At 40.3% G+C, this 57,671-nt stretch carries 50 protein-coding genes, 4 pseudogenes and 2 riboswitches (1 of these 56 running past the window's edge); of the genes and pseudogenes, 13 read left to right on the top strand and 41 right to left on the bottom strand.

All coding sequences use genetic code 11. From position 1 onward, the window contains the following. Both CSV80_RS10410 and CSV80_RS10405 read right to left on the bottom strand, forming a co-directional pair. A protein-coding gene (locus CSV80_RS10410; protein ID WP_099670861.1) for a universal stress protein crosses the window boundary here: on the bottom strand, positions 1-230 show its 5' portion. The gene continues 184 nt to the left of window position 1, outside the view; the window shows 230 of its 414 coding nt (coding positions 1-230); its start codon is at positions 228-230; its stop codon lies beyond the left edge, outside the window. Positions 231-243: 13 nt separating this feature from the next. Further along, positions 244-1,653, bottom strand: coding sequence for a SulP family inorganic anion transporter (locus tag CSV80_RS10405; protein WP_099670792.1), 1,410 nt, complete (start codon positions 1,651-1,653; stop codon positions 244-246). A 108-nt stretch (positions 1,654-1,761) separates the two neighbouring features. Between CSV80_RS10405 and CSV80_RS10400 the strand changes: the two genes are divergently transcribed. Further along, a complete protein-coding gene (locus tag CSV80_RS10400; RefSeq protein ID WP_099670791.1) occupies positions 1,762-2,322 on the top strand; it encodes a recombinase family protein in 561 nt (186 codons plus the stop codon). Between the two features lie 289 nt (positions 2,323-2,611). After that, positions 2,612-4,297, top strand: coding sequence for a methyl-accepting chemotaxis protein (locus tag CSV80_RS10395; RefSeq protein ID WP_099670790.1), 1,686 nt, complete (start codon positions 2,612-2,614; stop codon positions 4,295-4,297). Positions 4,298-4,545: 248 nt separating this feature from the next. Here the strand turns inward: CSV80_RS10395 and CSV80_RS10390 are convergent, their stop codons facing one another. After that, positions 4,546-5,118, bottom strand: coding sequence for an exonuclease domain-containing protein (locus CSV80_RS10390; protein WP_099670789.1), 573 nt, complete (start codon positions 5,116-5,118; stop codon positions 4,546-4,548). Positions 5,119-5,306: 188 nt separating this feature from the next. Beyond that, positions 5,307-5,419, top strand: a riboswitch (TPP riboswitch). Positions 5,420-5,499: 80 nt separating this feature from the next. On the opposite strand from CSV80_RS10390, the gene CSV80_RS10385 reads away from it, so the two are divergent. The 3 genes from CSV80_RS10385 to CSV80_RS10375 are packed head-to-tail and all read left to right on the top strand — an operon-like array spanning position 5,500 to position 8,305. Next, a complete protein-coding gene (locus CSV80_RS10385; RefSeq protein ID WP_233201568.1) occupies positions 5,500-6,069 on the top strand; it encodes an ECF transporter S component in 570 nt (189 codons plus the stop codon). Between the two features lie 21 nt (positions 6,070-6,090). Continuing rightward, positions 6,091-7,557, top strand: coding sequence for an ABC transporter ATP-binding protein (locus tag CSV80_RS10380; RefSeq protein ID WP_099670788.1), 1,467 nt, complete (start codon positions 6,091-6,093; stop codon positions 7,555-7,557). Beyond that, positions 7,535-8,305 (top strand): energy-coupling factor transporter transmembrane component T family protein, encoded by a 771-nt coding sequence (locus tag CSV80_RS10375; protein ID WP_099670787.1) that lies wholly within the window; start codon positions 7,535-7,537, stop codon positions 8,303-8,305. The genes CSV80_RS10380 and CSV80_RS10375 overlap by 23 nt, the downstream gene beginning before the upstream one ends. 82 nt (positions 8,306-8,387) lie before the next feature. Here CSV80_RS10375 and CSV80_RS10370 read toward each other — a convergent pair. Then, positions 8,388-8,821 (bottom strand): annotated as a pseudogene (locus tag CSV80_RS10370) (DUF6526 family protein). Between the two features lie 245 nt (positions 8,822-9,066). Between CSV80_RS10370 and CSV80_RS10365 the strand changes: the two are divergent. After that, positions 9,067-10,329, top strand: coding sequence for a dicarboxylate/amino acid:cation symporter (locus CSV80_RS10365; RefSeq protein ID WP_099670786.1), 1,263 nt, complete (start codon positions 9,067-9,069; stop codon positions 10,327-10,329). Between the two features lie 56 nt (positions 10,330-10,385). Here CSV80_RS10365 and CSV80_RS10360 read toward each other — a convergent pair whose 3' ends face one another. The 13 genes from CSV80_RS10360 to CSV80_RS10300 all read right to left on the bottom strand — a co-directional run bounded on the left by CSV80_RS10360 (position 10,386) and on the right by CSV80_RS10300 (position 24,764). Further along, complete coding sequence (locus CSV80_RS10360) at positions 10,386-10,796, bottom strand: universal stress protein (RefSeq protein ID WP_099670785.1); 411 nt, start codon at positions 10,794-10,796, stop codon at positions 10,386-10,388. 266 nt (positions 10,797-11,062) lie between these two features. Then, positions 11,063-11,476 carry a universal stress protein gene (locus CSV80_RS10355; protein ID WP_099670784.1) on the bottom strand — a complete coding sequence of 138 codons (414 nt, stop codon included), beginning with the start codon at positions 11,474-11,476 and terminating at the stop codon, positions 11,063-11,065. A 184-nt stretch (positions 11,477-11,660) separates the two neighbouring features. Continuing rightward, positions 11,661-12,212 carry a biotin transporter BioY gene (locus CSV80_RS10350; RefSeq protein ID WP_099670783.1) on the bottom strand — a complete coding sequence of 184 codons (552 nt, stop codon included), beginning with the start codon at positions 12,210-12,212 and terminating at the stop codon, positions 11,661-11,663. 139 nt (positions 12,213-12,351) lie between these two features. Then, entirely contained in the window at positions 12,352-15,024 is a 2,673-nt protein-coding gene (gene acnA, locus CSV80_RS10345; protein WP_099670782.1) for an aconitate hydratase AcnA, read from the bottom strand. A 41-nt stretch (positions 15,025-15,065) separates the two neighbouring features. Then, positions 15,066-16,208 carry a PrpF domain-containing protein gene (locus tag CSV80_RS10340; protein ID WP_099670781.1) on the bottom strand — a complete coding sequence of 381 codons (1,143 nt, stop codon included), beginning with the start codon at positions 16,206-16,208 and terminating at the stop codon, positions 15,066-15,068. A gap of 14 nt (positions 16,209-16,222) precedes the next feature. Continuing rightward, complete coding sequence (gene prpB, locus CSV80_RS10335) at positions 16,223-17,125, bottom strand: methylisocitrate lyase (protein WP_099670780.1); 903 nt, start codon at positions 17,123-17,125, stop codon at positions 16,223-16,225. 19 nt (positions 17,126-17,144) lie between these two features. Beyond that, entirely contained in the window at positions 17,145-18,536 is a 1,392-nt protein-coding gene (locus CSV80_RS10330; protein ID WP_233201567.1) for an SLC13 family permease, read from the bottom strand. 8 nt (positions 18,537-18,544) lie between these two features. Continuing rightward, positions 18,545-20,059 (bottom strand): tripartite tricarboxylate transporter permease, encoded by a 1,515-nt coding sequence (locus CSV80_RS10325; RefSeq protein ID WP_099670779.1) that lies wholly within the window; start codon positions 20,057-20,059, stop codon positions 18,545-18,547. Positions 20,060-20,072: 13 nt separating this feature from the next. After that, positions 20,073-20,516 carry a tripartite tricarboxylate transporter TctB family protein gene (locus CSV80_RS10320; protein WP_099670778.1) on the bottom strand — a complete coding sequence of 148 codons (444 nt, stop codon included), beginning with the start codon at positions 20,514-20,516 and terminating at the stop codon, positions 20,073-20,075. 75 nt (positions 20,517-20,591) lie between these two features. Beyond that, a complete protein-coding gene (locus CSV80_RS10315) occupies positions 20,592-21,578 on the bottom strand; it encodes a tripartite tricarboxylate transporter substrate binding protein (protein WP_099670777.1) in 987 nt (328 codons plus the stop codon). A 198-nt stretch (positions 21,579-21,776) separates the two neighbouring features. Further along, positions 21,777-22,451, bottom strand: coding sequence for a response regulator (locus CSV80_RS10310; RefSeq protein WP_099670776.1), 675 nt, complete (start codon positions 22,449-22,451; stop codon positions 21,777-21,779). Next, complete coding sequence (locus CSV80_RS10305; protein ID WP_099670775.1) at positions 22,448-24,055, bottom strand: ATP-binding protein; 1,608 nt, start codon at positions 24,053-24,055, stop codon at positions 22,448-22,450. The genes CSV80_RS10310 and CSV80_RS10305 overlap by 4 nt, the downstream gene beginning before the upstream one ends. A gap of 181 nt (positions 24,056-24,236) precedes the next feature. Then, positions 24,237-24,764: a TetR/AcrR family transcriptional regulator gene (locus CSV80_RS10300; RefSeq protein WP_255407650.1), complete on the bottom strand. Its 528-nt coding sequence runs from the start codon at positions 24,762-24,764 to the stop codon at positions 24,237-24,239. Positions 24,765-25,090: 326 nt separating this feature from the next. Here CSV80_RS10300 and CSV80_RS10295 point away from each other — a divergent pair, with 326 nt between their 5' ends. Then, a complete protein-coding gene (locus tag CSV80_RS10295) occupies positions 25,091-26,344 on the top strand; it encodes a dicarboxylate/amino acid:cation symporter (protein ID WP_099670773.1) in 1,254 nt (417 codons plus the stop codon). A 68-nt stretch (positions 26,345-26,412) separates the two neighbouring features. Here the strand turns inward: CSV80_RS10295 and CSV80_RS10290 are convergent, their stop codons facing one another. Next, entirely contained in the window at positions 26,413-27,516 is a 1,104-nt protein-coding gene (locus tag CSV80_RS10290; RefSeq protein WP_099670772.1) for a threonine synthase, read from the bottom strand. Between the two features lie 89 nt (positions 27,517-27,605). Between CSV80_RS10290 and CSV80_RS10285 the strand changes: the two genes are divergently transcribed. Continuing rightward, the gene (locus CSV80_RS10285; RefSeq protein WP_099670771.1) at positions 27,606-28,262 is read left to right on the top strand and encodes a reverse transcriptase-like protein; all 657 of its coding nucleotides are present in this window, start codon (positions 27,606-27,608) and stop codon (positions 28,260-28,262) included. 103 nt (positions 28,263-28,365) lie between these two features. Here the strand turns inward: CSV80_RS10285 and CSV80_RS10280 are convergent, their stop codons facing one another. Further along, entirely contained in the window at positions 28,366-29,040 is a 675-nt protein-coding gene (locus CSV80_RS10280; RefSeq protein WP_158231884.1) for a GGDEF domain-containing protein, read from the bottom strand. Positions 29,041-29,148: 108 nt separating this feature from the next. Beyond that, positions 29,149-29,715: a DUF4256 domain-containing protein gene (locus CSV80_RS10275; protein WP_099670769.1), complete on the bottom strand. Its 567-nt coding sequence runs from the start codon at positions 29,713-29,715 to the stop codon at positions 29,149-29,151. 514 nt (positions 29,716-30,229) lie between these two features. On the opposite strand from CSV80_RS10275, the pseudogene CSV80_RS10270 reads away from it, so the two are divergent. Then, a pseudogene (locus CSV80_RS10270) lies at positions 30,230-30,394 on the top strand (universal stress protein); the annotation flags it as partial. A 59-nt stretch (positions 30,395-30,453) separates the two neighbouring features. On the opposite strand, the gene CSV80_RS10265 reads toward CSV80_RS10270, so the two are convergent. Beyond that, the gene (locus CSV80_RS10265; protein ID WP_099670767.1) at positions 30,454-30,939 is read right to left on the bottom strand and encodes an STAS domain-containing protein; all 486 of its coding nucleotides are present in this window, start codon (positions 30,937-30,939) and stop codon (positions 30,454-30,456) included. A 180-nt stretch (positions 30,940-31,119) separates the two neighbouring features. On the opposite strand from CSV80_RS10265, the pseudogene CSV80_RS10260 reads away from it, so the two are divergent. After that, a pseudogene (locus CSV80_RS10260) lies at positions 31,120-31,314 on the top strand (peptidase M42); the annotation flags it as partial. 182 nt (positions 31,315-31,496) lie between these two features. Further along, positions 31,497-33,074: an L-serine ammonia-lyase, iron-sulfur-dependent, subunit alpha gene (gene sdaAA / locus CSV80_RS18035; RefSeq protein ID WP_099670766.1), complete on the top strand. Its 1,578-nt coding sequence runs from the start codon at positions 31,497-31,499 to the stop codon at positions 33,072-33,074. A gap of 86 nt (positions 33,075-33,160) precedes the next feature. Here the strand turns inward: sdaAA and CSV80_RS10250 are convergent, their stop codons facing one another. Genes CSV80_RS10250 through CSV80_RS10240 form a run of 3 tightly spaced genes read right to left on the bottom strand, consistent with a single transcriptional unit; the run spans position 33,161 to position 35,677 of the window. Then, positions 33,161-33,985, bottom strand: coding sequence for a MetQ/NlpA family ABC transporter substrate-binding protein (locus CSV80_RS10250; protein ID WP_099670765.1), 825 nt, complete (start codon positions 33,983-33,985; stop codon positions 33,161-33,163). 17 nt (positions 33,986-34,002) lie between these two features. Then, positions 34,003-34,671, bottom strand: a complete 669-nt coding sequence (locus CSV80_RS10245; RefSeq protein ID WP_099670764.1) for a methionine ABC transporter permease — start codon at positions 34,669-34,671, stop codon at positions 34,003-34,005. Further along, positions 34,664-35,677 carry a methionine ABC transporter ATP-binding protein gene (locus tag CSV80_RS10240; protein WP_099670763.1) on the bottom strand — a complete coding sequence of 338 codons (1,014 nt, stop codon included), beginning with the start codon at positions 35,675-35,677 and terminating at the stop codon, positions 34,664-34,666. The genes CSV80_RS10245 and CSV80_RS10240 overlap by 8 nt, the downstream gene beginning before the upstream one ends. Positions 35,678-35,796: 119 nt before the next feature. Continuing rightward, a riboswitch (SAM riboswitch) is annotated at positions 35,797-35,908 on the bottom strand. A gap of 229 nt (positions 35,909-36,137) precedes the next feature. Here CSV80_RS10240 and CSV80_RS10235 point away from each other — a divergent pair. Continuing rightward, positions 36,138-37,304 carry a pyridoxal phosphate-dependent aminotransferase gene (locus tag CSV80_RS10235; protein ID WP_099670762.1) on the top strand — a complete coding sequence of 389 codons (1,167 nt, stop codon included), beginning with the start codon at positions 36,138-36,140 and terminating at the stop codon, positions 37,302-37,304. A 91-nt stretch (positions 37,305-37,395) separates the two neighbouring features. Here CSV80_RS10235 and CSV80_RS10230 read toward each other — a convergent pair whose 3' ends face one another. The 4 genes from CSV80_RS10230 to CSV80_RS10215 form a co-directional block, all read right to left on the bottom strand. Beyond that, positions 37,396-38,358, bottom strand: a complete 963-nt coding sequence (locus CSV80_RS10230) for a tRNA dihydrouridine synthase (protein ID WP_099670761.1) — start codon at positions 38,356-38,358, stop codon at positions 37,396-37,398. 276 nt (positions 38,359-38,634) lie between these two features. Then, on the bottom strand, positions 38,635-40,116 hold the full coding sequence (locus CSV80_RS10225; RefSeq protein WP_099670760.1) for a glycine betaine uptake BCCT transporter: 1,482 nt from the start codon (positions 40,114-40,116) through the stop codon (positions 38,635-38,637). 392 nt (positions 40,117-40,508) lie between these two features. After that, entirely contained in the window at positions 40,509-41,156 is a 648-nt protein-coding gene (gene bluB / locus CSV80_RS10220; RefSeq protein WP_099670759.1) for a 5,6-dimethylbenzimidazole synthase, read from the bottom strand. Between the two features lie 265 nt (positions 41,157-41,421). Then, the gene (locus tag CSV80_RS10215; RefSeq protein WP_099670758.1) at positions 41,422-41,835 is read right to left on the bottom strand and encodes a carboxymuconolactone decarboxylase family protein; all 414 of its coding nucleotides are present in this window, start codon (positions 41,833-41,835) and stop codon (positions 41,422-41,424) included. A gap of 288 nt (positions 41,836-42,123) precedes the next feature. Between CSV80_RS10215 and CSV80_RS10210 the strand changes: the two genes are divergently transcribed. Then, positions 42,124-42,420 (top strand): hypothetical protein, encoded by a 297-nt coding sequence (locus CSV80_RS10210; protein ID WP_099670757.1) that lies wholly within the window; start codon positions 42,124-42,126, stop codon positions 42,418-42,420. A gap of 67 nt (positions 42,421-42,487) precedes the next feature. Here CSV80_RS10210 and CSV80_RS10205 read toward each other — a convergent pair whose 3' ends face one another. The 13 genes and pseudogenes from CSV80_RS10205 to CSV80_RS17830 form a co-directional block, all read right to left on the bottom strand. Further along, a complete protein-coding gene (locus CSV80_RS10205; RefSeq protein ID WP_099670756.1) occupies positions 42,488-43,414 on the bottom strand; it encodes a DMT family transporter in 927 nt (308 codons plus the stop codon). A gap of 727 nt (positions 43,415-44,141) precedes the next feature. Further along, positions 44,142-45,737, bottom strand: coding sequence for a BCCT family transporter (locus CSV80_RS10200; RefSeq protein ID WP_099670755.1), 1,596 nt, complete (start codon positions 45,735-45,737; stop codon positions 44,142-44,144). Positions 45,738-45,766: 29 nt separating this feature from the next. After that, positions 45,767-46,888 (bottom strand): mandelate racemase/muconate lactonizing enzyme family protein, encoded by a 1,122-nt coding sequence (locus CSV80_RS10195; protein WP_099670754.1) that lies wholly within the window; start codon positions 46,886-46,888, stop codon positions 45,767-45,769. Positions 46,889-47,035: 147 nt separating this feature from the next. Then, a complete protein-coding gene (locus tag CSV80_RS10190) occupies positions 47,036-48,166 on the bottom strand; it encodes a mandelate racemase/muconate lactonizing enzyme family protein (protein WP_099670753.1) in 1,131 nt (376 codons plus the stop codon). Between the two features lie 21 nt (positions 48,167-48,187). Continuing rightward, the gene (locus CSV80_RS10185; protein WP_099670752.1) at positions 48,188-48,844 is read right to left on the bottom strand and encodes a GntR family transcriptional regulator; all 657 of its coding nucleotides are present in this window, start codon (positions 48,842-48,844) and stop codon (positions 48,188-48,190) included. Between the two features lie 564 nt (positions 48,845-49,408). Then, positions 49,409-50,125: a toast rack family protein gene (locus CSV80_RS10180; RefSeq protein ID WP_099670751.1), complete on the bottom strand. Its 717-nt coding sequence runs from the start codon at positions 50,123-50,125 to the stop codon at positions 49,409-49,411. Between the two features lie 194 nt (positions 50,126-50,319). Beyond that, on the bottom strand, positions 50,320-50,793 hold the full coding sequence (locus CSV80_RS10175; RefSeq protein WP_099670750.1) for a flavin reductase family protein: 474 nt from the start codon (positions 50,791-50,793) through the stop codon (positions 50,320-50,322). 22 nt (positions 50,794-50,815) lie between these two features. Further along, positions 50,816-51,367: an FAD synthetase family protein gene (locus CSV80_RS10170; protein WP_099670749.1), complete on the bottom strand. Its 552-nt coding sequence runs from the start codon at positions 51,365-51,367 to the stop codon at positions 50,816-50,818. Between the two features lie 68 nt (positions 51,368-51,435). Continuing rightward, positions 51,436-52,218 (bottom strand): dioxygenase family protein, encoded by a 783-nt coding sequence (locus CSV80_RS10165; protein WP_099670748.1) that lies wholly within the window; start codon positions 52,216-52,218, stop codon positions 51,436-51,438. 42 nt (positions 52,219-52,260) lie between these two features. Then, positions 52,261-53,805 carry a 4-hydroxyphenylacetate 3-hydroxylase family protein gene (locus tag CSV80_RS10160; protein ID WP_099670747.1) on the bottom strand — a complete coding sequence of 515 codons (1,545 nt, stop codon included), beginning with the start codon at positions 53,803-53,805 and terminating at the stop codon, positions 52,261-52,263. A gap of 207 nt (positions 53,806-54,012) precedes the next feature. Beyond that, positions 54,013-54,933: a formylglycine-generating enzyme family protein gene (locus CSV80_RS10155; RefSeq protein ID WP_233208476.1), complete on the bottom strand. Its 921-nt coding sequence runs from the start codon at positions 54,931-54,933 to the stop codon at positions 54,013-54,015. 70 nt (positions 54,934-55,003) lie between these two features. Next, positions 55,004-57,325, bottom strand: a complete 2,322-nt coding sequence (locus CSV80_RS10150; RefSeq protein ID WP_099670745.1) for an arylsulfatase — start codon at positions 57,323-57,325, stop codon at positions 55,004-55,006. Between the two features lie 181 nt (positions 57,326-57,506). After that, positions 57,507-57,671 (bottom strand): annotated as a pseudogene (locus CSV80_RS17830) (group II intron reverse transcriptase/maturase); the annotation flags it as partial.

The following is a 57,671-nucleotide window of genomic DNA, read 5'->3' as shown; positions in this document are numbered from 1 at the left end:
TCCACAGCCGCTTCCTTTGCCATAGCTAAAATCGGATGCATCTTTTGTTCGCGTTTCAATGCTAGGCTTTCAGGGCTTTGTGATAGCAGTCTTTCATCTTTTGCCTTGCTAAGATCTTGTACATAAATAATCTCTAATGTAACTTTAGGCAAATATTCCGCTAGCATAATCGCATGTTTTGCGGCACGCATCGCATTTTCAGAACCATCAATCGCTACAGCAATTTTCATATCGTTCACTCCCTCACAATAGTTTTTCATATAATTGTTCACTTGATGAATTTAGCCCACGAATCGTGACTGCCATCCCTTTACTCTCGAGCTTAGTTATCACTTTTAAAATCGCACCCACTGCCGATTCATCCCACAGCTGACTGTTTTCAAAATCAATGACAATCTGTTTTTCATTTACATCATCAAATGCCTGAATAAACTTCGTCGTAGAAGCAAAAAATAATGGACCTTGTATTTTATAGATACCCTCTTCACTCGTTACTGAGACACGTGAGATCTTTGCAACGAAGAATAATGCACTTAGAACAACTCCGATTACAACACCTATCGCTAAGTTATGCGTGTATAAAATAATTACTACAGTAATCAGCATAACAATCGATTCTGAGCGTGGTGCAGATCGAAGAAATTTAAATGTTCCCCAGTTGAAAGTCGTTGCCGCCACCATAACCATGACACCCGCAAGAACAGGCATTGGAATTTTAACCACCAAGTCCCCTAATACAATAATCAAAAACATTAAAAATGCTCCAGCAGTCAATGTAGATAAACGACCTCTACCACCTGATTTGATATTGATCACCGATTGACCGATCAGCGCACACCCCGCCATTCCACCAAAAAAACCAGTGATGAAATTGGCAATACCTTGTCCGCGTGCTTCACGATTTTTATTACTCGGTGTATCTGTCATATCATCGAGCACTTGTGAAGTCAGCAATGACTCGAGTAACCCAACAATCGACAGCGCCAATGAATACGGTAAAATAATTTTCAACGTTTCAAAGTTCAATGGGATATCAGGGAAAAAGAATGTTGGTAACGAACTCGGCATCGTCCCTAAATCACCGATCGACTGCAACTTCACTCCACTGAACAGCGCAATTGCGGTCATAACAACAATTGCAATTAACGGAGCGGGTATCGCTGTGAAGAAACGCGGAACCGCATATACCAAAATCAATGTAGCAATCGCGAATACATACGTCATCGTACCTGAACCTACAAGGTAAGGTAGCTGTGTGATAAAGATCATAATTCCGAGCGCATTGACGAATCCTAGCATGACTGAATTTGGTATGAAGCGCATTAGATTGGCGACTCCTAGCGACCCTAAAATCAATTGAATAATACCTGTTAATATAGTCGCAGCCAGTACGTACTCTAGGCCATGATCAGCCATTAGACTGACAAGAACTAGTGCCATTGCACCTGTAGCAGCCGATATCAATCCGGGTCGACCCCCAACAAATGCAGTAATAACGGCAATAGTAAATGATGCATATAGCGCTACACGCGGATCAACCCCGACGATAAACGCAAAAGCCAATGCTTCCGGTATGAGCGCTAGTCCGACGACTATACCTGCCAATACATCAGCACGCACATTCCCAAACCATTGCTGTTGTAAAGTTTGCATATTGTTCCCCTCTCGTGATGTAAAAAAAATCAACTCAATGTTAGAATGTACACAGCATACCATTTACAGTCCCGTAAGTGAACAGTTTTGGGATGAAAGGAGTAAAAAATGAAGTATGGATATATCCGTCCGATTGTAGGTGATCAGCAAGCTGCTGAGCAGTTAGCAAATCTAACCATAGATATGATTTATTTAGAATCACATGGACTGGCTAAAAAACGAGTGGAGCTTGAACGACTACTCATGCATGCCCAAAGCGGAGACACATTGTACGTACAAAACATTGAGGTGTTAGCTGATTCACTTCAGCAATTGTTGGATATTTTACGGCTAGCAGAACGCGATCAACTCATTATTTATTTTGTAGATGAACAGTTAACTAGTCAAACACTGCAATCGGCTACATTGCTTCAAAATGTAGAGTTTTTCACAAAACTGCAAACAATCTTTCTCAGACACTCTTCTACATTTTTATTACAAGCCGCGAAACAACAAGGTAAAGCCATTGGTCGTCCAAGAAAGTCTGACGAGAACTTACAACGTGCTTTTGAAATGTATGATAGTAAGAATTTCACTTTATTTGATATCAAAGAAGAAACCGGTATTAGTAAATCAACACTTTACCGCTATTTAGACGAGCGGGCCGTGTCAACGTCGGATAGTAAATAACTTTTTACATCCGACCACTTTTGGTTATCGCGACTGACCTCCAGCTATAGTCTCCCCTCTTGATTTCACCACATAGGCTAGCTTATCCACATCACGTATTACTTCTTTCATCTTATTATTTTCTAAAACTAAGATAAAACTTATATTATAACCATTTTATAAAATGAGAAACTATACCTATATAACACTATATATAAATTTGGACTTTTAACCTATTCAATAGATATAAACTTCACTCGAATGTATAATAAAGTTAACTACTAAATAATACATATGGGAGATGAGATGGATGATTAGATTCAATAGTATTAGGGCAAAATTACTGACAGGCTTTTCTATTGTACTTGTATTGATAGTTCTACTGGGTATATTTATTTTCTCTACTTTGCAAGCGAACAATGCAGCAACGAAAAACATTCTAGAAAAAGAGTTGCCACTATTGATTGCAGATGAACAGTTGGCCCTCGCTATGGCGAACCGAATCGCCACCTCAAGAGGATATATTATGACTGGAGAATCAAGCTATAAAGATTTATTTGATACATACACAGAAGATAGTGTAAAGCATCAAGAAACTGTTAAAGGGATAGGGACTTCTAACGAAACATTGGACTTGATACAACGAACCGTCGAATGGCGAGAGTACATCACAGAAAATGTATTCGCTGAATATGAACGTGGTAACGAAGAGTTAGCTGAGCGTAATTTGTTGGCATCGAACGATGATGCACGCAGTTTAATGAACTCGTACGAAGAAGCAGCTGCAAATCGTGAAATGACCATCATTGATATTGAAAAGAATTTACTTTCAAGCGGAAATAACACATTAATTTTAGTTACTAGCTTGATAGCATTGGTGATTTTTTTAAGTTTGGTAGATGCTGTGATTACTGCCAACTCCATTTCCAAACCTCTTCACGTAGTCATGGAACGAATGAAACGTATCGCAGCTGGGAACTTAAGTAGTCCACCTCTAGAAACGAAGTTACAGGATGAAATTGGACAACTAATCGTATCCACAAATGAAATGAGTACTAATACGCACAATCTATTAGATGAGATACATATTGTGGCCCAAACGGTTTCATCTCAAAGTGAAGAACTGACACAATCTGCTGGGGAAATAAAAGCAGGTACTGCTCAGATCGCTACTACAATGGAAGACTTGGCATATGGTACCGAATCCCAAGCTACTAACGCAAGTAGTTTATCTACTACAATGGAAGCCTTTGTCTCAAAAGTAATGGATGCCAATGAAAATGGTACCTATATTCACCAATCATCCAATGAAGTGCTGAACATGACAAGTGCTGGAAGTGACGCCATGAATTTCTCATTAAAACAGATGAAGATTATTGATCAAATCGTCCATGACGCAGTTGTAAATGTAGAAGGTTTAGACAAACATACACAACAAATTTCCCAACTTGTTTTGGTTATACAAGGAATTGCCGCACAAACTAATTTGTTAGCATTAAATGCTGCAATCGAAGCAGCTCGGGCTGGAGAACATGGTAAAGGATTTGCCGTAGTAGCAGATGAAGTACGGACTCTGGCAGAACAATCGTCCGCATCCGTTACAAATATCACCGAAATCGTCAACCGAATTCAAACGGAGTCCAGTATGGTTACAAATTCATTGCAAGAAGGATATAAGCAAGTAGAAGAAGGTACAAACCAAATTGAGCGCACAAGCGAAACTTTTGATCAGATCAGTGAAGCCGTGACGGAGATGGTCAATCGGATACAGAATATTTCGGCCGACCTTCAAAATATATCGGAAAATAGTCAGGAAATGAGCGGTTCAATCGAAGAGATTGCGGCGATTACTGAGGAGTCTGCTGCCGGTGTGGAACAAACATCGGCATCCTCACAACAGGCAAGCAGTGCAATGGAAGAAATAGCGAGTAATTCCAATGATTTAGCTCAATTGGCTGAAGAACTTAATAATCTTGTACGAAAATTCATCTTATAACAGGTAAAAAGCGTCTGTAACTATGCAGACGCTTTTACGTAATTCACTTTATTTATAATGTTCCAGAAAGCCTGCTTTCCATGGCCCATTTCTGTTCTTCCACTTCGCCTTCGCTTATCCACATTTTCATATCTTCGTATAGCGGTTCTTCTACCATTATTCATTATAAATTTCTTCCTTTTTATGTCTTTATTACAATTCTCATCAGACGAATTCACTTTGTACTTCCCAGACATCTTTCACTACTATTAAAATCTTGTTTTAGTTGGTTTCTTCATCGGCGCTTTGTTCATCAAATAGGAGATAAACGTATCATCTTCCAGATGCGGATTGGACGAGTTCAGCAAAACCGCAAGATTTTTTGCATCGTCGAGTGCTCTGTGGGCATTATGCACTTGAATTCGGTGCGCTCTCAGCAATTGTTGCAGTTTACCGTTCTCAAAGCCGTAATTCTTCCATTTGATTTGTCGGACGGAGCAATACCAGTCCATGTCGAGCGTTTCAGGCAATAGTCGACTAACGAATCCCCTATCAAATGATGCGTTATGCGCTACTATACCGTCTGCTTGATCTAGTATTTTCAAGATTCTATCCATATCCAATGACTTCCCTCTTACCATCTGATCGGTAATGCCTGTGAGATTCGTAATGGTCGGAGAGATGGAATAGAACGGTTCTTGAAACTCGCAATACTCATCAGCCACCCGAATAATACGATTATCCTCATACTCTCCTAGCATAACGCCTAACTCGATCACTTCACTCGCCTCGGCACTCATACCTGTCGTTTCCACGTCAATAAATGCTATATGTTTCGTCATGTAAAAACTCCTTTTACACTCTATTTACATTATATTAAGAACACAATTAAGATTATTTCTATCCTTTTAGTATATCAGGATTTCACTAGTATTTGTTCAATTTAAACTGTAAGCAGTTCATTGAAACGTGTAGTAATTTCTTAAGTTGCCAGACAATTCAACGTGCTGTATACTAGGTTTACTTACATAATTGTCCAGACGGGTGCTTGAGAGAATCAGGCTGAGATAGCAGATTAATCCACTGCTGACCGTTAATCTGATCTGGGTAATGCCAGCGTAGAGAGCGTGTTCGATGGAACTATACAGGAATCTCTTTCCTTCCTCGGCCGTCTGCTCTTCAGACGGCTTTTTTGTATAAAAAATAACTAGGAGTGGAAGAGTTTGAAGAAGTTAAAGTTTACCGATTTGTTGATCACCATCATGATTGGCGTAGTGTTTGGGGTACTGATGAAATTTTGGGATGATTTATACACTGTCATCAAACCGATCATGCCTGTCGCACGTCAACTGCTTTACGGCATGTGGTTCATGGTAGGACCATTTGCCTTTTTATTATTGCGAAAGCCTGGTACTGCATTCATCGCAAGTCTGGCAGGGGCTTCCTTGTCTGCGTTTGCCGGACATGGTATTGAGGTTTTGATGTATGGATTTGCACAGGGTCTTGCTGCGGAATTACTGTTTGCTGCATTCCGTTATAGACGCTATTCCATTTTAATCGCCGGGTTAGCAGGTATCGCTTCATGCCTTGCAAGTTTCGGACTCGATTTAATTTACGGGTACGCAGCACTCGAAACATGGGCACTCATTGTGAAATACGGATTGCGTACAATCAGCGCATTCATCTTCACAGGTATTTTCGCTGTATTTATTGTAAGAGCGCTAGAAGCAACAGGCGTGACATCGTTAATTCGACCTGTTGATAAGAAAGAATATACGTTGCTTGATCAGTAAACGCGGAGGAATGATCCAACTATGAAAAACATCAGCGTTACCGATTTACGATTAAAGTTTCCAGGAGAAGATGCTTTGCTCTTTAAAGACCTCTCCTTCTCTGTGCAGCCTGGTGAAAAAGTTCTCATGCTCGGTCCTAGTGGTTGCGGGAAATCTACTTTACTCCAAGTATTGAGCGGCATTATACCAAACTCTATCGAACTGCCAATGAAAGCAACAGACATTCAGTTGCCTAACTCATGGGGATTCGTTTTCCAAGACCCGGATACACAGTTCTGTATGACATATGTCGATGAGGAACTTGCTTTCGTATTGGAGAATCTTCAAGTTCCGCGTGAAGAAATGTCCCTTCTTATTGAAGAGGTATTGAAACGTGTAGACTTGCATTTGAAAGACCCACATACGTCCATCAATGAAATGTCGCAAGGTATGAAGCAGCGGTTAGCATTAGCTTCTGTATTATTACTGGAACCTGACGTGCTATTTTTGGATGAACCATCTGCATTACTGGATCCAGAAGGCACGCAACAAATTTGGTCTTCTATTAAAGAAGCAACCGCTGATAAAACCGTGATTATCGTGGAACATAAAATTGATTTGATTGCGGACTGGGTTGATCGCGTAGTGCTGTTTAATGATCATGGGGTTATGATAGCAGACGGTTCGCCTGCAGAGATCTTCGCACACTTTCAGGAAGAACTGAAACGTTATGGTATTTGGTATCCAGGGGTATGGGAAGAATATAAAACGTCTGAAGCATTTCAATCGATGATGATCAATCGTCAAGCAGTTACATCCGAGGAGAAAATTCAGATTCAGGACTTTCACGGCTATCGTGGTCAAGTGGAGAAGATTTCTGTCAAACGGGCGACCGTACAGGCTGGTGACTGGATTACGATTGTTGGAGAAAATGGTTCTGGTAAAAGTACATTGCTCTTATCACTCATGCAATTACTTCGGACTGACGGTGTTTACGAGGTGAACGGCATATCCATTGTGTGGAAAAAGAAGAAGCGCCATCTGCCGAAAGGTCTTTCACTTGTCTTTCAAAATCCCGAACTGCAATTTGTGACGAACTCAATTACGGAAGAGTTAACAGTCTCTTTGCACGATATGCCAAAAGCTGATGCAGATCGTTATGCGAAGGAATTGATACGCTTATTTAACTTACCTGATTCTGTTTCACGCCACCCTTATCAGCTATCTACGGGTCAAAAGCGTCGTTTGAGTGTAGCAACTGCTCTCACTCCTGATACAGATATCTTATTGCTCGATGAACCTACTTTTGGACAGGACGCACGAAACACATTCACCATTCTTGAGAAGCTGGAACAGTTGCGCATTGAAGGCATGACCATTTTGATGGTTACGCATGATACGGAAATTGTAGAGAGCTTCGCCACTGCCGTTTGGACTATAGTGGACGGCGTACTGCATACGGCTAATATACCAGGAGGTGCAAAGCATGTTCAATTGGTTCACACCTAAACGCGAGACCTGGTTATTCCGAGTCAATCCCGCACTAAAATTCATCGTATTTTTTGCGTTCTTGATTATTACGCTTGTGAATCAAAGTTTGCCTTTCGCTATCTCACAAGCAGTTTTATATGGAATATTGTTTTATGTATTCAGCGGTTATTCATTGAAGAAACTTTCAATACTTTCGATTCCGTTAGTCATTTCTTTCCTATCTACTGGATTGACGATGTTGTTGTTCGGTAAGGGGGAAGCGGTGCTTTGGCAATTGGGGCTGTTCAAGATTTCCGAAGAGAGCATTCAACATGCGCTTTTGCTCGGAAGTAAGTCCCTTTCATTCGGATTCGTCGGCTTTACGTTTATCTTAACGATCCAACCCGTACTATTCTTTTATGCTATGATGCAGCAGTTTCGTCTACCATCCAAATATGCATATAGTTTTATTGCGGCTTTTCGTTTAATTCCTGCTGTAACTGAAGAGCTGCAAATTCGCAGGAATGCGTTGAAAGTACGGAATATCCAGTTTTCAAAAGGGATAAAGGGGTTGTATGAGCGATTGCAATCCTATACCGTCCCTCTATTTGCCCAAAGTATACGTCGCGCACAACGCATTGCAGTTGCGATGGAAGCAAAACAGTATCAGATGGGTGCTGCCAGGACGTATTATTATCCTACACGGTATAATGGAATAGATATGGTTTTTGTACTTGTCATGATAAGTAGTTTATCTTCAGCCTATTTACTATCAATTTATCAATAATTATTCGATAAGCCACACATAAAATATGTAACCACAGTAAAAGAGAGCACAGATCTAGTTCAGATCCTGTGCTCTCTTTTCATTACACCCGCTGATGATCTGCTCTCCAAGACTTTACGGATTTCTTAATTTCATCAGGCGATAGCTCTTCAATCACTGCCCGATCCACAAGCTCCACGTACTCTTCATCTGAAGCAAATCGTAATGCAATCAATTGTGACTTCGTCAATCTTGTAGATAAACGGTTACCCGTCAACATAAAGTAACGAAGCTGTTCTTCTGTGACGATTAATCGATCTTGCAAAGACAGCGCATAAACACGTGCAAGCATTCCTGGAATAATAGCGAGAACGATGATAGCGAATAATAACAGAGTCTACATTGAGAACCGTGTTTTACAAATTGATAAGCTCCATAGATCGCTGTTGTCAAAAGCAATAGAATGCTTAACGGCAACCAAATATAGTGTTGCAAAGGTGTTACGCGTGTATGGCTTTCATAGGATTGCTCTTTCATCTTGCCCCCTTAAATACTTACAGGGGTATCATATTCTATTTAGTACTAGATGCGTATGTCATTGCTCAAAGTTAGGGTAATCGTTTTGATTAATCACGAGACCCATTCCGTCTTACAGAGACAGACTCAACGGATTTAGCAACTGTATACATTTTTAATAGTTAGAATTTTTAGTATTGACAAATCATATATATTTTATTATATTAAACCTACTATAACAATAAGAATTAAAGGAGTTGTTCTCTATGAAACTTTCAACAAAAATCACTGTCGGTCTCGTGTCCGGCATTATTTTCGGAATTATTCTAAATATCTTTCTCCCACAAGCAGTACCGCAATTGAATGAATACGTACTTTCCCCGATCGGTAAAGTTTTCCTGAACTTAATCCAGTTCGTAGTAGTACCCATTGTATTCACATCATTGATTGTGGGTTTCTCTAGTATAGACAACTCTGAAAAAGTTGGACGGTTAACAGGAAAGCTATTATTCCTTTACATCAGCACAAGCATTCTTGCTCTTGTCATTGGCTACATCACCGCTTCAGTATTGAAACCGGGGAACATGGTAGATGGTTTAGTTGAAGTGGCAGCCGGAGAGGCAAAGGAAGGACAAGGTATTCTTGAATGGTTGATTTCGATAGTTCCTACCAATCCATTCGAAGCATTTGCAACAGGGAATTTGTTACAGATTATCTTCACAGCAATTATTGTTGTCATCGGAATTCGTATGGCTGGCAGTCACGCAAAACCATTTCTTTCATTCGTAGAGAGCGTACACGCTATCGTAGAAAAGGTTACGATGCTTGTTCTGAAGTTATCGCCAATAGGTGTTTTCGCCTTAATCAGTTCCGTCATTGCCACACAAGGTTTTGATATTGTACAGAAATTATTTGTTTATATCTTAGGACTAATCTTAGCTTTGACACTGATGGCAATTGCTTACTTCATTATTCTAAGCTTCCTACACGTCTCTCCAAAGCACTTTTGGAAGAGCTTCCAGCCGACATTCGGCATCGCATTCGGTACCGCGAGCTCTAATGCAGCATTACCGGTTGCTATTGAAAACAGCAAAAAAGAATTTAAAATGAGGGAAGAGATTGCAGGCTTTGCAATACCCTTAGGAACTGCCTTGAAGCGTGACGGTGCTTGTATTTTACAGACATTCAATGCATTATTCGTTGCTCAGCTATTTAACATCCAACTTAGTGGCGCACAAATCCTAGCGATCATTGTCAGTGCACTTGTCGTGTCATTTAGTACAGCAGGTGTTCCAGGGGCAGGTATCATTATGATGTCTACCGTACTTGCTGCCGCCAATTTACCTCTTGCGGGTATTGCGCTTGTAGCTGGAGTGGATCGTTTGACTGATGGCTTCCGCACATTGTTGAACGTATTTGGTAATACAGCCAATGCAGTGATACTAGATAAGTGGGAAGGAAATTCTTCAATTACCGATATGAAAGTGCATAGCCCAGAACCAGTATACGCAGATACTAAAAGACTCTAAAAAAACTGCCATAGCATATCTGTAGGATATGCTATGGCAGTTTTGCTTTATATTATTTATTTAATTATCGTGACAGAGCTGTTCACATGTTTAATTACTTTTTGACTGACACTACCCATTACTAAATTTTTAAGTAATCGCAAGCCTCGACTACTAAGGATGAGGTGATCAATTTCATTATTGTTTACATGCTTAATGATTTGCTGGTGCGGATTTCCTTGAAGTACTGTGACTTCCGCTACTATTCCCTTATCTTTTACTAACTTCAACGCAGATTGCAACTTCTTCTTTTGATACTTATCAAGACTATTAGGACTTTGTTTTAATAATCGCTCATCTTCTTTATTGAAGTCGATGACATGGATCAATTCTAGTTTCGCTTCAGAAAATTGTTCCATTAACATAATCGCATAATCTGTTGCCCGCAATGCATTATCTGAGCCATCTACCGCCACAGCAATCTTCATGATAAAACCTCCTACTACTACTTTCTTCAATTTTTCAATTGAGATCTTCTTTCAGCTTCTGTCACCGACATAACATTCCATTCTCATGTTCTATACCCTTTTAACGGATCATGTAGTCCAGTACTAAATATCTGCTCTAACAATCCAAAACCATTCTACCAATTACTTAACAAAAATCCAACTATCTGCTTCTTAAAAAACAAAAATTCCTATCTACATTAAAAATCGTCAAAAAGTCTACTATACAGACTATATGACGACGTCTTTTATTTGACGATAGTTACTGGACAATTTGCTTTCTCCATAACACTTCGGCTTACACTACCCAGTATCACTTCTTGCATTATGTTCATTCCACGGCTACCAAGCACTAATTGTTCAACATTTCCCATATGCAGATAATTGATAATTTCTTGATCCGGGTTCCCTCGTAAAAACGTGATAGTCGTCTTCACTCCGGCTTTTTCCGCCAACTCTACTACGGGTCTTACCATTCGATCTTGATACAAGGATAAACTTTTAAGGTTTTGCAATAGGAGTTGTTCATCTTCTACTTTGTTATAGTCCGTTACAGAAATCACTTCAAGCTCTGCGTCTTGTGCGTTCTTTAAAAGTGTCAGTGCATATTTCGCTGCACGAAAAGCATGTTCTGAACCATCTACAGCTACAGCAATTTTCATACTAACAGCCTCCCTAGCATTTAGAATACTTACTATTATTAGTATATATCAGAACTCTAGAGTATTCAGTGTTCTAACTGCTTTTCTTATCCGGTTAATTTGAATTTGCAAAGAATGAATATATCTACAAAAAACGTTAACTCATAGTATATGAATTAACGTTTTGACATGATTTAAAATGAAATTATGCGAGCAATAAGCGGTTGGCAAGCAATCTGCCTCGAACTATAATACCAGCCCACGCTGCCAGAAACGCTTTGATGAAGCCACCAATTAAAAATGGAACAAAGCCTGCCATGATCGCGGCTGTCCACGAAAGTTCCGCGATAAACTTTAGCCAAACTGTACCAAACGCTAACGCAACGAACATTCCAAGTATATTGGCGATGATCGCATTGGGTAGTTTGAAACTTGTGCGCTCCATATAATAACCCGTAATGAATGCCGTTGGAATAAAACCAATAAGAAATCCACCAGTAGGTCCAAAGATTACACCTAACCCCGAAGACATACCTGAGAATACTGGCATACCTACCGCTCCCATCGCTAAATATACTAGTACAGAGATCGTTCCATAACGTGAACCTAAAATCGTCGCTGCTAAACCGACTGCAAGTGTTTGTCCTGTAATCGGAACGAGTGGTAGTGGAATTGTCAGCTGTGCCATAATACCAATAATGGCTGCAAATAACGCAGTTACAATCATCATTTTCAAATTATTTCTCGAATCCATCATTTCTCTAATCCCCTTTAAGTAAACCGTTATGAAAGTAGCGTTGACATTGATTTTATAGTATAAAAATAGTTGTGTCAATGCTTTTTAGTAGCTTGTTTACTCAAAGGGTAGCGTAATCAATTACTATGTTTCAGAGTTTTTATACATCCATCATGCTTTCAGCTACTGCAGGTAATAAGCCACCTTGCAGATATGCATCTTTTTCCATCATGTTATCAATTCTAAGTAATACAGTAAATTGAACGGCTTCCCCGTTCAGCCGGACTGCTGTCATTTTGCAGCGCTGCCCAGGAACGAATGTACGATCTTCCACATCGAGCGTATATGTTTCTGTTCCATCCAAGCCGAGCACAGACACAGATTCTCCTTCTACAAATTGAAGAGGCAGCACTCCCATGCCCGATAGATTACTACGGTGAATGCGCTCAAAGCTTTCAGCAAGCACCACTTTCACACCAAGCAGCGAAGTACCCTTTGCCGCCCAGTCCCGCGAACTTCCCGTTCCGTACTCTTTCCCTGCCAATACAATTAAATTACGCTGTTCTTCTTCGTATCGCTGTGCCGCTTCAAATACTGTAACTTGTTCTCCTGTACCCCTGTGTATTGTATAGCCACCTTCTACACCGGGGATGAGTTGGTTGCGAAGACGTATATTCGCAAACGTACCGCGCATCATCACATGATGATTTCCTCTGCGGGCACCATAGTTATTGTAAGAACGCGGACTGATTCCCTTATTTGATAAAAATTTTCCCGCCTCACTATTTATCGGAATTTGCCCTGCCGGTGAAATGTGATCTGTTGTGATAGAATCACCCAGCATCAGCAGTGGAATCATCTTCTCGGTGTTTTTTGTAATGGATACGTTATGAACCTTATCAAAATAAGGTGCACGTTGAATATACGTTGAGTCTGGATCCCAGTTATAAAGCATACCCTCCGTAGCCGTTATCGATTCCCAAGTTTCATTCGAATAAATACCTGCGTATTCTTCACGAAACAGTGAAGCGTCAACAGTTTCCGCAATCACTTCTTGCACTATTTCCGTAGAAGGCCATACGTCCGCTAAATAAACTGGTTGTCCTTCTGTTCCTATGCCGATTGGTTCGCTATAAAAGTCGATATCGATACGCCCTGCCAGTGCATAGGCAACAACTAGTGGAGGTGAAGCTAAATAATTTGCACGGATCAGTGGATGTACACGCCCTTCAAAATTTCGGTTCCCACTTAAAATAGACGCCGCTACCAAATCATTTTCTGCTATAGCTTCTTCTGCTTCTGGCATCAGAGAGCCGCTATTGCCACAGCATGTAGCGCAACCATAGCCATCTACGAAAAATCCAAGTTGCTCTAGCGATGTTAGTAATTCTGCCTTCTCTAAATAACGTGTGACGACTCGAGAGCCAGGTGTCAACGTCGTTTTGACATACGAAGGTACGTGTAAGCCCTTTTCCACAGCACATGCAGCTAATAAGCCTGCTGCCACCATGACTGATGGATTGGATGTATTAGTGCAACTCGTAATAGAAGCCAGCACAATAGACCCGTCCTGTATACCCTTCGCAGTTTTCACACGTTGCTTGTCGTATCCACCGTCAGCAACTGATTTCACCAAAACAGTTTCAAACGACTGCTTCATATCAATTAGTGCCACTGTATCTTGGGGCCTTTTCGGTCCACTGACCGTCGGTACAATAGTAGCCAAATCTAGCTCCACTGTTTCTGAAAACCGTGGAGTTATAGATGCTTCATCCATAAATAAGCCTTGAGCACGTAGGTATCCTTCCACTAAAGGAACAGCATCCTCACGTCCTGTTTGACGAAAATATTCCATTGTTCGCTCATCAGTCGGAAAGAAGCTCATAGTAGCGCCATATTCAGGCGCCATATTAGCTATTGTTGCACGATCAGTTACAGGTATCTGACGTAGGCCTTCACCGTAAAACTCCACAAACTTCCCAACGACCCCTTTTTTTCGTAAGGTATTCGTAACCGTTAACGCAAGGTCCGTTGCCGTTACACCATCAGCTAATGAACCCGTCAGCTCCACTCCTACTACATCTGGAATCGTAAAGTATAATGGCTGTCCTAGCATGGCAGACTCAGCTTCGATTCCACCTACACCCCAACCTACTATTCCAACTCCATTAATCATCGGTGTATGCGAATCCGTGCCAACTAAAGAATCGGGGTACAACCATCTTCTATCATTGTATGTTTCCATTCTAACTCCTGTAGCTAAGTACTCCAAATTCACTTGATGAACAATACCGTTTGCCGGCGGTACGACATGGAAGTTTTCAAAGCTTTTCTGTGCCCAACGCACAAACGAATATCGTTCTGCATTTCGTTCATATTCAATGGACAGATTTTGTTCAAACGCCTCCTGATCACCTGAGTGTTCGATAATAACTGAATGATCGATTACCAAATCAACAGGAATTTGAGGATTGACTACTAGAGGATTGCCACCACGTGCGGCTACCGCATCCCGCATAGAAGCCAGATCCACAATAGCCGGAATCCCTGTGAAATCCTGAAAAACAATACGTGCTGGTTTAAAAGGTACTTCTTGGCCCTCAGTCCCACCTGACCAATTTGCCAGTACAGCGATATGTTCATCTGTTATGTATAGTCCGTCAGCATGACGAACTGCAGATTCAAGTAGCAACCTAATTGTATAAGGCAAGCTATTTATTGTATCAAAACCAAACCTTTTCAACTTCTTTAATGAAACATAGCTGTATTGCTGCCCATCAATCGTTAACTCTTCGCGCAGTGTATCACGATGCCATTCGCAGTGCCTTTTCATACCGTAGTCCCCCTTCGTCTTCTATTATGAGTCAGTCAAAATTACAGCCAACTTGGTACATAACATTGTCCCTCTAGTATTCTTCTGGCTGTACGATCTAAGCCAACTGCAGCGACATCTTTACCATCTTCCGTTAATTCCACAGTCACTTCTGCTATACCATCGGGATGACCTATTCGTATGTTTTGGAGCTGCTTCTGCTCGCTCGACGTGTAACAATCATTCGGAATCGTGCCATCTATCAATAATGTGGAGGCTAAGTTGTATAGACCACTACCGGCAAACGTCCGATGAAATTTCCCCATGGAAATCATTCTAGCTATGATGTCAATTTCCTCTGCTTTGACCTCAACACCTGACGTAGTAAAATAATCGCGTGGCGGTGCAACTAGTGCGATCTTCGGTATCGAAGGTACTTCCTTGGCCGCCTCGATAGTTTCAGCCATGCCTGCAGAAACGGCACCTTGGACACGTAATGTTTCAAGCTGCGTGAGCAAGTGTTGGTTTTGACTGAGTATATCGTTCGACTCTGAACCATCCAATCCAAAATCTTGTGCGTTTACAAAAATAAACGGATTAACAATATCACTAATAGTCACCGAAAATTTTTGTTCATCCGCCACTAACTCTGAACGCATTTCAGCAGGAAATGTAGTGCCCGTTTTACCACCGCCCGGAGACAAAATCGAGACGCTGATTTTTGCACCCGTATGCACAATTCCGGCCATTAAATAATCTCCATCCACTTGAACTGCTCCATCTACTATTGGAACTTCAATCCGCACCAAACGGTTAATATTATGATTCAGGACTGTCACATCACACATTCCGTCAGTTAAAGGAAGTATCGCCAATCCTTCATCTATCGCATAAGCTCCAACCGCTGCCATTAAGTTCCCACACGTTCCTGCTGAATCTACAATAGCCTCTCCAATTCCTACTTGGTAGAATGTGTACGCAAGACACGCTTGTTCACTGTCAGTTTCATGAATAACAATTACTTTGCTCGTATGAGAGGTACCGCTCCCAAGACCGTTTACTTGGGACGGATTATACGCATCGATCGCAGACATAAATATATGTTCTTGCGCACTCTTCGATTTCGGTAAGTCACTTTCCTTAAAGAACACACCTCTACTCGTACCGCCGCGATAGACTGTACACGGCACAGCTTTTTGTTTCATAGCGAGTTCCTCCTTCACTCTGGAATGATTGTTTTGGCGATTTTCCCATCTAATGACTCGTATTTTTCCAACTCTATCGTTTCGTATAATTCACGACGTGTCTGCATTTGATCGAGCACATCCACTTGCGTCCCTTTATCAAAAATTTCCTGAAATACTATTTCAAATGCTTTCGCAGCTGCACGTAAAGAAGTAACAGGATAAATAACCATTGAGAAACCAAAATTCTGAAATTCTTCCGCTGTATGGTATTCCGTCCGTCCAAACTCTGTCATATTAGCCAGCAGCGGCACATCAAATGCAGCTCCCACTTTTTCGAATTCTTCTTTTGTTGTCAACGCTTCCGGGAATAACGCATCTGCTCCTGCTTCAACATATAATTTCATCCGTTCAATAGCAGCATCGAGTCCTTCAACTGACAGTGCATCCGTTCTTGCCACCACCACTAATGAAGGAGCCACTTCTTTAATTGCACGAATCTTCGCTGCCATCTCATCGGCAGGAATTAACTTCTTGCCATTTAAATGCCCACACTTTTTCGGCAAATCTTGGTCCTCAATTTGTACGGCCGCTACATTTGCTTCGACCATTTCTTTAGCTGTTCGCGCAACATTCAGCACACCGCCGAACCCAGTATCGATATCTACTAAAATAGGTAAATTCGTTGCACGCACTAATTCTCTTGCACGTTCCGCCACTTCCTGCGAATGCAAAATCCCAAGATCGGGTAAACCTCGGCTTGCAGTAAATGCCGCACCGGATAAATACAATGCCTCAAAGCCTACTTTTTTTGCAGTCAAGGCTGCCATCCCGTCATGCGCACCCATGATTTTCAAAATTTCTGTTTTACGAATAGCAGTTGAAAACTCTCCTGCCAGTTCCTTCTGTGTTTTCTGTTCTTGAACTAACCAAGTCATCCACAATTCCCCTTTTCTTTTAAGAATAAAATACCATCCAATATCCATAAATTGAAGCGAGAACGACGAGCAGCCAAATGATAAATGCACCTGATCCCAGTCGCAGTAAATCACGCTTCGTGAAATAACCGTATTCATAACTGATTAAATGTATTGGTGATTGCGTTATTAAAACAAAGCCTGGGATCCCCATTAAGAATACGCCCATTGATAAGTATAGTGGGTCATGCGCGGGGAATGCTTCGCCTATCGCTAACGTTACAGGTAGCATAATTGTTAAAAAACCAAGTACATTGACGAAAAATAGTCTTAGTAAAGCCGTAACTAGCAACAGTGATAAAACCACCAAGAAATACGAATCCATCGATAGCAAATTGATTAACTGGGAAGCAAACCATTTCACTGCACCTGTCTTAATCAACATGCTCGATAACATCAACGTCGCTGCAAAGAACAGTAATAAATCCCAGCCAATCTTTTTCTTTGCCGTCTCCCATTGCCAGATCCCCGTAACCGGAAGTATTGTCAATATCGCACCAAACAGTGCAACTAGCGAGACCGAAAAGCCATGTAGACTTCCCGTCATCCACAATATTACGGTCAATCCAAGAATCGCAAGAACTTTCCATTCGTTACGTGACATATGCCCGAGCGCATGTATTTTATCACCAATTACTCTTTCAAGTTCTGCACCGTCAATCTGTTCAGGTGGGAATACTAAAAGAAAGAGCAGAAATAATAACAATAAAAACACGGTGATAGGAGGTCCCATATATAAAATCCAGCTCACGTAATCGAGCCCTTCCGTCATATCGCCCAGCAACCCATAAGCATATAGCGTCGAGCTAGCACCCGTTGCCACTATCGCCCCTGATATCGGTACAATGAGCGTTAAGCCGACGAATAAAGACTTTGCTAACCTTTCCACGGTACCCAACGTCTGTAAATGCTTGACGATGCTATCTAGTACTGATGATACTAGACTCGCTTTTCCTACATTGGACGGAATGAACAGAGATAAGATGAACATTAGGATGAATGAGAAAAACACTAGCAAACGGCTCGAGCCTTTCGATAAGGAAAGTAGTTTCAATGACAAGCGGCTGGCGAGTCCCGATTCGATGAATGCACCTGCTAAAATGAACGTCGAAAATAGCAACCAGACAATCTCTGAAGCAAAATAACTCAATGTTTCTTCATACGTAAAGAAGTGCACTGAGAGCAATAACATCAGCAACAAGGAGCTGAATGCTAAAGGAAAGACCCCACCAATCCAAAGAACTTGGATAATGATGAGGCATGCGATGGCACGTAATACTTCTGTTGTCTCCACTAGAGGAGACAACGTCATGATATATAGCAACACACTAAAAGAGAATAATAGTTTTTTCTGTTTTGTCATCGCTGTCATACAATCACTTAAATTGCTTCGCTATTATTTTTTTGCGCTTTACGCTTCTTTAACCAAGAAGACAAGAACGGTAATCCGAGCGAAACAAGTGTCATAATAACAAGTGCAATAGTAATTGGCGAAGCCGTAAGAATACCAATAGCGTTCGGATACGAAATCAAACTCATTCGGAAGTTTTGTTCCATATCTGACCCGACAATTACCGCCAGAATCAATGGAGCTACCGGGAAGTTCAGCATCTTCATGAACAGGCCAACGAAACCGAAGATGATCAAAATCAAGAAGTCTACTGTGCTGTACCCAAGTGTATAGGTACCGATAAACGCCAGCATCATAATAACAGGATATAATACGCGAGGCGGAGTGTCTAAAATCTTTACAAGGATTCCGACAAGTGCAATATTCAAGATAACTAGGAACAAGTTACCGATAAACATACTATTGATGAACGTCCATACCATATCGGGGTTATTCTCAAACAATAGTGGGCCAGGCTTTAAACCGAGCATGACAATTGCACCAAGGATCACGGCAGTTGTTCCTGATCCTGGAATACCCATAGCGAGCATCGGAATAAATGCTCCGACAGCTGCTGCGTTGTTAGAAGACTCTGGTGCTGCCAATCCTTCAATCGCACCTTCTCCGAATTCTTCTGGGTGCTTAGAAACTTGTTTCTCTAAGGAATAACTTAGCATCGATGCAATTGCACCGCCTGCCCCAGGAAGTACACCGATTAGGAAACCAATAGGACCATTACGAATAATTGGCCACTTCGAACGCTTCCACTGTTCTTTTGTAATCCAAATTTTGCCGACAGATTTTTTCTCTCCAACCGGTTTATTGATGGATAAGAAGTTGTATAATACTTCTCCTACCGCATAAATACCGATAATGACGACAAGGAAATCAATACCTTCACTCAGATGAACATTGCCCATTGTAAAACGGTAGACTCCCGTCTGCAAATCAATTCCTACTGTACTGATCATTAATCCAATACACATCGAAATGAATCCTTTGACCATCTGCCCTTTTGCCAATGCAACAATTGCTGATAGTGTGAAAACCATCAATAAGAAGTACTCAGCAGGGCCGAATCGCAAAGCAAAACTGGCGAGTGGCTTAGCCAGTACAATAAAACCGACAACCGCGATTATTCCACCGATTAACGAAGCAATAGCAGATATTGCAAGCGCTTGGCCTGCTTGACCTTTCTGTGCCATCGGATAGCCGTCAAACGTAGCAGCAATTGCCGATCCGTCACCCGGTGTATTCAGTAAGATCGAACTTCTTGAACCTCCATACATCGCACCGTAGTAAATAGCAGCCATTAAAATTAGTGCACTAGTAGGCTCCATTCCAAATGTAATTGGAATCAGCAAAGCAATTGCGGTTGCAGGTCCAAGACCAGGCAGCATTCCTACAACTGTTCCGAGGAACCCGCCGAGTGCGATCCAAAATAAATTCATTGGTTGAATTGTAGTCAAAAATCCATCTAAGATGGCTTGTACATCTATTCCCATATCGGTTCCTCCTTTAAGGTAAACTAACCTGCAACAGTGTTCCAAATGCATACCAAGTTACAAACGAAAATACGACCGCAATAATGATGTTGGACATCCACTTCTTGCGTCCATTCAATAAGAACAATAATCCAGCAAGGAACAGGATAGTCGAATACAAGAAACCAATCCGTTCAAACAATACTGTATAAATTAGCATCAAAATAAGCGATACAAGCAAATATAATGGTGACTTGCCGATCCGCAAGGCACGGAAATCAGCGAATTCATTACCTCGCGCCTTGAATTCTTGATAGAAATAGACAATCCCTGAAATAATTAATATACTAGCGATTAAAAGTGGGAAATACATCGGACCGTTCGGGTTTCCGAGATTTGATTTAGGTAAGTTGATAGCACTGATTAGCATAATGATACCAACGACAGTTGCCAGGATTGGGGTTATGTAACGAACCATACAGTGTTCCTCCTTCTAGTTGAAAAATTAAAAAAGCGAGCCCGCTTGAGCGGGACTCAATCTTTTTATGTGTACTTACTTCTGTAAACCAGACTCGTCAATCAGTTCTGTATACATTTCTTTTTGCTCTTTCAAGAACTCAGTTGTTTCAGCACTGTCTTGATAGAAATCTTCCCAACCATTGTTCTCTAGCAATTCTTTCCAAGAGTCCGTCTCAACCATTTCCCCGAACGCTTCATTCCAATACGCGATTTCATCTTCAGTCATATCCGGTGGTCCGAGAATACCGCGCCAGTGAGGAAAGACCATATCTACGCCTTCTTCTTTCCATGTCGGTACGTCAGGCAATTCTTCAAGACGCTCGTCAGCAGAAATTGCAACAATCTTAAATTTTCCTGCAAGGTGCTGTTCTGAGGATTCGGACACTGCCATCGTTGCTACGTCTACGTGACCGCCAAGCAAACTGGTCATAACGTCGCCGCCGCTCTCATATACGAGGAAGTTTAATTTTGTAACATCGACTCCGAATGTTTTAGCTGCTTTTACGAAAGACAAGTGATCGTTGTTTCCAAGGCCAGGCGCAATACCGATCTTTATGGAAGCTGGATCTTTTTTTAGCTGCTCCATTAAGTCCGTTGCTGTTTCATAAGGTGAACCGTTTTTGACTGCTACCGAAATCCACTCTGTTGTTAATGTAGCAAGTGGCGTGAACTCCTCATATGTGAGATCACTTTGTCCAAGCAAGTTATTTGTAATCAATAGACTAGAGTCAATCGCCATTGTATGTGCATCTTTCTTAGAAAGATATTGCCAACCTACTTCACCGTTACCACCCGGTTTGTTGATGACAGTCATACTCTGATCTACAATATCTTCTTCTTTCAAAATCTTTTGTATGGCACGGGCTGTAGCATCCCAACCGCCTCCTGGTGTTGCTGGTGCAATGAACTCAAGATTCTTCTTTGGGAAATCTGAATCGTCTTTTTCACCTGCACTATCTGATGAACAAGCGCCTAAAATAAGTGCAAATGAAAGTGCTGCTACGCCTACTATTTTTTTCATACTGTTCTCCCCTTTTCTTTCTGATTTATCATCTATATGTAGTGTACTTTAACAATTCTAAATTGTAACCGTTTACAATTTTAACAATTCAAAAGACTTTAACAACTTTTTGTTCATTATGTTCACAAGAAAAGCATCCTATGAAAGGATGCTAAAGAGTGGTTATTTAGTAAATACTCTATTACTCAATTTATATACCTATAATCCAAAGTATTTCCGTTCTGGCCTGCCGACAATTCCATATTCGAGCTCTGCCCTCATCTTCCCCTCTGCAATTAGATATTCTAAATACCTTCGAGCCGTCGTACGTGAAGCACCTAGTCTTTCACCTACTTCTTCTGCTGTCGTTCCTTCGGTCAAAGAATTGACGATATCTATTACTTTCTGCAAAGTTAAAGGATGAATACCCTTAGGAAGATTTGTTTCATCTTCTTTTACTGCCGCGGCATGCACGAAGAGTTTATCAATCTCTTCTTGATCTGCGTAAAGGCTTTCCTGAAGAAATAACCGTCGCTGTTGATAGCGCTCAATGACTTCTTGTAACTTGGTTAATTCTACAGGTTTCACTAAATAGTGAAATGCACCTGCCGACAAACTTTGTGCGACCAATTCACGATCTGTAGCTGCCGTAATAATGATGAAATCCAATGAAGGGAAGTTAACTTTCAACTCCCGTACCAAATCAATACCTGATTGGTCAGGCATGTAAACATCCACCAACAGCAAATCCACCGGCTGTTTTTCGAGCATTTCCCATGTGTCTTTTGCACGTAACGCTTGCCAGACTACTTTCACGCCATCTACACTTTCTAAAAACTGCTGATGTATGGAGGCAATACGAAAGTCATCTTCTACAATTCCAACATGAATCATTTCACTTCACGCTCCTCATGTTCTGCATGTTTTGGAATATAGACAGAAATGATTGTGCCTTCTTCTGTACTGGACACTTGAATTGTTCCACCCAGCGAACGTACAGCTTGCTGAACATTCGCTAAGCCAAAACCTCTTCCTGTCTTCGATTTTGTAGAGTAACCTTTTTGGAATAACGTATCAATTTGGTCTGTCTGAATACCATGTCCGTTATCTGACACTTCAAAAATAACATCTTCTCCAAAATCTAAAGCAAAAAATGAAACATGTCCTTCCGAATGGTTTGCGGTCACTTCCAGCGCATTATCAATCAAATTCCCTAGAATTACAGTCAATGCACCCGTTCCCAACCATTTCGGCAACGATTCCAAACTGCTATTGTCATCGATTTCAAATCCGACTTTCATTTCAGACGCCTTCCCCAATTTTCCAAACAGAATAGCCTGTACATGTGCGTCTTTAATGTTTTCGAGGATAAATTGATTGGTGTTATCACTAACATTGATTTCGGTTTGAATCGTGCGAACTGCTTCCTCATATTTGCCGAGTTGCAATAAGCCTGAAATTAAATAGAGTTTATTTGTAAATTCATGCGTTTGCGCTCTCAAGTCATCCGAATACTTCCTAACTTCATAGAGTGTGTTCACAACTTCCACCATCTCTGTCGTATCACGGAAAGTAATTAGTGCGCCTTTTTGTACTCCTTCTAGTTGAAGCGGCATCCCACTGACAACCAGTCTCTTTGCAGAATAGACCATTTCGAATGATTGAGTGACCGACCCATTTAATTCTGCGACCGAGGGCAAGTTAGGAAAGATTGTCTCTATGTCGTCTCCTTTACGATTCGTCCGAATGCCTAGAATAGAACGGGCCGCAGTATTAATCAGTGTAATCTTACCTGATTGATTTACTGCAATAATTCCTTCATCGATTGATGCCAATATCGCTCTTCTTTCCATATAAAAGTTTGCTATTTGTTCTGGCTCCAGCCCAAATGTATCTTTCCTAATGGATTTTGCCAATCGAAAACTGATGTATATTCCGAGGGCAAGGATCAGCAATGATATATAGATCAGTTTTTCTACACGATTATGCACATTCTCCCGTAAATCTGAAATTAGATATCCTACTGTTACGACACCAATAATTTGATTTTCTTCTTCATTATAAATTGGTGCTTTACTGCTGACTGATGGACCGATAATTTCGCTAGACAGCATAGAATAATTCGCTCCAAACACAATCGCTTTATATCCATCTTCAAATGGTATCACTTTGCCTACTTGACTTTCATCCGGTGAAGCGAGAATATGCCCCGTTTTGTCTTGAATTACAATAAAAGTAGCATCCACTTGATTGGAATAACGTTCAATTACCGCTTCCAAATCGCCGACCTTTTCCACATCCCCTGTTTCCTCAAGACCATCTTTAACTGTGTCCATATGAGAAAGCATCTTTGCAGTTTGTAAGCCTACTGTATGACTACGATCAAGTAAGTTCAAATAGTCTGTGAAGATAAAAACGATTAGCATTAGAGTCATTAAAAATAAAATAAGCGAAGTAACCATTAACAGTATTTTCTTTTGCAGTTTTGATTTCAGCATTGCCCGTCACTTCCAACTAAACAGTTTTAATACATCTTTTGAACTTCTACTATTTCAAACATCAGTGTGTGTGTAAAACCAAGGTATTGTCTATGGTGTACCTAAGCATACATCTTGATAGGGCTTGTAGAAGTAAAAAGCATAAACTCTATATGTGAGCTTACGCTTGTGTATATCATACTTATATTTTCAACCCATGTAAAAACAATTGTGTGATCTCTTCGGCCAGCTCATCTGGTGTATGAGAGCCTGTCCAAAGTTTAGTGATCGCCAGATATTCGATCGCTCCAACCATGGCAGCAGCGACCAAACTGAAATCTACATTAGTATGAAAGTATCCAAGTCTAGCTTCTTCTGTAAGATTACTTTCTATTTGAGCAGTCATTTGCGCTTTAATAGTAGTTGCTTCTTCCGAAACGACGAAACCAATCCGGGCAACTTCTTCATTTTGCTGGAAGAGTTCAAAAACGGCACGCAAGCCATAAGCAATTCGTTCCATTAATCCTTCTTCAGCCACATCTGCAGGTAGTTTGCTTTGTGCTACATGATGATACAATTTCTCTTTGAATACATCGACTAATTCCTGGAATACAGCTTCTTTGCTTTTAAAATATAAATAGAACGTTGGCTGCGTGACATTTGCTTCTTTCACAATTTCACTAATCTTCGTTTTATGAAAACCATGAATAGCGAATTGCATTGCTGAGATTTCTAAAAGTAATTTACGACTTTTTTCGCCATCTGCTCCTACTTGACGACCTCTTTTCTTCAGTTAAAACACTTCCTATCTTAATATAAAGAATTATCAATAGATAAACTAATTGTACAGCGAGATATTAAAAAAACCAAACAATACATTGAATTTTAAAAGCAGTTAATCTGTTTGTTTAACCTTTTTTCTCTTTTACTAGTTAATAATGTACTAAGCAGGTATCAAGACAGGTTGACATTTTGCAAAATATATCGAATAATAGTAAGTAAGCGCTTTCATATTTATGTTTATAATCGAATACATTATGTTAAGGAGGGATCTGTATGAAGTTGGCCAGAAATATTATTATTGCACTTATTGCAGGGGTAGTTGTCGGTTTAGTATTGAATATTTTCACACCTAGTATTTTTACACAAGCTGACGCATTTCTTTTTAAACCACTCGGTACCATCTTCTTGAACCTGATGAAGATGCTAGTTGTGCCCGTGGTATTCATTTCAATCGTCCTCGGAACGGTTGGAATGGGTGATACGAAGAAATTAGGTAGAATTGGTGGGAAGACGATTGGATTTTTCTTAATTACAACAGCCATCGCGCTTGTCATCGCACTTTCTCTCGGTCTATTGCTAAAGCCTGGTGAAGGAGGTAACTTCGAAACAGCTAACGCCACATATGAAGCACAAGAAGCTCCACCTGTAGCAGAAACTCTATTAGGCATTATTCCTACAAACCCGATTAGTGCGATGGCAGAAGGTAATATGCTTCAGATTATCTTCTTTGCAGCATTGGTTGGCTTTGGAATGGCAATGATGGGTAGTAAAGTTGAAAGAGTGAAAGAGTTATTCGAACAAGCGAATGAACTCATTATGTATCTGATTACATTTGTGATGAAGTTCGCGCCATACGGAGCATTCGGTTTGATTGCATCCGCTGTAGGAAGTCAGGGTATGGACGCACTTAAGGTAATGGGTATGTATATGGGAGTTGTTCTGGGAGCCCTTTTAATCCATACGATTGTCGTCTATGGTGGATCAGTCGCATTGATCGGCAAGCGCAGTCCCATTTGGTTTTTCAAAAACTTCTTTCCAGCTCAGGTAGTCGCATTCAGTACGGCCAGTTCTGCTGCGACACTACCTATTTCAATGAAAACGGCACAGGAGAAGTTAAAAGTACCGGAGTCTATCAGTTCGTTCACTCAATCGCTTGGCGCCACTATTAATATGGACGGCACCGCGATCATGCAAGGGGCAGCTGTGATATTCATTGCACAAGCTTATGGTATCGAATTAACTATTGGACAGTTACTCACTGTTGTTTTAACTGCAGTACTGGCTAGTATTGGAACGGCTGCTGTACCAGGCGCTGGCCTAATTATGCTAGCTATGGTTTTGACGTCAGTCGGTCTGCCAGTTGAAGGAATCGCACTCGTTCTCGGAGTAGATCGTCTACTTGATATGGTACGTACAGCCGTCAACATTACCGGTGACGCTGCATGTGCGGTTGTCGTTGCGAAAACAGAAAATGTTTTAGGCGAGCCAGATGTTGAAGAGATTCAAGGGAAAACGGAAATCGCGTAAACTTCAATAATTCCTGTACGGAAAACTATCGTGTTTACTAAACATGACCGCTCTCCGTGCAGGTTTTTTCATGTTGGAGACTTGATTCCCGCTCCGCATAGCGGGATCACGATGACTTCATCTCTAGAATTCACATATTTCATGTATCCAGCATAATTAACAGCCGAAGTGATTTCTACATAGAAACCTTTTACCGCAAGCATTTCACGCGCTTCCAAAATTTCATCTTCCGAGACAGTAATGAACGTACCTTCTGTCTCTCTAATAGCTTCTACGATTTGTTTGGATCTGGCTGGTGATCCAATGGCAATACCTTCTGCAAGAGTTCCTTCATTCACGACCGGCTTTTCTTTGAAATCTTGACCTTCAAATGCTTTAGCAATCGGTGAACAATTCTCGGCTTGAATAGCGATAATCTTCGGCATATACTCAATTTTCTTTGCTTCTAGTAACTCTCTAAACCCATAGTAGGCCCCTAATAACAAGGTTCCATTTCCTACTGGAATTAACACAGTATTAGGTGCTTTGCCTAATTGTTCATAAACTTCAAAAGCATACGTCTTCGTACCTTCGTAAAAATACGGATTGTAGACATGGCTTGCATAAAACACTTGCTCTTCTTTCACTGCAAATTGAGCCGCAGTCGCTACATCTTCCCTTGTTCCTTTCACTGTTTTAATAGTTGCTCCATGCGCTTTAATTTGCGCCAATTTATTGGGTGATGTATCCGCACTTACATAAACATCACACTCTATTCCTGCTTTGGCACTGTATGCAGCGATAGCTGTTCCCGCATTACCACTACTATCTGCAATCACCTTGTTCACGCCCAACTGTTTTGCCAGTGTTACAAGTATCGCTGCACCTCGATCTTTAAAAGATAGTGTAGGCATCATAAAGTCTACCTTGACCAAAGTGTTTGGGTCCGATTCATCTAATTCTAGTAATGGTGTTTGGCCTTCCCCAAGCGTAATAGAGCGCCAACCACTTAAATACTCTTTACCTGCCATCGAAGAAACATATCTCCAAATGGATCGTTGACTCGTCCAATTATCATATGGGGTGTCAGATTCTGTTTGTAATAAATTTAGTAGACCGCCACATTCACATTTCCAGCGCGTTGCTTTAATAGGATATACTTGCTTACATTCCGAACAGCTATATAGGGTCATGTTCGTGATCTCCTTTATGTAAATATATTTTACTTATAACAGGTTTCTATAAAGTTTTATTGGTTAGACTGAATATGGGAGGGATTACTTTGAATGTACTAATTGAATGGATCTATAAATCAAAAAAAGGAGTACAAACCGTTTTCAAGTCTGAGGAATTACCTGCAGAACAAGCGCTGTTGATTGCTGAGGATTTAGAGAGAACAGGTCGTACAAAACAAATACTATTCACAGATCAGTTTGATAGTTCCTGGACTATTAAGGAATTAAAAGGCTATTTGAAAGGAATCGAGACAGAGCCACATAATATCACTGTATATTTCGATGGCGGATTTGACTGGAATACCAAGTTGGCTGGTCTCGGTTGCGTACTCTATTATAACCAAAATGGTAAATCCTATAGACTACGAAAAAATGCCATGGCTACTCACTTATCCTCAAATAACGAAGCGGAATATGCAGCACTTCATCTGTGCTTGCAAGAACTTGAGACTCTTGGAGCACACCACCTACCCATTGAAATTATGGGTGACTCCCGGGTCGTAATCAATCATTTAAGCGAACAATGGCCAGTCATTGAAGAAGAACTATACAGCTGGGCGAATAAAGTGGAAGAAAAGATGGAGTCTTTAGGATTCCAGCCCCGGTATGAACTGATTTCACGCAAAAAGAACAGCGAAGCAGACCGCCTAGCAACGCAAGCTTTGACAGGTGTGGAAATTACGGCGACTATTGAGAGAACATGAGCAGTTTCAGCGTAAATACTATTTATCCTATACATGCCCGGCACTCAATCAAACTTAGATTTGTCGGGTGCATGGGGATATTCGTCCGTTTCAAAAATCCTCACTAAGTCTGCTTGGCAGATTTAACAAGGATTGGGAATTTCTTATGTTTTTTCATCTCATACATGGATGTATCTGCCTTCTGAATAAGCGCCTCAAAAGTCTCTCCATCATCCGGATAAACTGCGATTCCGATTGAAGCACTGACGGTCTGGACTTGTTCCATGTCTAAATTGGATAATTTACTTCTTAAATTCCGAACATAGTCTGAAAGTGTATCCTTTTTGAGATCGAGAATGACATGTACAAATTCATCGCCACCCCATCGCACGACATAGTCCTCTTTTTTTGCGATGTTCATAATAAGTTCCGCAACGCAACGTAATAATTCATCTCCTGTTTGATGACCGAATGTATCGTTTATATCTTTAAATTCATCAAGATCGATTAAGACTACGCCCATTTTCTTCCCTTGCCTTCTATATTGATAAATCTGTTTCTTAAATACTTTATCTATTGTACGTCGGTTATATGCATTGGTTAGCGGATCTTTCTCTGCGTAAAACCTGGCTACGTCATATTGTCTTCCACCTATCCAGGCAACGAACAAGAAAATTCCCGTTAAGACAAAGAAACTCTCATCAAACAGATAACCTAAATAGATATTGTAATAGCCATAACGCAAGATATTAAACAGTATAACAACACAAACAGCCACTACTCTACCTCTATACCCCATACTATATCCCCATATCAAACCACGATTTTCTCTCATCTTACCACAGATGGAATGTACAGGAAAATAGAATGGTAATAGAAATTACACAAACAATATTACCCTAGTATTTCACAGTCGGAGTAACCCCCGAAATCCTCTTGCAGCATAATACGATTCTGCTCCATTGTGGTACAAAAATACCTGATCATATCGACGGTCACAAAAAAGAGCGCCACCACGTTTCCTAATTTCCTCTGGAGTCTGCACCCAGCTCGATGTTTTTTTGTCAAATTCCCCAAACTGTTGAAGCCACCTATATTGTTCTTCTGTCAATAATTCAATACCCATCTCATTCGCCATATCCATCGCATTGTTTTCCGGCTTGTTCTTCTTTCTTGATTCCAAAGCTTCTCGGTCATAGCAAACACTTCGGCGGCCCACAGGACTCTCTGCTGAACAATCAAAAAAGATGTATTGATCTGTTGTTTTGTCATAGTCTACCACGTCAGGCTCACCTCCCGTAACTTCCATTTCATGGAGGGTCCATAGTTTTTCTACGTTTGTTAATAGCCTGTCATGTAACGAAGACCAGTCCATATTTATGTGACGATCCATATTACTAGCAAAACGTGATTGAAGTGTTTCGAGTAGTTTTTCTTGTTGCTCTGCTGATAACTTCTTAATTATATTTGTCATGTTCTGTTCCTCCTGACTGATTATACGCTCTGATCAATACATATTAGTATATTCATTTGTAAATTATTATACAAGGTGATTTACTGCATTCCTTCTATAGTAAATATATTACATAAAAGCAGAATTTCATATATCATTCTAATTTCCTTTATATAATTAGACTGTGTGTATAAATATGGTATAGTGAGAAACAAATTATTGCCATGCTATCGTTATGATATCGGACTTAAGAAAGTTGATCCTGATTTTCGGGAGGAGATTTGGCGAATGAATACATGGATATTCTAGTCGCAGTAGATGGTTCAAGCGAGGCAAAATTGGCTTTGTATAAATAACAAAGATGGTAAAGCTAGAAGAAAATGCGCGTTTGCATCATTGACACCTTTTCAATTGATGAAGATGACGCATCTTATCCAGAACGCGAACAGCAGCACATAGAGGAGTTGCTGAATAGCTATAAAGCCTTTGCCAAAGAAAATGGAATTGACCACGTCGAAACACACATGGTGATCCTAAAGTGAATATTCCCAAAGAACTTGCTCATGAACTAGAAGCCGACGTAATCGTCTGTGTCGCTCAAGGTCTGAAAAATGCAGAGCATTATTTTCTAGTTTCTGTTTCTGAAGCAATCGTTTTGACTGCATCGTGTGATGTATTAATCGTTCGACGTAGTAAGTGATAATAAATTAATGCCTGTGTAACAGTAGACTAAAAATCCGCTGTTGCACAGACATTATTTTATTTTTTATACACAATTTCCATTCCCTTTTGATCCAATAAATAGCGAAGACCTTCACGGAAATTCGTAAATGCACGAATTTGAGTAAAATTTGATACATTGGATAGAATCAAGTTTTGAGCAAATTCAGGTGAGAATCCTACAAAAATCGTTTCTGTGCCCATTAATTGCAACACACTGACCAATTCATTGATTTTTTCACTCAGTAGCTCGTACCCCATATTTTCCTCTACTGCCAAGGTGCTGATATCGGTAAAATCAAAAACTACTGTCAGTATATTGTTAGCAGGTATTCTTTTTACAATTTTATTTTGGATATGCATAAAGCGCCCTACTGAAAGAGCTCCGGTTAGCGGAACTAAAATCGTTTCCGGTACAATGGAAGGTATAATGGGAGCTGATAAATCCTCTATAATCTTCTCATACGTTATAATTTGTTCTCTAAGTTCTGTAATTTCTTGTACTGTATTTGTTTCTTCATTCATGTAAATGTCCCCTACCTTGCCTGTCATATTGTAAATTTACTTAGTTTTTTCATTGATTAATTATATCATAAGTTCATCTGATTAGACTTATTCAGTTCATTGTAAATTGTTGAAACTATACATCTAACGCGATAGACTAAACTAGTAAACGTCCAATAAAAGAACATTGTTTAGCTGGCTTATCAACTAGATTTGTATCCAAGTTACGGCTCTGATGCGTCTGCAGCTATCAAGGCAGGACACGACATCATCCACGGCTTGATTGGACCGGGAATTGACTCTTCCCATGCGTTTGAATGTACACATGAAGACTCATTGAAAAACACTTTACAATTGATCTATCATTATTTGCTATCCGATCTTCAAAGTTATTAAAATGTATACAAGATACTGGACATTTGATGCTTCAGTATCTTTTCGATTGATTGACATTTCACGTAAAATAACAAATAATAATAGGTAAGCGCTTTCAATATAACAGTAATTACTATCAAATACAGCGAGAGCGGTTCCAGTATTTTTCGTATGGAACGGTTCTCTTTAGGGAGCAAACACAAATGGCATTCACGAGTTTAAACCAACTGATCGAGCATGCAGAACAGAATCATACACGGATTTACGAGTTAATGATTCAATCAGAAATCAAGCAAAAAAGCATGCAGAGGGAAACTATCATCAAGAAAATGTCAGAGCAGTTTACGGTGATGGAAGAAGCAGTTCGTAAAGGGACGACTACTTCTGTCATGTCACGCACAGGACTAACAGGCGGTGATGGACAGCGATTATATGATTATGCGGAAAAAGGAAATTCTTTTGTTCATCCAACTACACTACACACCGCTGCGAATGCACTGGCTGTATCAGAGGTAAACGCGAATATGGGAAGAATTGTCGCAACGCCCACTGCGGGATCAGCAGGTATTTTGCCTGCAGTTCTCGTTCATGCGCTCGATAGTGGGAAGTACACCCGCGAACAAATTGTCTTATCTATGTTTACTGCTTCTGCACTAGGGTTAGTCATCGCAAATCGCGCTTCCATTTCAGGAGCTGCAGGAGGATGCCAAGCGGAAGTCGGCTCTGCTACTGCAATGGCAGCAGGGACATTAGTGGAACTTGCTGGCGGTACACCTGACCAAGTCGGTCACGCAATAGGTATCGCACTGAAAAACTCATTGGGACTGGTTTGTGATCCTGTGGCGGGTCTAGTAGAAATCCCTTGTATTATCCGAAATGGTCTGCATGCTATCACAGCTGAAGCTGCCGCAGATATGGCGATGGCAGGGGTTGTTAGCATCATTCCTCCAGACGAAGTGATCCACGTTATGCACGAAGTAGGACAGAACATGCCCGAGTCACTGCGCGAAACTGGAATCGGTGGACTTGCTGGTACGCCTACGGGTCAAAAACTAAAAAACCAAGTATTCGGGAAAGAAAATGTGAAAAAAGAAAAGAGTAGCGGTGCTCCTGCTAAATACCAAAGTGCCTATGAAATCATCGGCCCTGTCATGATCGGTCCATCAAGCTCACACACTGCTGGAGCTGTTCGAATTGGAAACGTTGCACATCAGCTATTGAACGAACAACCTATTCGTGTGAAGTTTTCATTAATGGGTTCTTTCGCCACTACTTACCAAGGACACGGTACCGACTTGGCGCTTCTGGCTGGTGTCATGGGGTACAATACGACAGATGAAAGAATTCCGAACGCGATAGAACTTGCGAACAAAATAGGATTGGAATATGAATTCACGAAACGTGTGCTCGGCAGCTATCATCCTAATACTGTACTGGTCGAGTTAACAGGCCCAACCAACAAAATAAAAGTCCTCGCCAGTTCACTTGGCGGAGGTAAAATCGAAGTGCAGGAGCTTGATGATTATCCGTTAAAATTCTCAGGCGAACGTCCGGCACTATTAATTCGCCACACCGATCAAAAAGGTGTTATTGCAGATCTTTTAGGTATTCTCTCAAGAAAAGGAATCAATATCGCGCGTATGGCGAATGAACGATTTGCAATAGATGGTCCCGCTATTACGATTTGTGAAATCGACGGCTCTGTGGACGAAGAAATGCTTGCCGAGTTAAAGCGTGATGTGCCTATTATTGATGATATTGTCTTGGTAGAAACAGAATAAATGTGCAGTAAAATACCAGACGTGAAGACACTTTCTATTGTCTTCACGTCTGGTATATTTTTACCTAGCTACTATACATGTGTATATTATTTTTCCATCCATGCTGGTTTACCGAACCCTTTAAATTCGGATTCAATCACTTCTAAGAATTGCTCAGATTCTACTACTTCCATAATATCTTTCGCAAATTGCTTATCCACATTTTCTGTTTTCACAGCTACCACATTACGGAACCGATCGGGCATATCTTCTAAAGCCAGTGCTTCTAACAAATCCATATTTGCTGCAATGGCAAAGTTACCAGGTACTGCAGCTAAATCAGACCCCTCAACCGAACGAGGTAATTGTCCCGCTTCAACCGGCTGAATGACTAAGTTTTTCGGGTTCTCTGTGATATCTTTTTCAGATGCTGTCAATTGATCAATACCTTCATCCATTTTCACTAACCCTGCATCTTCCAATACATATAATGTTCTCGCTGCGTTCACGGGATCATTCGGAATAGTAATTGTTGATCCATCTTCAATTTCCTCAAGAGAAGTATATTTGTTTGAATAGATACCTAATGGCGCTGTCGGTACTATAATCAACTCAGAGAGTTCCATATTGTTTTCTTTCTCGAAGTTTTCTAAGTACGTAATGTTTTGGAACAAGTTTGCATCTATATCGCCACTGTCCAGTGAAATGTTTGGCTGAATATAGTCACTGAACTCCGTGATTTTAACGGTATATCCTTTTTCTTCAAGACCAGGCTGAATTGCTTTTTTCAGCATATCACTATAAGGTCCTGCTGTTGCACCAAAATGAATATTTTTATCATCATCCGATTTTTCAGTAGACTTTTCTCCTCCACAAGCTGCTAATGCCGCAACCAACGCAGTAAGAATGAATGCCAGTACTAGTTTCTTCATAATCCATCTCTCCCCTATTATCTTTTATCTATCATTTTTGAAAAACGATCTCCACCAAATTGAATCAACTGCACGAGCACTATTAAAATGGCGACGGTGACTAGCATAATACTATCATCATATCTGTAATAGCCAAAACGAATGGCTAAGTCCCCAATTCCGCCTCCGCCAACAAATCCAGCCATTGCTGAATAGGCAACTAAGTTAATTAGTGTCAGTGTAAGTCCTTGGATAATACTCGACTTTGATTCAGGTAATAACACATTCCAAATAATCATCCATGGCGAAGCACCCGTTGAAATTGCAGCCTCTATAACCCCTTTGTCTATTTCACGCATGGATGTTTCAACGATCCTAGCAAAGAAAGGAATAGCTGCCACGGAAAGCGACACACTTGCAGCTGCCGGTCCAATCGTATTTCCAACAATCAGTTTCGTCAGAGGTATTAGGGCTACAAGTAGTATGATGAATGGGATGGATCGAATAATATTAACGAAAAACCCAACTACTGAATTTATTGCACGGTTCTCTAAAAATAACCCTTTATCTGTTGTAAATAACAGAACCCCGAGTGGCAATCCAATAATCAGTGCAATTGTAAGCGAGATGCCGATCATATAAAGTGTTTCACCAAATGCTTTTGTAATATCCGGCATGAGTTCCATGATGTGAGATAGATCAAACATGTTGTCGGATCACCTCCACTTGTGCATTTTGTTCGAGTATGTATGCAATCGCCTGCTCTACTTCGTCACGCTCACCTTGCAATTCCATTAAGAAAATCCCAAGTGCTCGTTCTTGAATATATTCAATCGACCCATGCAGGAAGTTTCCTTTCACTCTATACTTCTGCATAGTATCGGAAATCACACCCTCCATGGCTACTTCACCTTTAAAAGTGATTTTTATCAGTGTACCAGCCAAGGTGGACATGACGGTATCCGGGATTTCATACGACACTACACTACTAATAAACTCCTTCGTCAAAGGTTGAACTGGGTTAGAAAAGATGTCATACACTTGTCCTTCTTCAATGACTTTTCCGTCTTGCATAATCGCCATGCGATCACAAATTTCTTTTACGACATTCATCTCATGCGTAATTAACACAATGGTGATATTCAATTCTTTATTGATCTTTTTCAACAATCGTAAAATGGACATTGTTGTATTAGGATCCAGTGCAGATGTCGCTTCATCACAAAGCAAAACGGATGGATTATTAGCTAGGGCTCTCGCAATACCAACGCGTTGCTTCTGTCCTCCGCTCAACTGCGCAGGATATACATTGCGTTTATCGGATAGCCCCACCATTTCAAGAAGTTCCATTACACGTGCCTCTTTTTTGTTTGACGACATTTTTGCTGCTTGTAAAGCAAATGCGATATTTTCGAAAATCGTCTTTTGGCTAATTAAATAAAAGTGCTGAAAAATCATTCCGATTTTTAAGCGCGCCTGCCGAAGTTGTACCCCTGATAGTTTCGTTAAATTTACATCATCAATTAAGATCGTGCCGCTCGTTGGTGTCTCCAACAAATTCAAACAGCGTATGAGAGAACTTTTTCCCGCACCTGAATAACCGACAATACCAAATATTTCTCCAGTCTCGATGTCTAGTGATACATCATCTACACCTTTTACCACTTTTTCTTTTGTCTGATAGACTTTAGACAAATGTTGAATTTGGATCATCTTCTCACTTCTTTCTACATTCAAGTAAATAATCGTTATAAATAGTAAGTTTTTAAAACTTCTTTCTAAATAAAAAAATCTTTCATTTTTCTAAATGAAAGAAGTACTGAAATACACTCAGCTTATCTCTCAGATGGAAAACCATGCTGTAGGATTTGGCACCTTCCTTGTTTCATTCAAGGGGTTGCTGGACTTCATCGGGCCTCTTCCCTCAGTCGCTCATGATAAGAGATTACTATTAAATTATATGCGTAAAACATATACTAATCTGAATTTACAAAACTGTCAAGGCGAATAACAACAAGTCAGCAGAATATCCGACTCATTCTATCAACATTACTTTCTTTTGCCTAATCTTCGCAATCATCTGGAATCGAATGTCCAACCTTCTATTGAAAAGTCTAGTATGATCTATGTATACTTAACGCAAATACCCTATCAAAGAAAGAAGGAATAGACTATGGCTTTATCTAACCGATTACAAAATCTCCCTCCGCATTTCTTTACGTTATTATTAAATAAAATAGAAAAGGCTATGGATGAAGGCAGAGATGTAATTAATCTCGGACGCGGAAATCCTGATCAGCCAACACCTCCCCATATTATTAAAGCATTGCAAGAAGCCGTTGAAGATCCAGCGACACACGGCTACTCTCCATTTAGAGGAACACTTGCTTTAAAACAAGCTGTGGCTGAATACTATCAGCGTGAATATGATGTCACGATTGACCCTGAAACAGAAGTCGCGGTTCTCGGTGGCACGAAAATAGGTGTCGTAGAACTTCCTTTAGCTATTATGAATGAAGGAGACTTATTATTACTGCCAGACCCTGGTTATCCTGACTACTTATCAGGTGTGAGCTTAGCGGGTATTCGATATGATACGATGCCACTACGTAAGGAGAATGAATTTCTTCCTGATTACGATAAACTAACAGATGTTCAGAAAAAAGATGCCAAACTAATGTACTTAAACTATCCAAGTAATCCAACAGGCGTCACAGCAACTCCCGAGTTTTATAAAAAAACTGTGGCGTTTGCCAAAGAAAATCAGATTGCCGTCTTACAAGATTTTGCGTATGGTGGAATTGGTTTTGAAGGCCAGAAACCGATTAGCTTTTTACAAACTGAGGGGTCAAAGGAAGTCGGCATTGAAATGCTGTCCCTTTCTAAAAGGTATAATATGGCAGGCTGGCGAGTAGGGTTTGCAGTCGGTAACTCTGAAATAATAGAAGCATTAAATGTATTGCAAGACCACTTATTCACTAGCATTTTCCCGGCAGTTCAACGTGCCGCAATTGAAGCATTGACAGGTCCTCAACAATGCGTTGAAGAATTAGTTGCGCTCTATGAAGGACGCCTGACAGTATTGCTAACGGAATGTGAGCGCATCGGTTGGGACGTCACGGCTCCTACTGGCTCATTTTTCGCTTGGCTACCTGTCCCAGAAGGCTTTACAAGCGAATCCTTCGCTGATTTATTACTGGATAAAGCAGACGTCGCAGTATCACCAGGAAATGGATTTGGTGTTCACGGAGAAGGATATATTCGTGTCGGGTTGTTGGAAAGTGAAGAACGCTTGCAAGAAGCGATTCGCCGTATTGAAAAGCTTGGTTTATTTAAGTAAGAAAAGTAATTCTACACTACATCAATTACACAAAAAGCCTCCTTGCTCATACCAGTATTTCTGGTATGGCAAGGAGGCTTTTTAGAATCTATTAATCGAGTTCTACAGTATCCAGTAACGCTCGTACTTCGTCTGTCGTATTCGTACTCATCAATTCATTTCGAAGTTCAGCGGCTCCACGGAACCCTTTAATGTAAATCTTAAAGAATCGACGTAGCGGTTTAAATAGTCGCGGTTCGAGCTCTGTAGAATATTTATCAAAAAGATCCAGATGTAAACGCAAAAGATCTAGCAATTCTCTATGATCATGCTCTTTCTTCTCTTTTTCAAAGGCAAATGGATTGTTGAAAATACCGCGTCCAATCATAACCCCATCCACACCATACTTCTCCACAAGCTCCAGGCCCATTTGACGATCGAGAATATCACCATTGATCGTCAACAGCGTATTAGGCGCTATTTCATCACGAAGCTTCTTGATTTCCGGAATCAATTCCCAATGTGCATTGCCATTGCTCATTTCCTTGCGGGTACGGAGATGGATTGACAAGTTCGCGATATCTTGCTCCAGTACATGTCTGAGCCATGTATGCCATTCTTCTATATCTGTATAGCCAAGACGCGTCTTGACACTGACAGGTAATCCGCCAGCTTTTGCCGCTTGAATAATTGCCGCAGCGGTTTCAGGATGGTTAATCAAACCACTACCTTTTCCTTTTGTTGCAACGTTTGGCACAGGACATCCCATATTAATATCCAATCCTTTAAAACCAAGTTCCGCCATCCCAATACTCATCTCGCGGAAATGTTCAGGCTTATCTCCCCAAATGTGAGCGACGATTGGCTGTTCGTCTTCTGTAAACGCCAAACGTCCCCGCACGCTAAAGATTCCCTCTGGATGACAAAAGCTTTCCGTATTGGTAAATTCGGTAAAGAATACATCCGGACGTGCAGCTTCGCTTACTACGTGGCGAAAAACCACGTCCGTAACATCCTCCATCGGTGCTAGTATGAAAAATGGCCGTGGTAGATCAAGCCAAAAATTAGTAGTCATCGTTACGTTCAAATCCTCTCTTCAAAACTTGCACCTGCGTACAAAAATAGTTTTTTACATATACTTACCCTTAACAGATGCCAGTCCTACCATTATACAAAAAATGCACAGATGAATTCCACTTCTTTGAGCTACCCTCAAAATTTATTATCGAACTACTTATATTTGACATTGTTTTACCCATTAACTGTAGTCGATTCATACCGTACGGTAAACTAAAAAACCGCTGCTTTTACTACAGCAACGGCTTCATATACTATTTAATAAATTAAGATACTACCTACGCTTAGTTTTCTCTCTACGTAGCTCTTTCATCAGAGAGATGACCATCAATAACATGACGAACGAGAACGGTAAGGCGGCAATAATAATCGTGTTTTGTAAGGCAGCCAATCCACCAACTGACAACAAGATTAATGCAATGGACGATTGGATAATACCCCAAATCATTTTCACACTAGTAGGCGGTGTCAACGATCCATATGTCGATTGCATACCGAGCACAAACGTTGCAGAGTCAGCGCTAGTCACGAAGAACGACGCAATCAACAGAATGGCTATAATCGAAATAATAAATGACCACGGCATTTCGTTAAACATTTCAAAGACTACTAGCTCGGACGAAGAACTTGCGATATCCGCTAGTCCACTGCGCTGCATATCAACAGCTGTCGTACCGAACGTAGAGAACCAAAATGCACAAAGCAATGTAGGTGCAAGAAGGACGCCCACCATGAATTCTCGGATCGTACGGCCCTTTGAGACACGTGCGATAAACATACTGACGAACGGTGCCCATGAAATCCACCAAGCCCAGTAGAAGATCGTCCAGTCAAACAACCATTGCTGGTTACCTGCATTAAGCGGCGCCGTACGAAGACTCATTTGAACCAGATTTCCTACGTAACCTCCAAGTGATTCAGTAAACATATTCAATATTAACAATGTCGGTCCCAAAACAACGACGAATGCAAGAAGTAACACAGCAAGTACCAAGTTTGTATTGGATAGATACTTGATCCCTTTACTAAGCCCCGACGAAGCGGATATGATGAACAGTACTGTGACTATGGCGATAATAATAAACTGAGAGAACGTCCCAATTTCAATCCCAAATAGATAATTCAGCCCTGCGTTAATTTGAACAGCACCGAAACCGAGAGTTGTCGCAACACCGAATGCGGTAGCAAAGACTGCAAGAACATCAACGAATATTCCCCACGGACCATCCATCTTCTTGCCAAAAATCGGTTTCAATGTTGCTGAAATTAAACCAGGTGCATCTTTACGGAACTGAAAATAAGCGAGAGATAAAGCGACTATTCCATACATCGCCCATACATGAAGTCCCCAGTGATGGAATGATTCACGTAATCCTTCCTTAAACGCTTCATCGGTGTTTGGATCCTCTGTAGCAGGATTGACGAAATGTGACAAAGGTTCAGCTGCTCCATAGAACACTAATCCGATACCCATTCCTGCTGAAAACAGCATAGCAATCCACGTGACCGTAGAAAATTCAGGTCGGTCGGTATCTTTACCGAGTCGAATCTTACCGTACGGACTAAAAATGAGGAATATACTTAATAATAGTAGTAATGAAAGCAACAGCAAGTAGTACCATCCAAATGAGGATGCGACGAAATTCTTTGCATTCATTGTAATGGTTTCGAAGCTTTCCGATGCAAATACGCCGTACCCAACCGTAAGGACGATCAATGCGATCGTAATGTAAAAGACATTTGATATTTTTCTCATGTTTCTCCCTTCAAAATAAGGTTACTTGTTCGTCCAATGAACGATTATATACTATACATATACTTTCCGAAGAAGGCAAAAGGTAAAATAAAGAGACAAATATCAAATGAGTTACTTTATTTATTCATAAAACACGATAAACGTAGACAGGATATAACAAAAAAGAGTTGTTTTATGAAATTACTTATCTCAGATTCATTACACTTAATGAATTAATAATGACCTTATACCTAGATAAAGGTAGGTTTGGCAACATTTTTCTTCCGCTAGTAATGTGTGTCATTTTGTGAAATTACTACTCTTGTATGTCTTACAAAAAAACATTGTATATCATCAGCTAATTCACAGCTGATGATATACAATGTTGATGAGCTTAGTGCATCTGTAAACCGTCATTTGTTATTCCACTGATCGGTAAAAATCAAATCATTCAAACTTCGTCGTTTCTCCCAATTCGCTGTTTCCAATATAGGCGCAGTAGGATAATTCTCCGTGTATCCAATAGATAAAAGAGCAATCGGTTCAACATGGGGTGGTATGTTTAAAATATCGCGCACATCATTCTTTTTATAAAAACTCACCCAGCCCATCGCCAGGCCTTCCGCACATGCTGCTAGCCACATATTTTGTATTGCACAAGCAGTCGATAACATGTCCGTTTCAGGGATGGAGTTACGTCCTAACACATGTGAGCCGCCACGCGTAGGATCACATGTTACGCAAATAGTGATGGGTGCTTCTTTCAATCCTTGTATTTTTAAGCCAAGGAACTTTGTCTCTTTTTCTCCCTCGTCTTCATAATGAATCGCTAGCGCACGCCTTTCTTTGTCAGCTGCCCAAGCCAACTTTTCTTTCGTTTCATCAGATGAAACGATGACGAAATTCCATGGTTGCATGAAGCCAACTGAAGGTGCGTGATGAGCCGCTTTCAATATGTTATGTAGCTTATCCTCAGGAATGGGAGTCGACAAAAAACTTCGCACATCTCTTCTATTGTAAATCACTTTGTAGACCGCATCTTTTTCTTCTTTCGAAAACATGTAACATCTCTCCTCTAGACTTGTACTTCATTTAGTTTACTATTCGTTATAGATCGTCATGACTTTATTATAGTGAAGTTATGTAAAGAAAGACAGGTTTGTCAGAGTAGCACTTACATATACTCCATTTGCTAAGCATGCAGTTCTAGCCTTATTCGATCAGTAAATAGTTGGTCCATTTTCAAGTAGTAGAAAAGTGGTTTCAACCGTTTTGAACATTACCGGTTGAAACCACTTTAAAATGTACTATTCGTAATAAGCTAGCTTACTTCCCGTCAGTTTTAGTAATCGATACTCCGCGTTCCGCAAATACTGTTTGCGCAACGGATAAAGCATTTAGCACGCTCGGGAATCCAGTGTATGGAATCAGATGCATAATGCAGCCGATAATCTCGTCCGGTGTCAAGCCTACATCAAGACCTGTTTTGATGTGCATCTGAATCTGTGGTTTGCCTTGTGCTACAAGAGCCGTAATTGTCGTAAGGACCTTCTGTTTATTATCCAATCCAGGCCGAGAATAAATATCACCAAATGCAAATTCCACTACATACTTAGTCAAATCGGGTGCTACATCTTTGAAGCTCTCGCCAATTTCCATCTCACCTGCTGGGTTATCCTCACCCGATAACGTAAGTTCCATTAATTTTTCCAAACCACGTTGATAGCGATCTTCCGCCATTCCAAAAACCTCCTTGATTATAGTAGCCGCCATTCTATCAAAGCTGTACGTAAAATTTCTTGTGTAGTATTATCTAGCGGTCATACTACTATTGTAGCAAATTTTATAAGAAACCAAAATTTTTCGTCTATTTATGATTATATAGGGATTAGTTCGATATATAAGTGCAATAACCCACTAACTTGCTTTTCTATTTAGTCATTTAAAAAGTGGTGTCGTTATTCATTACTAGAAAGTCTTCCTATCGTTTATACTTAAAAGAAACAATCGACCCAGGAGGTTTGCACAATGGAATTTAAAAGTATTGAAGAACAAATCATTCAAAAGTATAAAGATGATGAAAACTTGATGATCCGTCTGTTTGTCCAGTGGTGTGTGAATCATCAACTTAATCCACAAGCTCTTTATCAGCAAGCATACCCTGAACAACAGCCAAATCCCGCACTAAAGGAAATCATGGAAAACGATGATGGATTTGAGGAACTTCATATAGATAATGAAACTATGCTGGATGTGCTTCAACTGTTTGGGAATGATGATTTGGCATTTGTAGTAGCTGATGAAATAGCGAAATTCACATCATGATGTGTATCTGCGGGGGAACTATTCCGTTTGTTTATGCTATCAAACGCGAGCAGTTCTTACGCAGATTCTATTTTTCAAAAGTATGATCTCTTTTATAAAAATTCTTACTTTTCACTTGCTTTCCTACTATGAGTACAGCTGAGTACAACACAAGTGCGATGCCAAGTATCTGTAACGGAAGCAGTTGATCACCAAGAAATAAAACACCAACTAAAACTGCAACAATTGGTTCAATCGTTGCAAGAATCGATGCCTTCCCCGCTTCCAAATACTTTAGACCCGATGTATATAACACATATGCCGCCACGGTGGAAATCAGCGCCAGTAGTAAGGCAGCAATCCAAACGTCCACATACTGGAATGTGTCAACCTTGCGCCATACATCACTTGTCATCGACATGAACAAGGCCATATAAAAGAATGTGTACGTAGTAATTGTCAGAGCCGAATAGCGTTTCGTTATCGGCTTAGTGAAAACACTGTACAGCGCATAACAAAATCCCGAAAGAATCCCCATGAACAGCGTCTTACTAGGAATACTCTCCGATCCGAGCGGCAATAGTCCGACAACAAATGCACAACCAACAATAGCAAATACTAGTGCTAAACCTTTGCGAGCAGTTAGTAATTCCTTAAAGAAGATCCTCGATAGAATCGTCACGAATAACGGTCCCGTATATAATAATGTCACCGCAAGAGACAAGCTAGAACGTGAAAACACTTCGAAATAAAAGTAGTTAAACAGTGCTAGACTAAAAATACCTGCACTCGCAAAGAATATATGATCTTTTATTTGTGTCCGTAACTGATCACGATAGAATAGCATCATGATGGCAAATAAAAATACAAAGCTGAAGATCCCTCGAATTGCTACTACATCCCAAGCTGTGAATCCACGTGCATACAGTGGCGCTATAAATAAACCGATCAATCCCCAACAGACTGCTCCTGTAATTGTGATTATATAAACTTTAGGAGTTGGATGTGATTCCATTCAACTTTGCCTCCGTTCTTGTCTTTAAAGATAATTGAATCATAGAATGAGTTTATGTTGTATAATTTCATTATAAGGCATAACAATTCTGAAAACTATGATGCTGGGAAAATCAAAACCTTTCATTTGCCTTATCGTAAATACTTCTTGAGTACGTATTTCTTTAAGTTCGTCCGCCATTCTCTGCTGCAGTATATTTATATTCTCTAGCTAAAGGAAGAAAGCTAGCAGAGTAAAATCGAAGGTCATAAAAGTAGCAATAATGTAATGACTACACTGGTTCACACAGCAATCTTCGTCACTGATGATAACAGGGTACTGTTGATTTACTATATGAAAAGAAATTACATTAGCATTGTAGTTGGAGGATTTAAAGATGTACCTAGTGGGATGCGCATTTCTTATGGATTGCAGATCATTTATTTTTCAAAATCTAATTGTATTTAAAGGTTATCGTACCCAGTAAAATGATATATAAATAACGTTCTTATGGTTAGTGGTTACTTTATGTGTAGAATTTTTATCACTCTGTAAACCTTCACGTTTGTTAATCACACAGTATGTGATGAAGGCTTGCGATAAATATAATGGGTTATCAGGATCATTAAATAAAAGAAAAGATAAGCCAGCTCGTCAAGTTAGACTGATGAGAAGGCTTACCTTTTTCTAATGCGATTCTTATAATGACTTCGCAGTAAAGTACGCGCGGTGTGGAACAGATTACAGTTTAACGAATACCCTCTACTTCCTCGTCAATCGTCTTGGGAGCATCTTCTGCTATTTCACCTGTTTGCGTATGGAACTTTGTGATATTTTCTGCTGACATACTTCCAAAATCTTTTATCATCCAGCGAATCCAACCGACGACCATTACTACGATAATAAAGATAACGGGTACCCCTGTAATGATAGCACTCGTCTTGATTGTATTTAAATCCGCCCCTATAAATATCATTGTTAATGGTACAACTGCGAGCATTATACACCAAAATAGTCGGTGTAGCGGATGCGGCTCTTCATTTTCACCCAGACCCGGAGTGGCTGTAGATGCCATAGTAAACGCGGCTCCGTCTAAAGTCGAAGCTAAAAAAAGAACAGAAACGACTGCGAATAATACCATGAAAACACCACTAAGCGGCAGTGTTTTAAGAACTTCAATAATGGCAGCGTTATCATTTCCACCTGCGAGCATTCCAACCAAATCCACCTTACCACTCATCTGACGGTCAATAGACAGACTGCCGATGACTCCGAAGAAGAAGAAACAACCAACACTGCCGCTGATCAATGTATTTAGAATGACCGATCGTAAGGTGCGGCCTTTCGACACTTTCGCAATGAATATTCCAGTAAACGGTGCATACGTTATCCAATATAACCAGTAGAAAATTGTCCAAGACTGTGGAAAACCTGTTTTGCCAATCGGGTCAGTGAACAAGCTCATCTGCACGAAGTTTTGCATCATCTGTCCCAGCGCATTCGTACTATTTGCGATAATAAACAAGCCTGGACCTACAATAATAATGCCAACACAAAACAGTATAGCTAGTTTGGTCGTCATTTCAGAAATCCGTGCCATCCCTTTTTGTAAACCAATATAGGAGCTTAATGAATAAATGATGGAAATCAGCACGATCAATATTAAATTCATCTTAAATGAAGGTGTCAGACCTAGTACATTACTCAATACTGCAGATACTAAGGGCACGGAGACACCCAATGTAATACTTAGGCCACCAAAACAAATGAAGATAAACATAATATCCACAATTCTTCCCACGATACCCTTTTGCTTAATTCCTGTAATAGAGCTGACAATTGCACTCAAGCTCAATCCTTTATTCTTACGTATATAGAGATGGTAGCATATCGGCAGACCGACTAATGCATACAAAGTCCAAGCGCTGACTCCCCAGTGGAACATGTTGTAAGGCAAAGCCATTTCAAAGGCCCGCTGTGATCCCGGTTCTATACCTAGTCCCGGTGTGTCAATATAATATGCCCATTCGATAAATGCCCAGTACACAGTAGCCGAACCTAATCCGCAGGCAATCATCATAGAAATCCATTTGAAATTAGTATATTCAGGCACTGTATTGCCTAAACGAATATTTCCGTATTTACTGACAGCCACAAACCCAAGTAATATAATACCCAGAAACGTAAAGAGCAGAGTGCTGGAACCGAACCATTCAGTCAACGAACCAAAAATACTATTGGCTGCCTGCTGCGACTCTTCAGGCTTTAAGTACAAAAAACCTACAATACTTAATACAAGAGCCAAACTCAGAGTGATTAGCAACTTATCTATTTTCTTCGTCATATACATTCCCCATTTTTTTTAGATTATGTTCATGAATTTATGCGGTACTTTGAAATCAATTCCTCATCCAATTCCATGCCCAGACCAATACAATCTGGGACACAAATGTTACCGCTTACAACGGTGGGCAAATTTCTTACCAGACTGGTAAAGAGCGGACTGTCACTTTGGGAGTACTCTATTAAATCACCGTCTTTAGAAGCAGCTAGAAATTGAATAGTTGCTGCAAGAAGGATGCCTGTACTGAAACCATGTGGCACGAGTTTAACCCCATTCATTGAAGCAAGTTCAGAGATTTTCCTCATCTCACTGATGCCACCGCAACGGGTAATATCCGGTTGTATGATATCCGGCTGTGCATATTTCAAGAAGTCCGCAAACTCATAGCGAGTAGTTAATGATTCGCCGCCAGCAGTTTGAGCGCCTGTCAATCCGGACAGCTTTTTGTAGCTCTTCATATCATCTGCCAGTATCGGCTCCTCAATCCAGTTAAGATTGAATTTTTCCAGTCGCTTAAACATTCTTGCAGCCCTTCCGTATGTACCCCATTTAGAAGCTAAATCGATTTGAAGTTCAAATTCAGCGCCCGCCTCTTCCCGGACAGCCTTTACAATTTCAAAATCCATATCATCATCGTCGCCAAAAATGCCTCCTCCAAACTTTAAGCTGGTGAATCCCTGGTCAATTAACTTTCTCACAATCTTTTTATTTTTAGCGGGTTCGTCATCGGGTATAAATGTCCCGTACGCCTTAATAGTATCTCGATACTTTCCACCAAGCAGCATGTAAATCGGCACTTGATAAAACTGTGAGGCGATATCCCATAATGCAATATCAATTGCACTGATTGCATGGATACCAGCCCCCCTTCTGCCCAAGTAATTGGAACCCCAGTACATCTTGTCCCAAAGCTTTTGAATTTCCAAAGGGTTTTCTCCGATCAGCAAAGACTTCAGCCCAGTACTGTATAAATTAGAACTAGGCGCTTCAATGACTGCCCGGGCAACCATGGGAGACGTGTCACTTTCTCCAATACCGACAAGTCCGGTGTCAGTGATAACCCGAACGAGCAGAGCGTCTTCCCCCCATGTGCACTCTTGATCAATCGAAGGGACGCGCAGCTCAATTACCTCTATATCCACTATTCTCATTAGTAATTACCACCTTTTTATAAATGAACTTCAACAGACACTATTACTAGTTGTGAGTAATGTGCAATACTATAGAACAGTAGTGCTCTCTCGTATGATGGATGTCATTGTAAAGCAGAGACTTGTGTTTCTGTACTACTTTCAGGTTTACTCATTACGTGTACATGTAATTTGATGGATGGTGGATTCCTCAATAAGCGGCCAATCCATTTCAATCCCGAGTCCATTACCTTCCGGTGCATGTACATATCCCTGCTTGTCTGTTCGGATAGGATTCTTCACGCCGAATTCCAATGGTTCAACAGGCACGGCCTGCTCAAAAAACAAACAATTTTGGGTGGCCAGCATTAGATGCAGATTGGCGGCTTGGGAAAGAGTATAACCCCATGATTGCAATTCCGCCGTCATAGAATTCGCCTCAGCAAGTGCTATGGCTTTTTTCGTTTGCGAAATACCTCCCGCCAACGTGGCATCGACTCGCACACTGGACCAGCAGTCTTGTTGAATTCCTTGTTCCAATTGATTCAAATGCAGCAGTGTATTTCCTGCAGGGATAATCGGAATATTCACCTTCGTCCTTAACTCCTGATAACCTTTCAAATCTGTATCCGGCAACGGAGCCTCGAACCAAACATACCCAAGGCGCTCCAGCTCAACAGCTACTTTGAGTGCTTCCTGTCTCGTGTAAGAACTTTCTACATCCAACATGAATTTTAATCCAGACCCTTGGAATTCTTTTTCGATTGCATAGACCAATGCCAAGTCTTCCTCTGCTTTGCACCATGTATGAAACTTAATATATCGGTAGCCCTGCATTTTCAGATCATGCACATGTTCGATATAGTCTTCTATACTCGGAAGAAAAGGTGTACTGGCATAGGACTGAATCTTATCCCTTGCCCCTCCCAACATTTGATATAGCGGCATTCGTGCATATCTTGCGGCAAGATCCCATAGCGCGATATCAATAGGCGACTGTGCCTGCGGTGTCATTTGAACACATCGGCTGGCCAGCAATTGGTAGATTTCCTCACGCTGTAAAGCTGATTTACCAATCAAAAAAGGAAGTAAGTGACGGATGGATTCCGCCAAACTTAAATCGGCATGACCTTCCGTCCAGGATATCGCTCCACCACATCCCTCGTATCCATCCGTTGTCCGTATTCTTACAATTGTATTTGTAATTGTAAGGTCAGAGTAATGGGAAGATGTTTTGTATTTCGCTTCCGGTGTCTCCACAACATAAATCCGCACATCGGATATCTCAAGCTTTTTCATATAATCTTCTCCTTTTCTTCTTTAATTCAGCAAATAGACATCAGGTATATTCGTATCGATAATATGCTTTTGTAAGGCCTCCGCAGCCACATTTATATCTTCAGCCGTAATCAGGATATCCACCAGCTCTTCATGTTCCTTCAACCATTTCTCCAATGTACCTGATTTGCTATTTTGATAGACAAAATGTAAACGAATTCTGTGCACGATACTTTCCCAAATCCTAATAACGTTTTCCATTTCGGAAGCCGTTACAATTAATTCATGCAGTTGGATATCTAATTCGATAAAAGTCAGCAAGTCATCATAATTAGCAGCTTTCCTCATATCTTCTACAATTCTTCTAATTGTTTCTTTATATTTTTCTCCCCAATTTTCAAATCCTTTTTTCAATGCATATGTTTCAATTCGAACACGCATGGGGAGAAGAAGTTCCACTACTTCCTCCTGTGAAATTGTGGCGACCCTAGTGTCTTTATAAGGTGAAGAAATCAACAGTCCTTCCAGCTCCAACAGCAAAATTGCCTCTCGGATAGAAGTCCGGCTGACCCCTAAATTCTGTGATAAACGATTCTCAGTAATTTTCTCTCCAGGAACCAGCTTACCTTCATATATTAAATTCCGAATCTCTTGTGCTATTCGATGCTTCAATGAAAATTTTGATAAATCTTTATTCATGCCACTCCTCCTTAACCGCGATTATTTGTCTGATTGTCGACAATGTACATGTTTAGATTATAAAGACTAGTTTTCAAATTGTAAATAGTTTTTATAATTTTCGGAATCTAAATGTTATTAATGGGTGAATGTATCAAAAACCCCATTAGAAAAGGGTTGGATCATCAACGAACGATGATCCAACCCTTTTCTTCTTACTTCCGGCTAGTTATATATCAGCCCTTTATATATTATTTTTCCTTATTGGATTATGTCCAGGTTCACTACAGTACTTCATATGCAAAGATGATGGCTATAAATTATTCTTCTACCTACTCATCTGGATATGAATAAAATTATCATCTTTGCTTATATCAAAACTTTCTTATTCGAGATTACCGCTTCTCTTCAACTTGAAATATTCCTCGTTCAAAGGTAAGTGTTATTTCGCGAGAGAATAAATAGAAGTATGAACAATAAAGGGAAAGAACCCAAGTCAATCCGTTATTGTTTCAAAGATTGGCTCTTTTTAAAAGGATTCCATACATTTTGTTACACTCACATAGAATATTTGTATAGTAACCGCTACTCAACAAGTATGAAATCCACACTACCTACACCAACATCAACTTTCAAATGAATGTTAGTATTGGAATGATTGTATGCTTCATTTACATAGATGCCTTTGCCCTTAGAAATTAAACCTTTCGCTCCCACGCTACCTATACCCTTTGAAACAGATAATTTAACTCCAGTCTCTTTAGGTAAATGAATTTTCGCATCGCCTACTCCCAGATTGATGTCCCCGTCGAAGCTTTCCTTCCATTCCCCGCCAAGATTGATCGTCGTATCACCAACACCAGCGTCAATTGATACATGATTGAGATGGATTCCTGCCAATATCAGTTCTGAATCGGATACACCCATTTCGACATCGAGATTCACAGGTATTTCATTTGTCAGTTGAAGATTCCAATCGTTTCGATGCTTCCGCAAAGCTGAGAGACCTTTCATTTTCTGCTGAATCTCTACATAACCAACATCTCTTTTATTCTTATACGTAACGGATGGATACCATTTTTTCACATTCGTATCAATGTCCCCATCCACCCATTGCGTTGCACCGCCCTCAATTAGAAGATTACCGGCACCAAAACGAATAGCCACATCCAGCGACTTCGCGTTATCTCTTTCAATTGACAATGCACCAGAGACCCGGTCTGATTTCATCCAGTCATATGCCCAAAAGCTCACTATACCTAACAGTACTGCGCCCGCAATAACTATCAGTATTTTCCGCATATTCACACCCCTTTACTCTATCATAAGCGATACTCAATAAAGTTGAGTCGATCAGATGACTGAAGTTTACATCAGACTTAGGACTGAGTGGTAAAGTATATGGAGTTCCTATAGTGATTATTTCATTTCACAACAAAAAATCGCTTACACTGAGACATCACAATTCAGCATAAGCAATTTCAAATTTGCTATGATTAAACTTTTACTACCTCTTTTGTTAGTTTTCCAAACTTACCAGCGAAATAAGTCAGGGCATCTCCTTCATTATTTACGAAGTTCTGTACTTCACCTATAAATAACACATGATCACCGCCATCATACTCTTGCCATGGCTTACATTCAATATAAGCAAGCGACTCTTTAAGGCGAGGAGCGTGTTCACCTTCAATCCAGTTAAAAGGTGCTACCTCTTTCGGTCGTCCAGCAAAATGCATGGCAACATCCTCTTGGGAAGCATTTAAAATATTAACAGTAAATGCATTATTTTTCATATGTTCAAATGCTTTTGTTTTGCGGTCTACTGACACTAGTACGAGAGGAGGATCTAGTGATACGGAAGTAAATGAGTTCGCTGTTAATCCATGAGATCCATTTTCTGTTTTGCACGTCACAACGGTTACGCCAGTTGCAAATTTCCCCATGCAGTTTCTAAATTTTTTAACATCCATTCATATGCCCCCCATAATAATTTTATTGTGCATTAGTTAAAGCATACGGCTTCCTACCTAATAAGTAATAAGCTTGTTCTGCTTTTTGTTGTCTGAAAAGTTCACGGATTCGTGTAGACGAGATAACTTCACCTTTTGAACACGTAACTACAGGATGTTGAAATGCATTAAAATGTTTGGTTAAATCTTCAATCGAACCACTTTTCCCACTTCCAAAGTGAAAGCCAGGTCCAATCCATATTTCTTTCGGATTAATTTTACTTAATTCATCGATAAAGTCTTGCACACTTCTTGACGCGTACACCTGATCAAACGAAGCGAAAACGGTATAGGAGACACCTAACTCTTCAAGAAACTTTTTCTTTTCAGGTAGCGAAGTCAGCATGGATTGATTTTGAAAATAAACTTTGGGTGGGGGATCAAATGTGTAAACAACTAGTGGTACCCCATAACGATCCGCTTGTGCCTTAGCTTGACTAATCAAAGCTTGATGTCCTCTATGAATCCCGTCAAATGCGCCAATCGTCACAATAGATTGATTCAATTCTAGTTGATTGTCTTGAAAACAAATCATAATAGTCGCCTCGCTTTCTCAATTGTACAAAGAGAGAAGGATAAAACCCTTCTGCTCTTGAATCTTACTTATACAGTGCGCATTACAAAGTCTAGAGAGGAGACTTTACACCCGTCTTTTTCTTCAATCTTTGTCATTAAGTCTAAGCGAACACCGTCTGCTACATCTGTTTCCAACCATTCATCGCCTTCGAAAAACACTTGGGTAATTAGTGTTTCATGACCTTCTGCCTCAAACATTAAATGTAAGTGTGCTGGTCGCATCGGATGCTGATCCGTATATTCTAAAAATTCTCCTGTCGGTCCATCAGTCGGAATTGAATACGGAAGAGGTACTATTGTTTTAACTTCAAAGTTTCCATTTTCATCTGTGTAAAAATGTCCTCTAAAATTATATTTTGGTGCCTCCGAATCAAATGCTGAATACTTACCAGAAGCATCATTTTGCCACATTTCTACTCTTGCTTTGGCAAGTGGTTCTCCATTTGTACTACTAACACTTCCGCTAAAGTACATGACATCTCCAGCTTCATTAGGGCGTTGTGTCAATACAAGTGGTTGTCCCGGCTTAGCTTCGATGAGAGGCGTTCCTTCAACAAAATAGGGTCCTAATAGCGAAGGCTGCGTTCCAGGCTTGTCTGTATACATCGCTCTTAAAACATGACTTTCTAAGAATACGTCCGCATAAAGTGGTAGTTCTCCAGCACGACCTAAGCGATCTGCCCAATCCACAAAGTTTGTATACTCTTCATGATTCAAGTTTGCTTCTTTTAAAAAGTTTTGTACATGTGCTATGAATAAGTTAAATACCTCTTCTACCCGTTCATTTTTCTTTGATATTTGTTTTAACATTATAATTTCCTCCTCTATTTTACGTTTCACACTTTTAAAAACTTACTTTTTTCCATAAGCATGTACATCGTCGTTATTAATCCAAGTCGGATTGACCCAACCATCTAAATCGTAATCATCCATACATTTCTGTACAAAATCTTCAAACTTTTGTGCTTGACCACTAGCTTTTGCGGTTATTAAATTTTCCAAGCGTATATTTTCGTTGTTACCAGAATAATTTCTTTCATATAACTCGTGTCGACCGCCATATTCAGTTCCAATTGCATCCCAAAGTAACTTAATCACTTTGATCTTTTCTTCAGCTTCTATACCGTTTGATCCACGGTATAATTTATCAATGATTGGGCGCAGTTCAGCATTTTTAAAATCAGCAGCACTAGACGGCTGTACAATTAAACTTCCCGCAACAACTGTCTCTACAATATTTTTCACATGTGACCAACCATCAGACATGAACACACGATATGCCAAGCCATATTCTAGATTAGGTAAAACAGTATTGTTAGCTCCTTTTTCAGGATTCAATGCCATTGCATCACTCATTGCCCAAAACATATTACGATATGCAATGACTTCACCAATTTGGGCTTGGACACCGCGGAATGAATCCGTTCCATTCCCCCGTAATGCCTTAATAAGTAGACCTGAAATGAAGTCCAATTTCACGGCGAATCTTGTTACACCGTGGAAAGTTAAACGGTGAAGGAATCCACTTTCAGCAAAAAACGTATTCGCTTTTTCAATGTCTTTGTAAACTAACACGTTCTCCCATGGTATGAGAGCGTTCTCAAAAACTAGTACAGAATCATTTTCATCGAAGCGGCTACTAAGTGGATAGTCGAAAGGACTTCCTGTAACAGCTGCATTCATTTCATAAGATGCTCGACAGACTAATTTAATGCCTGGTGTATTCATATCTGCGACGAAGACGAGTGCATATTCTTCGCTAGGAATTGCAAGTGCACCGTAGTGAGCAACGAAATTATAGTTTGTAAGTGCAGAACCTGTTGCAACCATCTTTGCACCACTCACTAAAATCCCTTCTTCCGTTTCACCTACCGCATGAATAAAGACATCTTTCACTTCGTCGATTGGCTTATCGCGATCAACAGGAGGATTAATAATTGCATGGTTGAAGAACCAGTTTTTCTCTTGAACTTCTTTGTACCACCTTCTTGCATTGTCAGCGTACTCACCGTAATACTCTGGGTTTGCGCCTAACGTTGCTAAGAATGAAGCTTTATAATCTGGAGAACGTCCCATTTGTCCATAAGACATTTTGGCCCACTCCGCGATTGCGTCCCGCGTTTTAAACAAATCTTCAGGTGTTTCATCTGGTACGAAGAAACGCTGTGTATATCCACCGTTACCAGTATCTGTTTCCCGTGTTAAAATCTCTTTATGTTTTGGATCATGTAATGCATCATAAAGGCTAGCAATAGAGCGTGCACTGTTTCTAAAGCCGGGATGAGTTGTTACGTCTTCTACTTTTTTCCCGTGTAGCCAAATTTCACGATTATCTCTTAAGCTCTCAAGGTATTCTGCTCCGGTCATAGGTAATCTAACTGCTTGTTTTACTGTCATAAATATACCCCCTTATTTATTGTAACCGCTTACTAATCTGAATATTACATGCATTATCGAAAGTTAGTAACTGTAAATATATATTAATAAATGATTAATGACTAGCAGTTTTTGTGGGGATGGTTTAATCTACCCTTTTCACTCCATCCTTTACATAGCCTACAATAATAAAAGACGAATCAGAAAACGATTCGTCTTTCAACTTTTCTATAGAATATCCGCGGCGCACCGGAAACCCATATGCCCCGTTGAACTGTCCGTGGTATTGTGAGATCTTGCTGCCACTCTATATCGATTACAATATGATTTATGACAGAGGTAACTACCACCCTTAATAACCTTATCCGTTCCAGTCTGAGGACCAGTCGGATCTATAAGCGGAGTACTAGACAAATGTGTATTTGAAAACCAATCCGAACACCATTCCCAAACATTGCCCACCATATTATATAAACCGTAATCGTTAGGAACATACTCGTCCACGCACATTGTACCAGCAAAGTTACTACCTGCTGCATGTTCGGAAGGGAATACCCCCTGCCATATATTACACTTGTGCTTACCTTTAAACTTCAATTTATTGCCCCATGGATACTTTTTTTGTACAAGCCCACCGCGTGCAGCATACTCCCACTCTGCTTCCGTAGGCAGCCGCCTGCCGCTCCAATCACAATAGGCTTGTGCATCATTCCAAGATATATGAACGACAGGGTGGTCCAGCCGATTACTGATAGATGAATCCACCCCTTCAGGCATATGCCAACATGCCCCATAAACTTGTAACCACCAAGGCGTCTGTTGCACAGATTGCTGTATTTGTCGTTTTACTGTATCCGACACTAATAAATGAAAAACAAATGACCAGCCAAATTTTTCAGCATCTGTGCGATAACCAGTCGCTGTTACAAACTCTTTAAATTGCGCATTACTAACAGTATATTTGTCTAGTGTAAAAGGTTGAAGCTGAACCTGACGAACTGGTCCCTCCCCATCTTCTTTAAATCCCTCTATATCTGTAGTTCCCATTAAAAAGCTTCCGCCAGCTAGCTCAATCATGTTTTCGAAGTGATGGAATTCTTTTGTCAATCTTTTAAGCGGACTAGAAATACACTTGTCATCTTCATACATTATCGATGTTTTTTCTCTAGTAGGACAACACTTCTTCACCATTTTAGAAACCCACCCGCTTTATACTATATTATTTTGCTGTCGTTAATAAATCATCCTTAATTTTAAATATAACTTTTTCAATAGATCCTGAATAAGCAAACTCACCTTGATCTGCGTAATCAGGACTAACTGGATATAGCGAATCTTTTCCAATATCCATTCCTTCAAAAGAGATCTTATAAGGTAAAGTCTTATCTATTTTTAGTTCAGCATACTTTTCATCATTGACGTATATTGAGCCTATACCTGCATAATCTCCTGTTTTGTCGAATGCAAATCTAATATCGAGTTCCCCTGCACTCAGTTTTTTCTCAGTAATAGTTTTGTATCTTTTGAATCCTGCATTGTACTCGTATACAAGTCTATTATCTTTAATGTAAAGAGTGTATCCACTCTTGTGATTCCCAAGTGCAAGTAATACACCTTCATCAGTGTCTTCGTGCTTAATAGGTATGTCTATAGTATAAGACCGATTGATTATTGGTGGTGATGCCGAATCACTTAAGTGACTCATTTCGGGATAATAGATAAATGAACTCTTTGCTCTTGGAGAGTCATCTGCTACATTTGCAAATGCTTCGAGAAACAAATCGGAAATTGGCAGAACACCATTTTTTTCTGCCTCCTTTTTCCAAAGCTCTTTCATTTCCTTTAGCTTTTCAGGTTCCTCTTTCGCTAAATCATGAATTTCGGAAAAGTCCTCATCTACCTTATAAAGTTCCCATTTATCCTCTTCAAACGGCTCACCTTTCACATGCATGGTTATCGCTCTCCAACCGTCATTGTAAATAGCACGATGTCCACTAACTTCAAAATACTGTGTTTTTTTGGCAGAATCTGCATTACTGTTGGTAAACGATTTCGCAAAACTCACACCACTCAATGGCATTTGTTCGACACCTTTAATGGTTTCTGGAACTTCGATACCCAGCAAATCATAAATAGTCGCTGTTATATCGCTGACATGAACATATTGCGATCTAATTGCACCTTTATCCTTAATACCTTCAGGCCAACTAATAATCAGCGGCGTATGCGTCCCTCCAGCGTAAGTACTGTTTTTATAAAATTTGAACGGCGTATTGCTCACTTGTCCCCAGCCAGCCGGATAGTCCGTTCCTGCTTTTTCACCGCCCATTTCTTCATAATTATCAAGTATATCGTCAATACTTTCCGGAATTGTGTTATACGCCATAGACTGATTTACCGACCCTAGCTTTCCACCAATAGCGCTAGCGCCATTATCTGAAAGAAAGACAATCATTGTATTGTCCAGTTCACCTTTTTCCTCTAGAAAGTCCATGAATCGACCAATTTGTTCATCGGTATGTGTTAAAAATCCAGCATACGTTTGTTTCATACGTATAAAAGCTTTTTTATTTTCTTCCGATAGATCATCCCATTTTTCTACGCCTATGTTTGTTGCTGCAAGCTCAGTATCCTTTGGTATGATCCCTAACTCCTTTTGCTTATTAAATCGTCTTTGACGAATAACGTCCCAACCTTCGTCATAAACACCGTCGTACATCTCAATGTACTTTTCAGGAACTTGATGTGGCTGATGCTGTGCTCCAAACGCCATGTACATAAAGAAAGGGTGGTCCGGAGCTACTGAAATATTATCTACTGCATATTGTATGGATTTATCAACGATATCCTCTGAAAAATGATAATTTTCTTTAGAAGGTACAGGGATAGGATGATTGTCTTCTGTTAACTCAGGGCGATATTGATCCGCTGAATCTTCTAGGAAACCATAAAAACGATTGAATCCTTTGCCAATCGGCCAGTTGTTATAAGGGCCAGCAGGTGTTACTTGAGATGTCGGAGCAAGATGCCATTTACCCAGAGCATATGTGTTGTAACCATTTTCAGAGAGTACCTCGGCAATCGTTCCGGCTTCAGGTACAATAGATCCTCTTTTATTTGGGAATTCAGGGCCATAATCGAAGTTGGCTACACTCCCCATTCCTACTGCATGATGATTTCTCCCAGTCAGCAATGACGCCCTTGTCGGTGAGCAAAGAGGTGTTACGTTAAAGTTATTGTATCTAAGACCGTCATTGGCAAGTTTGTCCAAGTTTGGTGTTTTGATTTCTGAACCAAAGCTCCCTAAATCCGAAAAACCTGAGTCGTCTAACACCATATAAACAATATTCGTTTTAGAAGGTACCTCCATAGTTTCTATTTCAGTAGACCTGTCTCCTACTTTTGAATTCAACTTACCACTAGCAGCACTTGAACTTTGCGCATTTAGTTTTGGCGAACATCCCGCTGTAACCGCTACCAAAGAACTGATAGCAAGTACTTTAAAGAATGTTGAATAATCTAGCTTTGACCTATTGAACAATAATTACAACCTCCTTTTAATTAATACACTTGTAACATTACCTAATATTCAGAAAATTTTGTACCGCAATAAACTAGTAATATATAGAGGTTTTCAAGCAATTTTTACTGATTTCATTTAAGATATTGTGATCAAGTAGGAGGGAGTGATTAACTCCCGGCTTCTCACACCACCGTACGTACCGTTTGGTATACGGCGGTTCATAGGTTTCCTCTATAAGTTTCCTTTTCATGGTATCCCAATGTTGTACGATATGCGCTCGTAGGTTTTGTACGGCATTTCGTCTACACCGTGACTACCTTTATTGCGTTCTACCCGTTTAAGGGCAGATAGTAGATTCTCCCGT

The sequence above is a fragment of the Sporosarcina sp. P12(2017) genome (assembly GCF_002743035.1).
GTDB lineage: Bacteria > Bacillota > Bacilli > Bacillales_A > Planococcaceae > Sporosarcina > Sporosarcina ureae.
The sequence above is the reverse complement of the archived record's forward strand: the minus strand, read 5'-3'. Positions and strand labels throughout refer to the sequence as shown.

What these genes read in the sequence shown, in the direction of transcription:
- CSV80_RS10405 (WP_099670792.1), bottom strand. Translation starts at nt 1,653, where the DNA reads ATGCAAACTTTACAACAGCAATGGTTTGGGAATGTGCGTGCTGATGTA.
- CSV80_RS10400 (WP_099670791.1), top strand. Translation starts at nt 1,762, where the DNA reads ATGAAGTATGGATATATCCGTCCGATTGTAGGTGATCAGCAAGCTGCT.
- CSV80_RS10395 (WP_099670790.1), top strand. Translation starts at nt 2,612, where the DNA reads ATGATTAGATTCAATAGTATTAGGGCAAAATTACTGACAGGCTTTTCT.
- CSV80_RS10390 (WP_099670789.1), bottom strand. Translation starts at nt 5,118, where the DNA reads ATGACGAAACATATAGCATTTATTGACGTGGAAACGACAGGTATGAGT.
- CSV80_RS10380 (WP_099670788.1), top strand. Translation starts at nt 6,091, where the DNA reads ATGAAAAACATCAGCGTTACCGATTTACGATTAAAGTTTCCAGGAGAA.
- CSV80_RS10375 (WP_099670787.1), top strand. Translation starts at nt 7,535, where the DNA reads ATGTTCAATTGGTTCACACCTAAACGCGAGACCTGGTTATTCCGAGTC.
- CSV80_RS10365 (WP_099670786.1), top strand. Translation starts at nt 9,067, where the DNA reads ATGAAACTTTCAACAAAAATCACTGTCGGTCTCGTGTCCGGCATTATT.
- CSV80_RS10360 (WP_099670785.1), bottom strand. Translation starts at nt 10,796, where the DNA reads ATGAAGATTGCTGTGGCGGTAGATGGCTCAGATAATGCATTGCGGGCA.
- CSV80_RS10355 (WP_099670784.1), bottom strand. Translation starts at nt 11,476, where the DNA reads ATGAAAATTGCTGTAGCTGTAGATGGTTCAGAACATGCTTTTCGTGCA.
- CSV80_RS10350 (WP_099670783.1), bottom strand. Translation starts at nt 12,212, where the DNA reads ATGATGGATTCGAGAAATAATTTGAAAATGATGATTGTAACTGCGTTA.
- acnA (WP_099670782.1), bottom strand. Translation starts at nt 15,024, where the DNA reads ATGAAAAGGCACTGCGAATGGCATCGTGATACACTGCGCGAAGAGTTA.
- CSV80_RS10340 (WP_099670781.1), bottom strand. Translation starts at nt 16,208, where the DNA reads ATGAAACAAAAAGCTGTGCCGTGTACAGTCTATCGCGGCGGTACGAGT.
- prpB (WP_099670780.1), bottom strand. Translation starts at nt 17,125, where the DNA reads ATGACTTGGTTAGTTCAAGAACAGAAAACACAGAAGGAACTGGCAGGA.
- CSV80_RS10330 (WP_233201567.1), bottom strand. Translation starts at nt 18,536, where the DNA reads ATGACAGCGATGACAAAACAGAAAAAACTATTATTCTCTTTTAGTGTG.
- CSV80_RS10325 (WP_099670779.1), bottom strand. Translation starts at nt 20,059, where the DNA reads ATGGGAATAGATGTACAAGCCATCTTAGATGGATTTTTGACTACAATT.
- CSV80_RS10320 (WP_099670778.1), bottom strand. Translation starts at nt 20,516, where the DNA reads ATGGTTCGTTACATAACCCCAATCCTGGCAACTGTCGTTGGTATCATT.
- CSV80_RS10315 (WP_099670777.1), bottom strand. Translation starts at nt 21,578, where the DNA reads ATGAAAAAAATAGTAGGCGTAGCAGCACTTTCATTTGCACTTATTTTA.
- CSV80_RS10310 (WP_099670776.1), bottom strand. Translation starts at nt 22,451, where the DNA reads ATGATTCATGTTGGAATTGTAGAAGATGACTTTCGTATTGCCTCCATA.
- CSV80_RS10305 (WP_099670775.1), bottom strand. Translation starts at nt 24,055, where the DNA reads ATGCTGAAATCAAAACTGCAAAAGAAAATACTGTTAATGGTTACTTCG.
- CSV80_RS10295 (WP_099670773.1), top strand. Translation starts at nt 25,091, where the DNA reads ATGAAGTTGGCCAGAAATATTATTATTGCACTTATTGCAGGGGTAGTT.
- CSV80_RS10290 (WP_099670772.1), bottom strand. Translation starts at nt 27,516, where the DNA reads ATGACCCTATATAGCTGTTCGGAATGTAAGCAAGTATATCCTATTAAA.
- CSV80_RS10280 (WP_158231884.1), bottom strand. Translation starts at nt 29,040, where the DNA reads ATGGGGTATAGAGGTAGAGTAGTGGCTGTTTGTGTTGTTATACTGTTT.
- CSV80_RS10275 (WP_099670769.1), bottom strand. Translation starts at nt 29,715, where the DNA reads ATGACAAATATAATTAAGAAGTTATCAGCAGAGCAACAAGAAAAACTA.
- CSV80_RS10265 (WP_099670767.1), bottom strand. Translation starts at nt 30,939, where the DNA reads ATGAATGAAGAAACAAATACAGTACAAGAAATTACAGAACTTAGAGAA.
- sdaAA (WP_099670766.1), top strand. Translation starts at nt 31,497, where the DNA reads ATGGCATTCACGAGTTTAAACCAACTGATCGAGCATGCAGAACAGAAT.
- CSV80_RS10250 (WP_099670765.1), bottom strand. Translation starts at nt 33,985, where the DNA reads ATGAAGAAACTAGTACTGGCATTCATTCTTACTGCGTTGGTTGCGGCA.
- CSV80_RS10245 (WP_099670764.1), bottom strand. Translation starts at nt 34,671, where the DNA reads ATGTTTGATCTATCTCACATCATGGAACTCATGCCGGATATTACAAAA.
- CSV80_RS10240 (WP_099670763.1), bottom strand. Translation starts at nt 35,677, where the DNA reads ATGATCCAAATTCAACATTTGTCTAAAGTCTATCAGACAAAAGAAAAA.
- CSV80_RS10235 (WP_099670762.1), top strand. Translation starts at nt 36,138, where the DNA reads ATGGCTTTATCTAACCGATTACAAAATCTCCCTCCGCATTTCTTTACG.
- CSV80_RS10230 (WP_099670761.1), bottom strand. Translation starts at nt 38,358, where the DNA reads ATGACTACTAATTTTTGGCTTGATCTACCACGGCCATTTTTCATACTA.
- CSV80_RS10225 (WP_099670760.1), bottom strand. Translation starts at nt 40,116, where the DNA reads ATGAGAAAAATATCAAATGTCTTTTACATTACGATCGCATTGATCGTC.
- bluB (WP_099670759.1), bottom strand. Translation starts at nt 41,156, where the DNA reads ATGTTTTCGAAAGAAGAAAAAGATGCGGTCTACAAAGTGATTTACAAT.
- CSV80_RS10215 (WP_099670758.1), bottom strand. Translation starts at nt 41,835, where the DNA reads ATGGCGGAAGATCGCTATCAACGTGGTTTGGAAAAATTAATGGAACTT.
- CSV80_RS10210 (WP_099670757.1), top strand. Translation starts at nt 42,124, where the DNA reads ATGGAATTTAAAAGTATTGAAGAACAAATCATTCAAAAGTATAAAGAT.
- CSV80_RS10205 (WP_099670756.1), bottom strand. Translation starts at nt 43,414, where the DNA reads ATGGAATCACATCCAACTCCTAAAGTTTATATAATCACAATTACAGGA.
- CSV80_RS10200 (WP_099670755.1), bottom strand. Translation starts at nt 45,737, where the DNA reads ATGACGAAGAAAATAGATAAGTTGCTAATCACTCTGAGTTTGGCTCTT.
- CSV80_RS10195 (WP_099670754.1), bottom strand. Translation starts at nt 46,888, where the DNA reads ATGAGAATAGTGGATATAGAGGTAATTGAGCTGCGCGTCCCTTCGATT.
- CSV80_RS10190 (WP_099670753.1), bottom strand. Translation starts at nt 48,166, where the DNA reads ATGAAAAAGCTTGAGATATCCGATGTGCGGATTTATGTTGTGGAGACA.
- CSV80_RS10185 (WP_099670752.1), bottom strand. Translation starts at nt 48,844, where the DNA reads ATGAATAAAGATTTATCAAAATTTTCATTGAAGCATCGAATAGCACAA.
- CSV80_RS10180 (WP_099670751.1), bottom strand. Translation starts at nt 50,125, where the DNA reads ATGCGGAAAATACTGATAGTTATTGCGGGCGCAGTACTGTTAGGTATA.
- CSV80_RS10175 (WP_099670750.1), bottom strand. Translation starts at nt 50,793, where the DNA reads ATGGATGTTAAAAAATTTAGAAACTGCATGGGGAAATTTGCAACTGGC.
- CSV80_RS10170 (WP_099670749.1), bottom strand. Translation starts at nt 51,367, where the DNA reads ATGATTTGTTTTCAAGACAATCAACTAGAATTGAATCAATCTATTGTG.
- CSV80_RS10165 (WP_099670748.1), bottom strand. Translation starts at nt 52,218, where the DNA reads ATGTTAAAACAAATATCAAAGAAAAATGAACGGGTAGAAGAGGTATTT.
- CSV80_RS10160 (WP_099670747.1), bottom strand. Translation starts at nt 53,805, where the DNA reads ATGACAGTAAAACAAGCAGTTAGATTACCTATGACCGGAGCAGAATAC.
- CSV80_RS10155 (WP_233208476.1), bottom strand. Translation starts at nt 54,933, where the DNA reads ATGTATGAAGATGACAAGTGTATTTCTAGTCCGCTTAAAAGATTGACA.